Source organism: Modestobacter sp. VKM Ac-2978, assembly GCF_026968025.1.
GTDB lineage: Bacteria > Actinomycetota > Actinomycetes > Mycobacteriales > Geodermatophilaceae > Modestobacter.
Map to the genome: position 1 here is coordinate 114991 of NZ_JAPVBP010000005.1, position 55910 is coordinate 170900.

Annotated in this window: 55 protein-coding genes and 1 pseudogene (2 of these 56 only partly in view); 24 read left to right on the plus strand and 32 right to left on the minus strand. The window is 74.4% G+C overall.

All coding sequences use genetic code 11. The features are described from left to right. Positions 1–21 carry the 3' end of a hypothetical protein gene (locus tag O2W53_RS13785; RefSeq protein ID WP_269163616.1) on the plus strand. Its footprint begins 951 nt before the window's first position, so the window shows 21 of its 972 coding nt (coding positions 952–972); its start codon lies off the left edge, out of view; the stop codon is at positions 19–21. Positions 22–28: 7 nt separating this feature from the next. Here O2W53_RS13785 and O2W53_RS13790 read toward each other — a convergent pair whose 3' ends face one another. Next, entirely contained in the window at positions 29–979 is a 951-nt protein-coding gene (locus O2W53_RS13790; protein WP_269163617.1) for a GGDEF domain-containing protein, read from the minus strand. A 151-nt stretch (positions 980–1130) separates the two neighbouring features. Between O2W53_RS13790 and O2W53_RS13795 the strand changes: the two genes are divergently transcribed. Then, on the plus strand, positions 1131–1847 hold the full coding sequence (locus O2W53_RS13795) for a mycothiol-dependent nitroreductase Rv2466c family protein (protein WP_269163618.1): 717 nt from the start codon (positions 1131–1133) through the stop codon (positions 1845–1847). 126 nt (positions 1848–1973) lie between these two features. Next, positions 1974–3434, plus strand: a complete 1461-nt coding sequence (locus O2W53_RS13800) for a benzaldehyde dehydrogenase (protein ID WP_036336907.1) — start codon at positions 1974–1976, stop codon at positions 3432–3434. Between the two features lie 72 nt (positions 3435–3506). Here O2W53_RS13800 and O2W53_RS13805 read toward each other — a convergent pair whose 3' ends face one another. Then, positions 3507–4910, minus strand: a complete 1404-nt coding sequence (locus O2W53_RS13805; RefSeq protein WP_269163619.1) for an NAD(P)/FAD-dependent oxidoreductase — start codon at positions 4908–4910, stop codon at positions 3507–3509. A 108-nt stretch (positions 4911–5018) separates the two neighbouring features. On the opposite strand from O2W53_RS13805, the gene O2W53_RS13810 reads away from it, so the two are divergent. Continuing rightward, positions 5019–5699, plus strand: a complete 681-nt coding sequence (locus tag O2W53_RS13810; protein WP_269163620.1) for an alpha/beta fold hydrolase — start codon at positions 5019–5021, stop codon at positions 5697–5699. Positions 5700–5712: 13 nt separating this feature from the next. Here O2W53_RS13810 and O2W53_RS13815 read toward each other — a convergent pair whose 3' ends face one another. The 3 genes from O2W53_RS13815 to O2W53_RS13825 form a co-directional block, all read right to left on the minus strand. Continuing rightward, positions 5713–6183 (minus strand): hypothetical protein, encoded by a 471-nt coding sequence (locus O2W53_RS13815; RefSeq protein WP_269163621.1) that lies wholly within the window; start codon positions 6181–6183, stop codon positions 5713–5715. 142 nt (positions 6184–6325) lie between these two features. Continuing rightward, positions 6326–8014, minus strand: a complete 1689-nt coding sequence (locus tag O2W53_RS13820) for a DEAD/DEAH box helicase (protein WP_269163622.1) — start codon at positions 8012–8014, stop codon at positions 6326–6328. Positions 8015–8258: 244 nt separating this feature from the next. Next, positions 8259–9779: an aldehyde dehydrogenase family protein gene (locus tag O2W53_RS13825; RefSeq protein ID WP_269163623.1), complete on the minus strand. Its 1521-nt coding sequence runs from the start codon at positions 9777–9779 to the stop codon at positions 8259–8261. Positions 9780–10273: 494 nt separating this feature from the next. Between O2W53_RS13825 and O2W53_RS13830 the strand changes: the two genes are divergently transcribed. Further along, a complete protein-coding gene (locus O2W53_RS13830; RefSeq protein ID WP_269163624.1) occupies positions 10274–10543 on the plus strand; it encodes a GlsB/YeaQ/YmgE family stress response membrane protein in 270 nt (89 codons plus the stop codon). A gap of 107 nt (positions 10544–10650) precedes the next feature. Next, positions 10651–13614, plus strand: a complete 2964-nt coding sequence (locus O2W53_RS13835; RefSeq protein WP_269163625.1) for a sacsin N-terminal ATP-binding-like domain-containing protein — start codon at positions 10651–10653, stop codon at positions 13612–13614. Between the two features lie 51 nt (positions 13615–13665). Here O2W53_RS13835 and O2W53_RS13840 read toward each other — a convergent pair whose 3' ends face one another. Together O2W53_RS13840 and O2W53_RS13845 are read right to left on the minus strand one after the other, a co-directional pair. After that, positions 13666–14046: a hypothetical protein gene (locus tag O2W53_RS13840; RefSeq protein ID WP_269163626.1), complete on the minus strand. Its 381-nt coding sequence runs from the start codon at positions 14044–14046 to the stop codon at positions 13666–13668. A gap of 222 nt (positions 14047–14268) precedes the next feature. Next, positions 14269–14577, minus strand: coding sequence for a hypothetical protein (locus O2W53_RS13845; RefSeq protein ID WP_269163627.1), 309 nt, complete (start codon positions 14575–14577; stop codon positions 14269–14271). Between the two features lie 100 nt (positions 14578–14677). Between O2W53_RS13845 and O2W53_RS13850 the strand changes: the two genes are divergently transcribed. The 3 genes from O2W53_RS13850 (at position 14678) to O2W53_RS13860 (ending at position 16755) form a co-directional block, all read left to right on the plus strand. Continuing rightward, the gene (locus O2W53_RS13850; RefSeq protein ID WP_269163628.1) at positions 14678–15799 is read left to right on the plus strand and encodes a 5-methyltetrahydropteroyltriglutamate--homocysteine S-methyltransferase; all 1122 of its coding nucleotides are present in this window, start codon (positions 14678–14680) and stop codon (positions 15797–15799) included. A gap of 192 nt (positions 15800–15991) precedes the next feature. Continuing rightward, the gene (locus O2W53_RS13855) at positions 15992–16339 is read left to right on the plus strand and encodes an STAS domain-containing protein (RefSeq protein WP_269163629.1); all 348 of its coding nucleotides are present in this window, start codon (positions 15992–15994) and stop codon (positions 16337–16339) included. Between the two features lie 20 nt (positions 16340–16359). Further along, complete coding sequence (locus O2W53_RS13860; RefSeq protein ID WP_269163630.1) at positions 16360–16755, plus strand: GNAT family N-acetyltransferase; 396 nt, start codon at positions 16360–16362, stop codon at positions 16753–16755. 34 nt (positions 16756–16789) lie between these two features. Here the strand turns inward: O2W53_RS13860 and O2W53_RS13865 are convergent, their stop codons facing one another. Continuing rightward, positions 16790–17653 carry a DUF1206 domain-containing protein gene (locus O2W53_RS13865; protein WP_269163631.1) on the minus strand — a complete coding sequence of 288 codons (864 nt, stop codon included), beginning with the start codon at positions 17651–17653 and terminating at the stop codon, positions 16790–16792. Between the two features lie 58 nt (positions 17654–17711). Next, complete coding sequence (locus O2W53_RS13870; RefSeq protein ID WP_269163632.1) at positions 17712–18545, minus strand: DUF1206 domain-containing protein; 834 nt, start codon at positions 18543–18545, stop codon at positions 17712–17714. Between the two features lie 174 nt (positions 18546–18719). Here O2W53_RS13870 and O2W53_RS13875 point away from each other — a divergent pair, with 174 nt between their 5' ends. From O2W53_RS13875 to O2W53_RS13895, 5 genes are all read left to right on the plus strand, one after another. Then, complete coding sequence (locus tag O2W53_RS13875; protein ID WP_269163633.1) at positions 18720–19361, plus strand: hypothetical protein; 642 nt, start codon at positions 18720–18722, stop codon at positions 19359–19361. Positions 19362–19757: 396 nt separating this feature from the next. Then, positions 19758–21017 carry a cytochrome P450 gene (locus O2W53_RS13880; RefSeq protein ID WP_269163634.1) on the plus strand — a complete coding sequence of 420 codons (1260 nt, stop codon included), beginning with the start codon at positions 19758–19760 and terminating at the stop codon, positions 21015–21017. Positions 21018–21068: 51 nt separating this feature from the next. After that, complete coding sequence (locus tag O2W53_RS13885; RefSeq protein WP_269163635.1) at positions 21069–21860, plus strand: alpha/beta fold hydrolase; 792 nt, start codon at positions 21069–21071, stop codon at positions 21858–21860. After that, positions 21857–24148 carry a SpoIIE family protein phosphatase gene (locus tag O2W53_RS13890; protein ID WP_269163636.1) on the plus strand — a complete coding sequence of 764 codons (2292 nt, stop codon included), beginning with the start codon at positions 21857–21859 and terminating at the stop codon, positions 24146–24148. Before O2W53_RS13885 ends, O2W53_RS13890 begins: the two co-directional genes overlap by 4 nt. Before the next feature lie 80 nt (positions 24149–24228). Beyond that, entirely contained in the window at positions 24229–25212 is a 984-nt protein-coding gene (locus O2W53_RS13895; RefSeq protein WP_269163637.1) for an Acg family FMN-binding oxidoreductase, read from the plus strand. Between the two features lie 6 nt (positions 25213–25218). Here the strand turns inward: O2W53_RS13895 and O2W53_RS13900 are convergent, their stop codons facing one another. After that, a complete protein-coding gene (locus O2W53_RS13900; RefSeq protein ID WP_269163638.1) occupies positions 25219–27546 on the minus strand; it encodes a HelD family protein in 2328 nt (775 codons plus the stop codon). Positions 27547–27687: 141 nt separating this feature from the next. Between O2W53_RS13900 and O2W53_RS13905 the strand changes: the two genes are divergently transcribed. Then, complete coding sequence (locus O2W53_RS13905; protein ID WP_269163639.1) at positions 27688–28422, plus strand: alanyl-tRNA editing protein; 735 nt, start codon at positions 27688–27690, stop codon at positions 28420–28422. Between the two features lie 62 nt (positions 28423–28484). Here O2W53_RS13905 and O2W53_RS13910 read toward each other — a convergent pair whose 3' ends face one another. From O2W53_RS13910 to O2W53_RS13925, 4 genes are all read right to left on the minus strand, one after another. After that, entirely contained in the window at positions 28485–29060 is a 576-nt protein-coding gene (locus O2W53_RS13910; protein WP_269163640.1) for a TetR/AcrR family transcriptional regulator, read from the minus strand. After that, on the minus strand, positions 29053–29883 hold the full coding sequence (locus tag O2W53_RS13915) for an alpha/beta fold hydrolase (RefSeq protein WP_269163641.1): 831 nt from the start codon (positions 29881–29883) through the stop codon (positions 29053–29055). The genes O2W53_RS13910 and O2W53_RS13915 overlap by 8 nt, the downstream gene beginning before the upstream one ends. Positions 29884–29997: 114 nt before the next feature. Further along, positions 29998–30567 carry a mycothiol transferase gene (locus O2W53_RS13920; RefSeq protein ID WP_269163642.1) on the minus strand — a complete coding sequence of 190 codons (570 nt, stop codon included), beginning with the start codon at positions 30565–30567 and terminating at the stop codon, positions 29998–30000. A 32-nt stretch (positions 30568–30599) separates the two neighbouring features. Further along, positions 30600–31025, minus strand: a complete 426-nt coding sequence (locus O2W53_RS13925) for a DUF1810 domain-containing protein (RefSeq protein WP_269163643.1) — start codon at positions 31023–31025, stop codon at positions 30600–30602. Between the two features lie 101 nt (positions 31026–31126). Here O2W53_RS13925 and O2W53_RS13930 point away from each other — a divergent pair, with 101 nt between their 5' ends. From O2W53_RS13930 to O2W53_RS13940, 3 genes are read left to right on the plus strand one after another with little or no spacing between them, the layout of a single operon-like run. Next, entirely contained in the window at positions 31127–32290 is a 1164-nt protein-coding gene (locus tag O2W53_RS13930) for an acyl-CoA dehydrogenase family protein (protein WP_269163644.1), read from the plus strand. Further along, entirely contained in the window at positions 32287–33348 is a 1062-nt protein-coding gene (locus tag O2W53_RS13935) for an acyl-CoA dehydrogenase family protein (protein ID WP_269163645.1), read from the plus strand. The genes O2W53_RS13930 and O2W53_RS13935 overlap by 4 nt, the downstream gene beginning before the upstream one ends. After that, a complete protein-coding gene (locus O2W53_RS13940; protein WP_269163646.1) occupies positions 33345–33953 on the plus strand; it encodes a GNAT family N-acetyltransferase in 609 nt (202 codons plus the stop codon). The genes O2W53_RS13935 and O2W53_RS13940 overlap by 4 nt, the downstream gene beginning before the upstream one ends. Positions 33954–33974: 21 nt before the next feature. Here O2W53_RS13940 and O2W53_RS13945 read toward each other — a convergent pair whose 3' ends face one another. The 4 genes from O2W53_RS13945 to O2W53_RS13960 form a co-directional block, all read right to left on the minus strand. Next, entirely contained in the window at positions 33975–34598 is a 624-nt protein-coding gene (locus O2W53_RS13945; protein ID WP_269163647.1) for a hypothetical protein, read from the minus strand. A gap of 194 nt (positions 34599–34792) precedes the next feature. Beyond that, positions 34793–35557, minus strand: coding sequence for a DUF6308 family protein (locus O2W53_RS13950; RefSeq protein ID WP_269163648.1), 765 nt, complete (start codon positions 35555–35557; stop codon positions 34793–34795). Between the two features lie 10 nt (positions 35558–35567). After that, the gene (locus O2W53_RS13955) at positions 35568–35888 is read right to left on the minus strand and encodes an EthD family reductase (RefSeq protein WP_156119131.1); all 321 of its coding nucleotides are present in this window, start codon (positions 35886–35888) and stop codon (positions 35568–35570) included. Positions 35889–35970: 82 nt separating this feature from the next. Then, positions 35971–37011: a glutathione S-transferase family protein gene (locus O2W53_RS13960; protein WP_269163649.1), complete on the minus strand. Its 1041-nt coding sequence runs from the start codon at positions 37009–37011 to the stop codon at positions 35971–35973. A 98-nt stretch (positions 37012–37109) separates the two neighbouring features. Between O2W53_RS13960 and O2W53_RS13965 the strand changes: the two genes are divergently transcribed. Continuing rightward, complete coding sequence (locus O2W53_RS13965; RefSeq protein WP_269163650.1) at positions 37110–37337, plus strand: hypothetical protein; 228 nt, start codon at positions 37110–37112, stop codon at positions 37335–37337. Positions 37338–37569: 232 nt separating this feature from the next. Further along, positions 37570–40224, plus strand: a complete 2655-nt coding sequence (locus O2W53_RS13970) for an ExeM/NucH family extracellular endonuclease (RefSeq protein WP_269163651.1) — start codon at positions 37570–37572, stop codon at positions 40222–40224. A gap of 82 nt (positions 40225–40306) precedes the next feature. Here the strand turns inward: O2W53_RS13970 and O2W53_RS13975 are convergent, their stop codons facing one another. Next, positions 40307–41164: a formate/nitrite transporter family protein gene (locus tag O2W53_RS13975; protein ID WP_269163652.1), complete on the minus strand. Its 858-nt coding sequence runs from the start codon at positions 41162–41164 to the stop codon at positions 40307–40309. Positions 41165–41383: 219 nt separating this feature from the next. On the opposite strand from O2W53_RS13975, the gene O2W53_RS13980 reads away from it, so the two are divergent. Further along, complete coding sequence (locus O2W53_RS13980) at positions 41384–41842, plus strand: hypothetical protein (RefSeq protein WP_269163653.1); 459 nt, start codon at positions 41384–41386, stop codon at positions 41840–41842. Positions 41843–41890: 48 nt separating this feature from the next. On the opposite strand, the gene O2W53_RS13985 is transcribed toward O2W53_RS13980, so the two are convergent. From O2W53_RS13985 to O2W53_RS14015, 7 genes are all read right to left on the minus strand, one after another. Continuing rightward, positions 41891–42478, minus strand: coding sequence for a helix-turn-helix domain-containing protein (locus tag O2W53_RS13985; protein WP_269163654.1), 588 nt, complete (start codon positions 42476–42478; stop codon positions 41891–41893). 60 nt (positions 42479–42538) lie between these two features. Next, positions 42539–42970, minus strand: coding sequence for a hypothetical protein (locus tag O2W53_RS13990; RefSeq protein WP_269163655.1), 432 nt, complete (start codon positions 42968–42970; stop codon positions 42539–42541). A gap of 128 nt (positions 42971–43098) precedes the next feature. Beyond that, positions 43099–43722 (minus strand): antibiotic biosynthesis monooxygenase, encoded by a 624-nt coding sequence (locus O2W53_RS13995; RefSeq protein WP_269163656.1) that lies wholly within the window; start codon positions 43720–43722, stop codon positions 43099–43101. Positions 43723–43871: 149 nt separating this feature from the next. After that, positions 43872–45725, minus strand: a complete 1854-nt coding sequence (locus O2W53_RS14000) for a glycoside hydrolase family 15 protein (protein WP_269163657.1) — start codon at positions 45723–45725, stop codon at positions 43872–43874. Then, positions 45722–46615, minus strand: coding sequence for a glucose 1-dehydrogenase (locus tag O2W53_RS14005; RefSeq protein WP_269163658.1), 894 nt, complete (start codon positions 46613–46615; stop codon positions 45722–45724). Before O2W53_RS14005 ends, O2W53_RS14000 begins: the two co-directional genes overlap by 4 nt. Positions 46616–46656: 41 nt before the next feature. Next, a complete protein-coding gene (locus O2W53_RS14010) occupies positions 46657–48204 on the minus strand; it encodes a protein kinase domain-containing protein (RefSeq protein ID WP_269163659.1) in 1548 nt (515 codons plus the stop codon). Positions 48205–48256: 52 nt separating this feature from the next. Beyond that, on the minus strand, positions 48257–48622 hold the full coding sequence (locus O2W53_RS14015; protein ID WP_269163660.1) for a MerR family DNA-binding transcriptional regulator: 366 nt from the start codon (positions 48620–48622) through the stop codon (positions 48257–48259). A gap of 63 nt (positions 48623–48685) precedes the next feature. Here O2W53_RS14015 and O2W53_RS14020 point away from each other — a divergent pair, with 63 nt between their 5' ends. Together O2W53_RS14020 and O2W53_RS14025 are read left to right on the plus strand one after the other, a co-directional pair. After that, complete coding sequence (locus O2W53_RS14020; protein ID WP_269163661.1) at positions 48686–49243, plus strand: NADPH-dependent FMN reductase; 558 nt, start codon at positions 48686–48688, stop codon at positions 49241–49243. Further along, on the plus strand, positions 49240–49668 hold the full coding sequence (locus tag O2W53_RS14025) for an SgcJ/EcaC family oxidoreductase (RefSeq protein ID WP_269163662.1): 429 nt from the start codon (positions 49240–49242) through the stop codon (positions 49666–49668). Before O2W53_RS14020 ends, O2W53_RS14025 begins: the two co-directional genes overlap by 4 nt. 14 nt (positions 49669–49682) lie before the next feature. Here O2W53_RS14025 and O2W53_RS14030 read toward each other — a convergent pair whose 3' ends face one another. Continuing rightward, positions 49683–51314, minus strand: a complete 1632-nt coding sequence (locus O2W53_RS14030; protein WP_269163663.1) for a protein kinase domain-containing protein — start codon at positions 51312–51314, stop codon at positions 49683–49685. Positions 51315–51431: 117 nt separating this feature from the next. Beyond that, on the minus strand, positions 51432–52073 hold the full coding sequence (locus tag O2W53_RS14035) for a sensor histidine kinase (protein WP_269163664.1): 642 nt from the start codon (positions 52071–52073) through the stop codon (positions 51432–51434). Between the two features lie 300 nt (positions 52074–52373). Between O2W53_RS14035 and O2W53_RS14040 the strand changes: the two genes are divergently transcribed. Continuing rightward, a complete protein-coding gene (locus tag O2W53_RS14040) occupies positions 52374–53345 on the plus strand; it encodes a ferritin-like domain-containing protein (RefSeq protein ID WP_269163665.1) in 972 nt (323 codons plus the stop codon). Positions 53346–53571: 226 nt separating this feature from the next. Here O2W53_RS14040 and O2W53_RS14045 read toward each other — a convergent pair whose 3' ends face one another. From O2W53_RS14045 to O2W53_RS14055, 4 genes and pseudogenes are all read right to left on the minus strand, one after another. Beyond that, positions 53572–54066, minus strand: coding sequence for an ABC transporter ATP-binding protein (locus O2W53_RS14045; RefSeq protein ID WP_269163666.1), 495 nt, complete (start codon positions 54064–54066; stop codon positions 53572–53574). A 118-nt stretch (positions 54067–54184) separates the two neighbouring features. Then, positions 54185–54364: pseudogene (locus O2W53_RS23925) on the minus strand (ATP-binding cassette domain-containing protein); the annotation flags it as partial. Between the two features lie 9 nt (positions 54365–54373). After that, entirely contained in the window at positions 54374–55249 is an 876-nt protein-coding gene (locus O2W53_RS14050; protein WP_269163667.1) for an ABC transporter permease, read from the minus strand. 71 nt (positions 55250–55320) lie between these two features. Then, positions 55321–55910 carry the 3' portion of an ABC transporter substrate-binding protein gene (locus O2W53_RS14055; RefSeq protein ID WP_269163668.1) on the minus strand. Its footprint extends 382 nt past the window's final position, so the window shows 590 of its 972 coding nt (coding positions 383–972); its start codon lies beyond the right edge, outside the window; the stop codon is at positions 55321–55323.

The following is a 55910-nucleotide window of genomic DNA, read 5'->3' on the forward strand; positions in this document are numbered from 1 at the left end:
CTGGCGGACGCCGACGGGTGAGCGCCGGTCAGCTGCCGCCGTCGGTGGGGCCCGCCGTCCGCTGGCGCTTGCCGGCGTACAGCTCGGCGTCCGCGCGCTGCAGCAGCGCGGCCAGCGAGTCGCCGGCGCGGGCGGTCGCCGTCCCCACCGACCAGCTGATCGGGCCGCCGTCCAGTCGCTGGAGCAGTTCCTGTGCGCCCGGCCCGTCGGTGGCGGGCAGGCACAGCACGAACTCGTCGCCGCCGTAGCGGCCGAGCAGGTCGGCGGTGCGCAGCCGGGCCTGCCAGTGCTCGGCCACCTGCTGCAACAACCGGTCGCCGGCGCCGTGCCCGTCGCGGTCGTTCACCACCTTGAAGTCGTCGAGGTCGAGGACGGCGACCGTCAGCGGTTCCTTGCTGCGCAGCGCCCGGGCCAGGCTCCGGCCGGCCTCGGCCTCCCAGGACCGGCGGTTGGCCAGGCCGGTGAGCGGGTCGGTGGCGGCGTCGGTCCGCAGGGCGTTGTTGAGCCGGGCATGGGCCTCGGTGAGGAGGAGGGCGCTGATCGCGGTCATCACCCACGGGAGCGCCGCGGCCCGCGGGAGGCTGACGGCGGCGCCGATGCTCGCCGTCCCGACCGCCAGCGCGGCGTGGGTGCGGGCCGCGGGCAGGGAGCAGAAGTGCGCCGCGTACAGCCCGACCGCGATGAGCACCGGGCCGAGCCCGACGATGCCGACGGCGGTGACCGACTGCGAGGCGAGGAAGGCGACGAGCAGGGAGACGCCGGCCAGGGCGACGTGCCCGCCGGCGGGCGACAGCCGGTCGCCGCGCGCCAGGATCGCGGCCGCACCGCCGATCCCGACGACGGCGAGGGCACGGGTCAGCGCCACCGGGGTGTCGGGGTGCATCGGCCACAGCGCCCCGGCCGTGCAGAACAGCCCACCCGACCCGTACAGCAGCGCCAACAGCCCGACCCGGGCCGGGACCCGTCGGTCCGCCGTCACCTCGTCCACCTGCCGTTCTCCATGTCACCGCGTCCATCGGCGATCCGGGCAGGAGCTTGCACCACCGGCCCCGTGGACCGACTCGTCGGAGTGACCCGGCGGTGATCGCCGTCGTCCGGTGGCGGCGCTGCCGCGGGGCTACGGTCGGGTGATGGCCGACCTGCGCTTCTACTTCGACCCGGTGTGTCCCTTCGCCTGGATGACCAGCAAGTGGGTCCGGATGGTCAGCGCCCAGCGCGACCACCGGGTCGAGTGGCGGTTCATCTCGCTGCGGCTGCTCAACGCACACGTCGACTACGCGGCCCAGTTCCCGCCGGAGTACGAGGCCGGGCACACCGCCGGGCTGCGGCTGCTGCGCGTCGCCGCCAGGGCCCGGGTCGAGCACGGCCCGGACGTGGTCGGCGGCCTGTACGAGGCGCTGGGCCGGCGGGTCTTCGAGTCCGCTCCCCAGGCGGACGAGGACCGGGGGCAGCGGGGCACGGCTGAGTTCCTCGCCCCGGTGCTCGCCGAGGTCGGCCTGCCGGTCGAGCTGGCCGACGCGCTGGACGACGAGTCCTGGGACGCGACGATCCGCGCCGAGACCGACGAGGCGCTGGCGCTGACCGGAAAGGACGTCGGCACCCCGATCCTGCACTTCCAGCCGCCGGAGGGCGTGGCCTTCTTCGGCCCGGTGATCAGCCGGCTGCCGTCGGAGGAGGAGGCCGTCGCGCTGTGGGACCACGTGGTCGGTCTGGCGAGCTTCCCCGGTTTCGCCGAGCTCAAGCGCAGCCTGCGGGAGCGGCCCCAGCTGCCGGCCTTCGGCGTGACCCCCGGCGAGGCCGGCCAGCAGGAGGACTGGCACGGGGGCAGTCGCCGGCAGCACCGCTGAGCCGGCGCGACGACCCTGCCACGCTGGGTCCGGACGTCTGGCTTCCGCCGAACGGAAGTCGGGGTGACAGCCGGGCGCGCAGATGACACAACCGGCACGACGACTCACCGACGAGACGAGGCACACATGGCACTGCTCGAGGACGGCGCGTGGCGCGGCAAGATCTGGACCGGTTCCTGGACCGACGGCAGCGGTGGCACCTACACCGCAGTCGAACCGGCCACCGGTGCCGAGCTCGGTGAGGTCGGCAAGGCGACCCCCGCCGACGTGGAGAAGGCCGGCGCCCGCGCCGCCCAGGCCCAGCGGGAGTGGGCTGCGCTGCCGTTCGAGCAGCGCGCCGCGGTGCTCCGCCGGGCCGGTGACCTGCTGACCGAGCACGCCGCGGAGATCAAGGAGTGGCTGGCCCGGGAGTCCGGCGCCATCCAGCCCTTCGGCGACTTCCAGGTGCACACCAGCGCCCAGGAGTGCTACGAGGCCTCCGCCCTGCCCAGCCACCCCTACGGCGAGCTGCTGCGCAGCGGCTCACCCCGGCTGTCGTTCGCCCGGCGGGTGCCGGCCGGCGTCGTCGGGGTGATCGCGCCGTTCAACGTGCCGACCATCCTGGCCATCCGGGCGATCGCCCCGGCGCTGGCGCTGGGCAACGCGGTGGTCCTCAAGCCCGACCCGCGCACCGCCATCTGTGGCGGGGCGGTGTTCGCCCGGGTGTTCGAGGAGGCCGGGGTGCCCGCCGGGGTGTTCCAGGTGCTGCCGGGCGGTGCCGACGTCGGGCAGGCGCTGGTCACCGACCCCGCCGTCCGGGTCATCGCCTTCACCGGCTCCACCAAGGCCGGGCGCTCGGTCGGCGCGCTCGCCGGTCAGCACCTCAAGCGGGCGCACCTGGAGCTGGGCGGCAACTCAGCGCTCATCGTGATGGGCGACGTCGACGTGACCGCCGCGGCCTCGGTCGGCGCGTGGGGCACCTTCGCCCACCAGGGGCAGATCTGCATGGCGACCAGCCGGCACCTGGTGCACGAGTCGATCGCCGAGGAGTACACCGCCATCCTCACCAGCAAGGTCGAGAACCTGCCGGTGGGGGACACCTGGCGTGACCAGGTGGCGCTCGGCCCGATCATCGACGCCGGCCAGCGCGACCGGGTGCACGGGCTGGTCACCGCCAGCATCGACAGCGGGGCCACGGTGCGCACCGGTGGCACCTACGAGGGGTTGTTCTACCGGCCGACCGTGCTCGGCGACGTGCCCGTCGACTCCCCGGCCTACCAGGAGGAGATCTTCGGCCCGGTGGCACCGGTGACGCCGTTCTCCTCGCTGGACGAGGTGGCGGCGATGGCGGCCGGCACCGAGTACGGGCTGTCGCTCGGCATCCTGACCCGCGACGTCTACGCCGGCCTGCAGCTGGCCGAGCGGATCCCGTCCGGCCTGGTGCACATCAACGACCAGACGGTCAACGACGAGGCGGTGGCCCCGTTCGGTGGGGTGGGCGCCTCCGGCACCGGCTCCCGGCACGGCGGCCCGCAGGCCAACATCGAGGCGTTCACCGAGACCCAGTGGGTCACGCTGCGCGGGGACCTGCCGGCCTACCCGTTCTGACCCTCCGGCACGACGACGGCCCCGGTCCCGCAGCAGCGGGACCGGGGCCGTCGTCGTCAGGCGAGGTGCAGGTCAGGCGGAGTCGCGCCCGGTCACGTCGACCGGCTCGCCCAGGTGCCGACGACCACCGGTCTTGGAGACCTCGAAGTCCGCGCCGAGCTCCTCCAGCGCCAGCCGGCCGTACACCTGCTGCTGGGTGGCGGTCCGCTGCGAGCGGCCGCGGCCCAGGAAGCTGACCGCCCAGTGGATCACCGTGGTGAACCGGTTCTTGAAGCCCACCTGGTACATGATGTGCACCGCGAGCCACAGCACCCAGGCGAGGAAGCCGCCGAACTGGAACTTCCAGGTGTCGGCGACCGCGTGGAACCGCGAGATGGTCGCCATGCTGCCCTTGTCGAAGTACGTGAACTCCGGGGCGGTGGGCCGGCCGGCGAGCCTGGCCTTGACGGCGTCCGCGGCGAACTTGCCGCCCTGGATGGCGACCTGGGCGACGCCGGGGAGCCGCTTGAGCGAGATCATGTCGCCGACCACGTGCACCTCGGGGTGGCCCGGCAGGGTGAGGTCGTCCTGCACCGAGATCCGGCCGGCGCGGTCGACTGCGGCACCGGACTGCTCGCCGAGGACCTTGCCCAGCGGGCTGGCCTGCACGCCCGCCGCCCAGATCTTGGTGGCGGCGTGGATGCGGCGCTGGTGGCCGTCGCCGTCCTTGACCACGATGCCGTCGGCGTCGACGTCGGTGACCATCGCGCCCAGCTGGACCTCGACACCGATCTCGTTGAGCTGCTTGTGCGCCTTCTGGCCGAGCTTGTCGACGAACGGCGGCAGCACCTTCGGTGCCGCGTCGAGCAGGATCACCCGGGCGCTGGTCGGGTCGATCCGGCGGAAGTCCTTGCGCAACGTGCGGCGGGCCAGCTCGGCGATCTGCCCGGCCATCTCCACCCCGGTCGGGCCGGCGCCGACGACCACGAAGGTCAGCAGCCGGTCGATCTCGGCCGGGTCGGTGGCCAGCTCGGCGAGCTCGAAGGCGCCGAAGATGCGGCCGCGCAGCTCGAGGGCGTCGTCGATGCTCTTCATGCCGGGGGCGAACTCGGCGAACTGGTCGTTGCCGAAGTAGGACTGCCCGGCGCCGGCGGCCACGATCAGCTCGTCGTACTCGTGCACCGAGGTGCGGCCGAGCACGGTGGAGGTGACGGTGCGGGCGGCGAGGTTGATGTCGGTGACCTCACCGAGCACGACGCGGGCGTTGGCCTGGTCCCGGAGGATCTCCCGGGTGGCCGGCGCGATCTCCCCTTCGGAGAGGATGCCGGTCGCCACCTGGTAGAGCAGCGGCTGGAAGAGGTGATGGCTCGTCTTGGCCACGAGCGTGATGTCGACCGGGGCCTTCTTCAGCTGCTTGGCGGCGAAGAGACCGCCGAAACCTGATCCGACGATGACGACCCTGGGGCGACGTCCGGTCGGCTGGGTCACGGTGGTCACACTGGCTCCTGATGTCGTCATGATGACTGATCCTCCCACTACTGCTCCGGAACGTGCGGGCGCCCTCCGCTACGGGGCGCCGTCGTCCCGGACACAGTCGGCATCCACATGAGCAGCCTGGAGGCGAACGGTGTTCCCGTCGCGGTGTGCGTCCCAGGTCTCGGTCTGGACGAACGGTCCTGGGCGCGGGTCCTGCGGCGGGCCCGCGGGGACGTGGTGCGACTGCCGGGGATGGGTGTCCGGGGGCCGGTCGGCACCCTGCCGGAGCTGACCGACCAGCTGCTGGCGGCGCTCGGGCCGGGCCGCTGTGTGCTGGTCGCGCACTCGCAGAGCTGTCAGGTGGTGGCGGCTGCCGCCGCGCGGGACGCCCGGGTGGTCGGCGTGCTGCTGCTCGGCCCGACCACCGACCCGCGGATGCGCCGGATGCCGGTGCTGGCCGGTCGCTGGGTGCGCACGGCGGTGCGGGAGCAGTGGTGGCAGGTGCCGTCCATCGTCGCGCAGTGGCTGCGGACCGGGCCCAGGGACATGACCGCGCTGTGGCGGCGGACTGCGCCGGACCCCATCGACGAGCGGCTGCGCCGGGTGGACGTGCCGGTGGTCGTCGTCCGTGGGGAGCGCGACGCGCTCTGTCCCCGGGACTGGGCGGTGCGCCTGGCCGGGTCGGCCCCCCGCGGTCGGTTCGTCGAGCTGCCGGGTGCGGCGCACATGACGCCGCAGACCCGCCCGGACGACGTCGCCGGCCTACTGGCCGGCCTGCTCGCCGAGATGGACGAGGAGCAGGCCGGCTGACGTACGGCAGCGGCTACCTGCGGCCGGAGCGGGACGGCTTCCGGCGAGTGGCGACCCGGGCCTCCCGGCCGGTGAGGGCCTGGGTGAGCAGACCGATCCCGATCCCGAACATCCAGACGTCCTTGGCGATCGGCAGCCCGTCCTGGGTGGGGGCCACGCTCTTGCCCGGCTTGGTCATCCCCGGGGTGCGCAGGTAGAGCCCCAGCAGCCCGGCGGAGAAGCCGGTGAGCGCGGCGCCGGCGACCGCCGTGGGCACGAACGGGGTCAGCAGCAGCGCCCCGATGGTGATCTCTGCCGTCGACAGTCCCTTGGCGAAGGTGGTCGCCGGGACCTTCTTCAGCACCGGGTAGGTGCCGGCGGCGAAGCCGTGCAGTCCGGACGCGGTGGCCTCGTCGGCGGCGCGCTTGCCGAGGCCGGAGTTGAGGATGAACGCCCCGGTGGCGATGCGCGGGGCGATCTCGCTGGGGGTGATGGGCAGGCGCATGGCGACCTCTACTCGTCTACGGGTTTGCTGAAGTGCTCAACATCATCGTCGCGGTCGCCGGGCGGTCGCGCGACCCGGGTCGGCCACCAGAACGGGCCGGGGGCGGCCTCAGCAGTGCTGAGACCGCCCCCGACCCGGATGATCAGCGGCCGGTGCGCCCTCGGCCGCGGCCGGCCCCGCTGGGAGCCTGACCCGCCCGGGCGGCGAGCTCGGCGCGGGTGCGCGCCGGGCCGGCCGAACGGGTCTGCCCGCCGCGGCCGCCACCGGACGACGCCGCCGGCGCCGCGCCGCCACCGCCACCGGAGCGCCGACGACGGCCGCCGTTGCCGCCCCCACCGGTGCCCTGCGGCTGCGGGGCCGGTGCGGGGGCGGGCTCGACGTACGGTGCGGCCGGACCGGTCAGTGCGGTGATCTCCCGGGCGCCGGGCTTGATCGCCGACACGTCGGGGGTGATCCCGGCCTGCCGGGCCAGGGTGCGGACCTCGCCGGCCTGGTCGGGCGTGGCGATGGTGACCACGATGCCGCCGGCGCCGGCGCGGGCGGTGCGGCCCGAGCGGTGCAGGTAGGCCTTGTGCTCGGCCGGCGGGTCTACGTGCACGACGATCGCCACGTCGTCCACGTGGATGCCGCGGGCGGCGATGTCGGTCGCGCACAGCACCCGGGTGTCGCCGTTGCTGAAGGCCTCGAGGTTGCGCTCGCGGGCGTTCTGGCTGAGGTTGCCGTGCAGGTCCACGGCGGGGACGCCGGCGGCCGTGAGCTGCTTGGCGAGCTTCTTGGCCTGGTGCTTGGTGCGGGTGAACATCACCGTCCGGCCCAGCCCGGAGGCGAGCTCCTGCACGATCTGGCCCTTGTCGGCGGCGTCCACCCGGAACACGTGGTGGGTCATCGTCGAGACCGGCGCCACGGCCGGGTCGACCGAGTGCGTGGTCGGCCGGTCCAGGTAGCGCTTGACCAGCACGTCGACGCCGTTGTCCAGGGTGGCGGAGAAGAGCAGCCGCTGGCCGATCTTGGGGGTGCGGTCCAGCAGGCGCTTGACGCCGGGCAGGAAGCCCAGGTCGGCCATGTGGTCGGCCTCGTCGAGGATGGTGATCTCCACGGCGCCGAGGTCGCAGTGACCCTGGCCGATGAGGTCCTCCAGCCGGCCGGGGCAGGCGATGAGCACGTCGACCCCGCCGGCCAGCGCCTGCACCTGCGGGTTCTGCCCGACGCCACCGAAGACGACGGTCGACCGCATGCCGAGCGCGCGGGCCAGCGGGTCGACGACGGCGGCGACCTGGTTGGCCAGCTCGCGGGTCGGCACCAGGATCAGCGCGCGGGGCCGCTTGGGCTGGCGCTTGGTGGTGGAGGAGGCGAGCCGGGCGACCAGCGGGATGCTGAAGGCCAGCGTCTTGCCCGAGCCGGTGCGCCCGCGGCCGAGCACGTCCTGGCCGGCCAAGGTGTCCGGCAGCGTGGCGACCTGGATCGGGAACGGCGAGGTGATGCCGCTGGCGGTGAGCACCTCGACGAGCGGGGCGGGCACGCCGAGCTCGGCAAAGGTGGTGTCGGTGGGCAGCACGGTGGGGACGTCGCCGGTCGGCACGACCGGGGCGGCCGGCACGTGCTCGTCGGCGCGGGGGGCGGTCGGCTGGCCCTCCGGGCGCGGACCGGCGCCCCGGCCGCGGCCGCCACGACGGCGGCGGTTGCCCTCCGCGCTGCCCTCGGCCGGCGGTGCGGCGGGGGCGCGGAAGGCGGGGGAGCCGGTGCTCGCCGTGGGGGCGGTGGACGGACGGGTCGCGCGACGGCGCGGGCGGTCAGCGCTGTCGTTCTGGGCAGGGGGGAACGAGTTGGTCATCTGGGGTTCCTCAACACTCCGGTGGCCACCGTTCGTCCACCGCGGGCGGGGCCACCGCAGGGGGCCGCATCGCTCTTCCGGGTCGGACGTCGGGTCGCCGGCGCGCCTCGGTGGCGCAGCCTCGCGCCGACGTCGAGTCCACCTGCTCTCGGATGAGCGGGGGGCGGCGCCGGTGTCCCTCACTCTGCCAGACCCGGTCGGTCACCGGGCGCAGGCGGGGGAGGGACTGGTCACATCGGGTCGGTCAGCGGTGGCGCCCGTGCACCAGGCCCATCACCCGGGCGAGCACGCCGGCGGCGTTCGCCGGCCGGCCGAAGCTCATCAGGTCCACCGGCAGCCCGACCCGCTGCCGGGTGATCGCCTTGGCCCGGGTGAACTCGCGCAGCCCGTCCTCGCCGTGGATCCGGCCGAAGCCGCTCTCCCCGACCCCGCCGAAGGGCAGCGCCGGCACCGAGGCGAAGGTGAGCACCGAGTTGATCGAGGTCATCCCGCTGCGCATCCGGCGGGCCAGGTCCATCGCCCGGTCCGTCGACCCGCTGAACACCGAGCCGCCCAGCCCCATCGTGGAGTCGTTGGCCCGGCGCAGGCCCTCCTCGGCGTCGGCCACCTCGGCGATGGTCAGGGTCGGGCCGAAGGTCTCCTCCCGGACGGCGGCGGAGCTCTCCGGCACGTCGAGCAGCACGGTGGGGGCGATGAACCCGCCCTCGACGGTCGCACCGGTCACCGCCCGTCCACCGGTGGCCACCGCGTCGTCCAGGTGCCGGCGGACGACCTCGGTCTGGCTCGCCATGGTCATCGGGCCGTAGGCCGCCGCGTCGTCCGAACCCGGCCGCAGCGCGGCCGTCCGGCGGGTGACCTCGGCGACGAACCGGTCGTAGACGGCGCTGGTGGCGTAGACCCGCTCGATGCCGATGCAGGTCTGCCCGGCGTTGCTCATCGCCCCCCACACCGCGGCGTCGGCGGCGGCGCTCACGTCGGCGTCGTCGTCGACGATCATCGCGTCCTTGCCGCCGCACTCCATGAGCACGGGCGTGAGGGTCTCGGCGCAGGCGGCCATCACCTTCCGGCCGGTGGCGGCCGACCCGGTGAAGGCGAGCTTGTCGACCCCGGCCCGGCAGAGGGCGGCACCCGTCTCCCCGGACCCGGTGACCAGCTGGAGGGCGTCGGCGACGTCGGGGACCGCGGTCTGCCAGGCATCGACCAGCCAGGCGCCGACCGCGGGGGTGAACTCGCTGGGCTTGAAGACGACTGCGTTGCCGGCGGCCAGCGCGTAGGCGATCGAGCCCATCGGGGTGAAGACGGGGTAGTTCCACGGTCCGATCACGCCGACGACGCCCAGCGGCTGGTACTCGAGGTGGGCCGCGTGGTTGGCAGCCAGCATCCCGACCTTGACCCGACGGGGGCCGAGGGTCTTCTCCGCGTGCCCGGCGGCCCAGGCCAGGTGGTCGACGGCGAGGGTGATCTCCAGGATCGCGTCGGCGCGCGGCTTGCCGTTCTCCCGGTGCACGAGATCGGCGAGCTCGTGCACCCGCCGGGCGAGGTGACCGCGGTAGGCCGCCAGCCGGAGCCGCCGTTCGGCGAACCCCAGCGCCGCCCAGGACCCGGAGCTCGGGCGGGCGCGCTCGACGGCCTGCCGGACGGCGTCCGCGTCGTCCACGGGGAACACCCCGACGACGTCGCCGGTGGCCGGGTCGGTCGTCTCGAACGTGCCGGCCCGGCCGGCCGACGGACCAGGGACGCTGTCCAACTCCTCGTCGAGCGACATGTGACCCAGGTTACTGGTCGGTAGTGTCGGGACCGGGGCGGGGTGACCACGGAACCGGTGACGTGCCCGGCCGGCACAGAGCTCCCCGGTGACCGCACGGTCGACCTGGACAGCCGGTCGGACGACGTCGGGGAGTGGCTGCCCGCCCCCCGCCGCTCCGTCTGTCACTCCCGCGGGCCGTGTACCGAGGGTGGCGGGTGAGCGGCCCCGGGCAGCGGGCCGCTGGACCGCGCCGGCACCTGTGAGCGCGCTGAGTGTGCGGCATCACGAAGCGTGAGGTGTTGCGTTCGCGTGGCGGGGAAGGCGGGACAAAAGTGCCAGGCCAGTGCGGGACTGTGGTCGACCTGATCGTCTGACATCAGGCTGCCCATCACTCAATGTGATGAACGTTGATCATCTGTGCGTTTGAGTGGGGTCTGCGGTGGGGACATGATCATCCGCTTCTGGAGACGCCAGGACGCACGACGGTCCGCCGTCGACACAAGGAGGCACACATGATCTGGAACATCATCGTACTGATCGTCATCGGCGCCATCGCCGGGTTCATCGCCCGCGCCGTCATCCCCGGCAAGCAGGACCTCAGCATCGGTCTGACGATCGTGCTCGGCATCGTCGGCTCGCTGGTCGGCAACCTGCTCGGGAGCCTCCTCACCGGTGACGGCTTCGAGATCGGCACCGCCGGCATCATCGGCTCGATCATCGGCGCGATCATCGTGCTCGGGATCTACGTCATGACCACGGGACGCAAGAACATCTCCCGCTGACGGGAGTCCGCACTCCCTGACACACGTCGAGGGCCCGGCCGTACTGGCCGGGCCCTCGACGTCTGTCCGGGCACCTCCCGGACGCGCTCCTCGGGCATGCTGCCCGGGTGCCCACCCCCGCCGAACTGCGCCGTCGGGTGCTGGCCGCCTGGACCGACTCCCCGGCCCGGTTCCGGGAGGACGCCAACGCCGAGGAGGACCTGGTCCGCGGCGGCTACCGCGACCGGCTCCTCGTGGAGCTCGCCCAGAACGCCGCCGACGCGGCGAGCCGGGCCGGGGTCCGGGGGCACCTCCGGCTCGACCTGACCGACGGCGTCCTGCGGGCCGCCAACACCGGGGCAGCGCTGGACGACGACGGCGTCCAGGCGCTGGCGACCCTGCGGGCGTCGGCCAAGCGGGACACCGGCGACACCGTCGGCCGCTTCGGCGTCGGCTTCGCGGCCGTGCTCGCGGTGACCGACGAGCCGGCCGTCCTCTCCACCGACCGCTCCGTGCGGTTCAGCGCCGCCGACACCCGCACGGCGGTCGCCGCCCTCTCCGCCCTCGGGCCCGAGCTGGCCCGCCGGGGCGGTGCCGTGCCGGTCCTGCGCCTGCCGTTCGAGACCGACGGCCGGCCCGCGGCCGGGTTCGCCACCGAGGTCGTGCTGCCGCTGCGGCCGGACGCCGTCGCGGCGGTGCGGACGTCGTTGCAGGCACTGGAACCAGAGGTGTTGCTGGCGCTGCCCGCGCTGAGCCGGGTCGACGTGGTGCTCGACGGCCGGGTCCGCACCTCCACCCGCGAGGACGACGGCCCGCGGGTCCGGCTGGCCGGCGGGGACACGGTGACGACCTGGCAGCTGGTGCAGCGCACCGGTGACCTGCCCGCGGCGCTGTTCGCCGACCGGCCCGTCGAGGAGCGGGAACGCCGGCGGTACGCCGTCACCTGGGCCGTCCCGGTCGACGACGACGGGGTGCCGCTCCCGTTGGCCGGCCGGCAGGTGCTGCACGCGCCGACCCCGAGTGATGAACCGCTGTCGCTGCCGGTCCGGCTGATCGCTCCCTTCCCCCTGGGCCCGGACCGGCGGCACGTGGCCCCCGGTCCGGTCACCGACGCGCTCGTCCAGGTGGCGGCCGACGGCTACGCCGACCTGCTCGCCACGCTGCCCGCCGACCCGGTCCTGCTGCAACTGGTGCCGGCCGTCGGGCTGGCGGCTGCCGACCTGGACGCCGCGGTGTGCCGGGCGGTGCTCGACCGGGTCACCGCGACCGCGTGGCTGCCGGCCGCCGACCCGGAGGAGCCGCCGCTGCGTCCGGACCGGGCCGTGGCGCTGGACGACCCGACCGACGACCGGGTCGCCGCCCTGGTCGGCGTGCTCCCCGGCCTGCTGCCCGCCGGCTGGTCCCGGCGCACCGACGCCCGGGTGCTGGCCGCCCTCGGCGTGCGTCGCGCCGGGTGGGCCGACGTGGTCGAGGCGGTGCGCGGGGTGCGGCGGCCAGGGGAGTGGTGGGCCCGGCTCTACGGCGCGCTGGACGGCGCCGACCGCGACGAGTTGGCCGCGCTGCCGGTGCCGCTGGCCGACGGGCGAACGGCGCAGACCCCGGCCGGCGTGCTGCTCGCCGACGAGTCGCTGCCCGCCGCGCGGCTGGCTCCGCTCGGACTGCGGATCGCCGACCCGGCCGTGGCGGCCGGTCCGGCCCGGCGGGTGCTGGAGCGGCTGGGCGCGCGGCCGGCGACCGCAGCCGCGGTGCTCGCCGACCCGGACGTGCGCGCGGCGGTGGAGAGCTCGCTGGACCGGGCCGACGACGACGAGGACGTCGAGCCGCTGGCCCTCGCCGTCCTCGCCCTCGTCGCCGCGGCAGCACCTGCTCCCGGGGACCTGCCGTGGCTGGCGGAGCTCGCGCTGCCCGACGACGACGGCGGCTGGGCGCCCGCCGGGGAGCTGGTGTGCCCCGGGTCGCCGCTGGCCGACGTGCTCGCGCCCGGGGCGCTCGGCGCCCTCGACCCGGAGTTCGCCCGCGGCCAGGACGTCGACGTACTGCGCGCGGTGGGCGTGCTGGACACCTTCGCCCTGCTGACCGCCGAGGACCCCGACGACCTGGACGTCGACCGGGTCGAGGAGTGGGTGGACGCCGTGCTGGACCGGCTGCCGGCCGATGCGCCGCCGCCGGAGTGGCCGGTGCTCACGGCGGTGCGGGACCTGGAGCTGGTGCGTGACTGGGAGTCCGCGATGCCGCTCCTCGCCGCCCTGCCGCCGGCCGCCCGGGCCGACCTCGACCTCGGCGGCACCGTCGTCCCCGGTTATCTGCGCTGGTGGCTGCGCACCTCACCGGTCCTGGGCGGGGCGCGGCCGGCCCGGCTCCGCGCCGCGGACGCCGCCGAGTTACAGGGACTGTACGAACCGGTCGGCGACCTCCCCGGCGCGGTGCTCGACCTGCTCGGCGTCCCGGCCACGGTGGCCGACGTGCTGGCCGACGTGGACGACGCGATCGACCTGCTCGACCGGCTCGGGGACCCGGCGCGCACGGTCTCCTCGACGGTGCTGCGCACGGTGTACGCCCAGCTCGCCGAGGCGCTGGACGGTGTGGACGTCGACCCGCCGGCGCGGGTCCGGACCGCGCCGGACCAGGTCAGCGACGCGGCGGTGGTGCTGGACGCGCCGTGGTTACAGCCACTGGTCTCATCGGCCGTGGTGCCCGCCGGTGGCCGCCCCGTCGCGGTCGCCGACCTGCTGGACGTGCCGCTGGCCAGCGAGGAGGTCGCCGCCCGGGTGACCAGCCGCCCGGCCCGGACGGTCGGCTGGGCCGAGGTGCCCGGTGCCGGCTTGGCCGCCGCCCGGTTGGGGCTGACCGCGCTGACCGGGTCGGTCGCCGTCCACCCGACGCTGACCGTGACCGGTGGGGTCGAGGTTGCCTGGTGGCCCGGTGCCGACGTCGACGCGGTGGACGGGACGCCGGCCGCCCTCGGCCGGGCGCTGGCCTGGCGGGCCGGCGCCTGGCCGCTGCGACAGGCGCTGGCCGAGGCGTTCGCCCATCCGCACCGCGCCACCGAGCTCGCCGCCGAGGACGCCGTCGCACCCCCACCCGCCGGTTGAGCGACCCTCCTGCAGGGGTCCGTCGCGAGCGTGCGGCAGGAGGGTCTTCCCTCAGTAGTAGCGCGGGATGGCCTGGGCGCCGGGGGCGTGGCCGTGCCGGCTGTCCGGGCGCGGGCCGTGCCCGGTCGCCCGGCCCCCGGCGCGTGGCGCCCGCTGGTGGGCCAGCCACGCCTCGTGCAGGGAGAGCCAGTGCGCGGCCGTGAGGTCCGCGGCTCGTGCAGTCGGCGACAGGCCCTCGGCGTGTAGCCAGCGGACCCCGGCGGTGCCGGGCAGCAGGCCGCGCAGCACGGCGCCGAGCGCAGGCTGCCGACTGGCGCCGGGTGCGGCGAGCACCGCGTGCGTCAGCCGGTCGAAGCCGTCGTGGGCGTCGTCGGTGAGCTGGCCGCGGGCCGCGCCGGCCGGGCCGTCGAGAGCAGGGGTGGGTCGTGACACGGAGGACCTCCGGGAGGGCAGCGGGCAGCCCGCGACATCGGCGCGGGCACGCCGGGAACGAGGGAGGAGCGGTCGCAGCCGGTCGCGGGACCGGCGGACGGCGGGGCTGCGTGACAGCGCCCGCGGATCAGCTCAGGAGGTGCGCAGCCGCAGCCGCAGCGAGGTGTCGCCCATGTCGAGGACGCTAGGGACGGTCTCCAGCGCCGTCCACCGCTTTTCGGGTCAGGAGGTCGTGCGGTCCTCGGCGGCGCGCGCCTTGGCGGCCTGCCGCGCCTGGTGGGCGGCGTAGCGGGCGGCGTCCTTCTCCCGGCGGGGGGCGTTCTTCTCCCACTTGACCTTGCGCCGCCGGGCGCGGGCGACCTCGCGCGCCTCGAAGTCCGGGTGCTGCGACCAGGTGCTGGACAGCTGGACGACGACGACCGCCGCGCCACCGAAGATCAGCACGACGGCACCCAGGATCGCGTCGGTGCCGAAGGCCAGCACGGTGAGGGCCACCCAGACGGTGCCGACGACGACGGTCCGCTTCGACATGCGGCCAGTATCCGCCTGCTGGCTGTGCGCCCGGCGCGGCCTCGCCGATCCGGTGCCGTTCGGAGAGGCCGGGGCCCGGTGGACCGAGCATGCTGGGGACATGTCCGACCGATCCGGCCCACCGTTCCGTGCCGACCACGTCGGCAGCCTGCTGCGTCCCCCGGCGCTGCTCGACGCCCGGGAGCGGTTCGCCGCCGGGTCGATCGACGCTGCCGAGCTGCGCGGGATCGAGGACGAGGCGATCGCCGACGTGGTCCGTATGCAGGCCGACGTCGGCCTGTCGACCGCCACCGACGGCGAGTTCCGCCGGGCGTCCTGGCACATGGACTTCATCTACGCGATCAACGGCATCAGCAAGGTCCGCGAGAACATCGAGGTCCACTTCAAGAACGCCGACGGCACGATCGACTTCACCCCGGCCGGCCTGCGGGTGGACGGGCCGCTGTCGATCGACGAACCGATCTTCGGCCCCGACCTGGCCTTCCTGCAGTCGCAGGTCCAGCCGGGGCAGACGGCGAAGCTGACCATCCCGTCGCCGTCGATGGTCCACTACCGGGGCGGTGCCGCGGCGATCGACCCGGCCGTCTACCCCGACGAGGACGGCTTCTGGGACGCCCTGTCAGCCGCCTACCGCCAGCAGGTGCAGGCGGTCGCGGCCCAAGGGTGCACCTATCTCCAGCTGGACGACACCAGCCTCGCCTACCTCAACGACCCGGCGCAGCGTGCGGAGCTCGCCGACCAGGGACGCGACGCCGAACACCAGCACGAGCGGTACATCCGGCAGATCAACGCAGCCCTCGCCGGTCGGCCCGACGGCCTCACCGTGACCACGCACATGTGCCGCGGCAACTTCCGGTCCTCCTGGGTCGCCGAGGGCGGATACGACTTCGTCGCCGAGGCGCTGTTCGGCGGGCTGGAGGTCGACGGCTTCTTCCTGGAGTACGACGACGCACGCTCCGGTGGCTTCGAGCCGCTGCGGTTCGTGCCGCCGGGCAAGCGCGTCGTCCTGGGGCTGGTCACCAGCAAGCGGCCGGAGCTGGAGCGCAAGGACGACCTCAAGCGCCGGATCGACGAGGCCGCGCAGCACGTGCCGCTGGAGCAGCTGGCGCTCTCACCGCAGTGCGGCTTCTCCTCGACCGTGGAGGGGAACGCGCTGACCCGCGACGAACAGGTCGCCAAGCTGGCCCTGGTGGTGGAGACGGCGCAGGAGGTCTGGGGCTGACACGCCCGGCCCGTGGGATCGCTTCCTCGGCGTGGCGCGGTGCGCCACGCCGAGGGCCCCTTGTGCCCAACCGACCTCCTCCCTAGCGTTCGCGGTGCGGTTCAACCACCAGCCGCGACCGAGTGCACGTTGCTCGGCGCACGAGGCCGGCCGCCGACGCCGCCGGCCACGCGAGCTACGCCGGAGGTCCGCATGACCGCACTCAACGTCGACGTCGACCCCACTCGCATCGACGTGCACGCCGCCACCTCGTCGGCCGGCTGCACCGTCTCCGTCAGCGGTGAGGTCGACTCCGCCACCGCCCCGGGGCTGCGCGGCTGCCTCCTCGAGGTCCTCGCCCGCCCGGGGACCACGACCGTGGAGGTGGACCTGCGCGGGGTCACCTTCCTCGACTCCGCCGGGCTCTCCGCCCTGGCGACCGCACACCGGTCGGCTCAGGCCGGTGGCCGTGACCTGCGGATGCGGTGCGGCACCACGCGCGCCGTCGCCCGGCCGTTGCAGATCACCGGCCTGTGGGACGTCTTCACCATCATCGACTGACCGACGTCGGGCACGGCGCGGTGACCGAGTACACGTGGCGCGGTCCGTTCGCCGACGCCGACGTCAACGCGCTGCACGCCGAGGGCTTCGGGCACCCGGTGCTCGCCGACGCCTGGGGCGCCCAGCTGGAGCGGCACAGCCTCGGCTGGGTCACCGCCGTGCAGAGCGGCGAACTGGTCGGCTTCGTCAACGTCGCCTGGGACGGCGGGGTGCACGCCTTCCTGCTGGACACGATGGTGCGGGCGGACCGGCGCCGGACCGGGATCGGCCGGGCACTGGTCGAGACCGCGGTGGCCGGGGCTCAGGCGGCGGGCTGCGAGTGGCTGCACGTCGACTTCGACGACCACCTGCGCGGCTTCTATCTGGACGAGTGCGGCTTCACCCCGACCGGCGCCGGCCTGGTCCAGCTCCGCTGACCACCAAAATGGCCATTTTGGTGGTCAGGGTGGGTCAGGTGGCGGGGTCGCGGTCGGGGTAGCGGGCCCGGACCAGCGCGTACACCCCGAACGCCATGAAGCCGACGGCGACCGCGGTGAGCAGCCACCGCCCGGTCGGGACGCCGCCGATCGCGTTCATCGCGCCGTCCAGGCCGGTCGCCGTCGACACGTCCCGGGTCGCCGCCGCGTACACCAGCAGACCGCCGGAGACGGTGAAGGCGATGCCCTTGGCCACATAGCCGACCGAGCCCAGCCGCTCGATCAGCGGTTCCCATCGGTCGGGGGCCGAGTCCAGGTCGACGTCCCGCATGAACTTCCCGGTCACCCCGCGGACGAGCACGTACAGGCCGACCGCGGCGACGCCGAGCCCGACGGCGACCACCAGCGTCGATCCGCCGGGGATCTCCAGTGCGTCGTCGGCCATCGCCTGGAACCGCTCGTCGGCCTGGTAGCCGGCGCCGACGGCGAAGAAGAGGGCCGTGAGCCCCAGCACCGCGTACACGACGGCCTTCGCCGCGCACTTGGTGCAGACGACGCCGGTGCGCAGCCGGTGGTCCGGACGGAGCAGCCCGGTCCACCACCGGAGCACCTCGCCGGCCTGCCAGAGCGCCAGGGCGAACAGGCCCAACCCGATGCCCCACAGCAGCACCCGGCCGCCGGGGGACTCGGAGACCGCCTGCAGCGCCCCGGTCTGGTCGGCGTCCTCGGTACCGGGCTCCACGAACCAGGCGATCCGGAAGGCCAGCCAGCCGATGAGCAGGTGCAGCACGCCGTAGGCGACCAGCCCGACCCGGGCCAGGTGCTCCAGGACGGGGTGGTCGGTGACCTCCCGGGCGCGGGCGACGGCGTCGTGCACCCGCTGCGGAACGGCGTTCACCTCGGGGATGGTGCCCGACCGGCCGGGACCCCGCCGGTCAGGGTCCGGACCCGACCGGTCAGGTGCGCTCGGGGAACCGGGCCCGGAACAGGCAGAAGACGCCAAACGCGGCGATGCCGAGGGCGACCAGGGTGAGGAGGGCCTGACCGAACGGCGCCGACAGGATGGTCTGCATCGCGTCGTCGAGCCCGCCGGCCTTGTCAGAGTCGAAGGTGACCGCTGCCCACCCGAGGAGGCCACCGACGACCGCCAGGGCGACCCCCTTCGCCGGGTAGCCCACCTGGCCCAGCCGCTCGATCAGCCGGCGCTGGGTCGCCGAGGCCTCTGCGGTCTCGATCTCCTTGAGGAACCGCTTGGTCACGCCCTTGTGCACCAGGTAGGCACCCACCCCGAGCAGCGCGAGTGCCGCAGCTCCGACGAGGTAGCGGCCACCGGGCCAGCCGAGGACCCCGGCGACCGTCTGCTCCTCCTGCCCCGAGCTGGACTGACCGCCACCGGTGGCGAACCGGATCGCGGTGTAGGCCAGGACCAGGTAGATGACGGTCTTGGCGATCGCCTTGGCGATCGTGGCGAGCGCGTCCTTCCGCGCATCGCCGGAGGCCTGCAGGCCGGCTCGGTGACGCAGCACCTCGGCCAGCTGCCAGACGGCCAGCGCGAGCAGGCCCAGGGCCAGCACCCACAGCAGCGGCTTCCCGAACGGCTGGGCCGCCAGCGTGGACATCGCCCCCGACTGGTCGGCCGAGCCGCCGCCACCCCAGGCCAGCTGCAGCGACAGCCAGGCCAGCAGCAGGTGGACGACGCCGTAGGCGATCAGCCCCACCCGCGCCAGGTTCTCCAGCGCGTCGCTGTTGCCTGCCCGGTCGGCGCTCGCCGCGGTTCCCGAGGTGCCCATGACCGTTCCTCCTGTGTCGCCGTGTGCTCGGCGATCGCCTGTCGCAAGCGGCGCTCAGCGTGGCACAGCGACGGGGGCACCGCCGGGCCGCGACACCATCGGGTGACGGGGCGCGGTGCCGGTCCCTCCTGGTGCGTGCGGGACGGATCCCGGTCGGTGAGGGAGACTGGCGGAGTGACGAACGCCGTGACCGCCGGCCGGCAGGCCGGGAGCTCCCCGATCACCCCGCCCACGCCGGAGCAGGCCCGGTCCACCTGGCCGCGGATGGTGGTGCTGGGCGTCGTCCTGCTCGCCCTCGGGATCCTGGCCCTGACCTGGCCCGGGGTCGGTTCACGACTGCTGCTCGGCGCGATCGGCCTGTTCGGCGTCGTCCAGGGCGTGCGGTTGCTGCGCCGCGCCCGCACCGGTGCCGTCGAGCGCACGACCGCGCTGGTCGGCGCGGGCGGCGTCTGGCTCGGGGCCCTCGCCATGGGGATGGCGCTGCTGTCGGCGACGGCGACCGGCTGGCTGTTCGTCGCCGCCGGCGTCATCGCGCTGCCGGCCCTGGCCGTCGCCGCCACCGACCGGCGTCCGCTGGCCCTCGGTGGTGCTGCGCTGGTCGCGGCCGCCGCGGTGGCGGTCGCCGTGCTCGGTGGGGTCGACGCCCTGCTGGCCACGGCGCGGGTCCTCGCCGCGGGGACGGTCGGGGCCCTCGGCCTGGCCAACCTGGCCGGTGCGGTCGGCATGGCCCGGATCGCCCGCCGGCCGGCGCCGGCCCCGGCGGCCGGCTGCGGTGGCTGCGCCTGCGGTGCCGGCGGCTGCGGTTCGGCCGGCTGAGCACCCCGTCCCATCCCACCTCGTTCCGTCCCACCCCGTCCCACCGCGGCACGCCGTCCAGTCGTCTCGCGCCGGACACCTGCCCGTCACCGGAGCGACCTAGCGTCGATCCGGAGGTGGGCGGGAGACCCCTGCCCCACCCGCAGGGGGAGGCCGGGGACACCGGCCGGGCGAGAGGAACGGGACATGCGCACGATCGAACGCACGGTGTGGACGTGCGAGAACTGCCGACGCAAGAACGCGAACACCCGCAAGCGCTGTACCGACTGCGGCACCACCCGGCACTGAGCAGCACCTGCGGCCGCGCGCAACGGGGCGCCGGCTCGGAGGGTCCCCGATCCCGGGCGTGACCTGACCGCCGGTTTCCTCGGCCACGACATGGGCACGCCACAGGTCATGATCCGCATGCCCCGGCTGGACCAGTCGATCCAGATGTTGGCCAGGGGTTACGCCTGGCTGCCCGACCTGCGCCGCGCGGCCGGCCGGGACACCGTGCGCACCCGGCTGATGGTGCGCCCGACCCTCGGCGTCGTGGGGGCCGGTGGGGCCCGCTTCCTCTACGACGAGCGCAACGTGCGCCGCAGCGGCGCGTTGCCCGAGCCGGTCGTCAGCACCCTGTTCGGTCACGGGGCCGTGCACACCCTCGACGGCGAGCCCCACCGGGTCCGCAAGGCGATGTTCGTGGACCTGCTGATGGGCGAGGGGATCGGCGACCTGGTCGACCGGGTCACCACCGCCTGGGACGAGGCCGCGCAGCGCTGGGCGCAGCAGCCGCAGGTCGTGCTGATGGACGCAGCCGCCGAGGTGCTCACCCGCGGGGTCTGTGACTGGGCAGCGGTGCCGGTGAGCGACGAGGAGCTGCCGGCGCTGGCCCACGACCTCACCACGATGGTCGACGGCTTCGCCACCGGCGCTCCTCGGCACTGGCGTGCCCGCCGGGCGCGGCAGCGGCGCGAGGCGTGGCTGGCCGGGATCGTCGAGGAGGTGCGCAGCGGCCGGCAGAGGGTGCCCGCGGGCTCGGTGCTCGACGTCGTCGCCGGCCACCGGGACTCCGAGGGGGAGCTGCTGGAGCCGCGGGTGGCCGCGGTGGAGGTGCTCAACGTCATCCGGCCGACCGTCGCCGTCTGCTGGTTCGTCGGCTTCACCGCGCACGCCCTGCACCACTGGCCGGCCATCCGGGAGCGGCTGCGGACCGGCCAGCCGGCGTACGCCACGGCCGTGGCCCACGAGGTGCGCCGGTTCTACCCGTTCGCGCCGTTCATCGGTGGCCGCTCGCCGCGGGAGGTCGAGTGGGAGGGGCAGACGGTGCCTGCCGGGGCCATGGTGCTGCTGGACCTGTTCGGCCAGAACCACGACCCCGAGCTCTTCCCCGACCCCTACGCCTTCCGGCCCGAGCGGTTCCTGGACGGCGAGGGAGCCGGTGTCGCCGTCCGGCGGATCGGCCCGTGGGAGCTGGTCCCGCAGGGGGCCGGTGACCCGCGCACCGGGCACCGCTGCCCGGGTGAGGACATCACCGTCGCGCTGCTGTCGGCGCTCGCCGTCCGGCTGGCCCGGCTGACGTACACCCTGCCGCCGCAGGACCTGGAGATCTCACTGCGCCGCATCCCCGCACGGCCGGCGAGTGGGGTCGTGCTCACCGCCGTCCGGCCCGGTTGACCGGGTGCGGAGGCTGGTACCGGAACGGCCCGGTCGCGTAGGTTCGTCGACATGAGCGTCCGCACGCGGCACGACGTCCGTGTGAGCGGTCGACCCGGGGGCCGGCCGATGGTGTTCGCGCACGGCTACGGCTGCGACCAGAACATGTGGCGGTTCATCACCCCCGACTTCGAGGTGGACCACCAGGTGGTCACCTTCGACCACGTGGGGTTCGGCCACTCCGACCTCTCGGCCTACGACCCGGCGAAGTACAACAGCCTGCGCGGGTACGCCGCGGACGTCGTCGAGGTCATGCGCGACCTGGAGCTGACCGACGCGGTGTTCGTCGGGCACTCGGTCAGCGCCATGATCGGTGTGCTGGCGTACGCGCAGGCCCCAGAGCTGTTCGGGGCGATGGTGATGGTCGGGCCGAGCGCCCGGTACGTCGACGACGGCGAGTACGTCGGCGGGTTCTCCCGGGCCCAGATCAAGGACCTGCTGGACAACCTGGACGCCAACCACCTGGGCTGGTCGGCCGCGATCGCCCCGGTGATCATGGGCAACCCGGACCGGCCCGAGCTGGCCGCCGAGCTGACCAACAGCTTCTGCCGCACCGACCCCGACGTGGCGCGGCAGTTCGCCCGGGTCTCCTTCCTCTCCGACAACCGGGCCGACCTGCCCGGCGTCGGCGTGCCCACCCTGGTGCTGCAGTGCTCGGAGGACGTGATCGCGCCCGAGACGGCCGGTCGGTACGTGCACGAGCACGTCCCCGGCTCGACCTTCACCCAGCTGTCCGCGACCGGGCACTGCCCGCACCTGAGCGCACCGGAGGAGACCACCGCCGCCATCCGGGCCTGGTCGTGACGGCGTCCCGCACGGCCGGCTCCGACCGTCGTCGCGGGGACGGCGACCGGGCTCAGCTGGACCAGCTGCTCGAGGACGACCCGGCCGACCTGTACGAGAACGCACCCTGCGGCTACCTGTCCACGCTGCCGGACGGGACGATCGTCAAGGTCAACCAGACGCTGTGCAACTGGCTGGGCCGCCCCGCCGAACGGGTGCTGCGCACCCGGCTGCGCGACCTGCTCAGCGTCGGCGGCCAGGTCTTCCACGACACCCACCTGGCCCCGCTGCTGCGGATGCAGGGGGCGGTCCGCGAGGTCGCCCTGGACGTCGTCCGGGACGACGGCTCGGTGCTGCCCTGCCTGGTGAACGCGGTCGAGCTGCGCGACCCCGAGGGCCGGCCGTTGCTGGTCCGCGCGACGCTGTTCGAGGCCACCGCCCGGCGGCGTTACGAGCGGGAGATCCTGACCGCACACCGGGCCGCGGAGCTCTCCGAGGCCCGGTCGCGGACGCTGCAGCAGGTCGTCGTGCAGCTGGCCGGCGCGACGACGGTGGCCGACGTGGCCGGTGTCGTCGTCCAGCAGGCGCGCTCGGCCCTGCGCAGCCGCGGAGCCGCGCTGCTGCTGGTCGTCCCCCGTCCGGTCGCCCCCGACGGCGACGCCGACGGTGTCGTGCGGCGGTCGGAGCTGGTCGTGGCCCGCAGCGACGGCCTGCCGGCCGCGCTGCTGGACCAGCTGGCCACCGCGGCCGACGGCCGGATCGCCCTGGAGCTGGCCGAGGGGTTGCGGGTCGTCGTGCCCGACGAGCGGCTGCACGGCCGGCGGCCCGAGCTGGCCGCCACGCTGGAGAGCGCCGGGCTGCACGCGCTCGTCGTCGTCCCGGTGTCCGCCGACACCCGCCGGCTCGGCGTCCTGCTGCTCGGCCAGGGCAGCTCGGGCGCCGACGACCTGATCGACCTCGACGAGCCCCGGGACGGCGTGCTCTCCGACGGGGACGTCGACCTGCTGTGGACGCTGGGCCGCCAGGCCGGCCAGGCGCTGGAGCGGGCCCGGCTGCACGAGGAGACCACCCGCCAGGCCGCGCGCTCGGCCTTCCTGCTGTACGCCGCACGGCAGATGGCCGCGGCGACCGGGGTGGGGGAGACGGTCGACCGGCTGTCGGAGCTGGCCGTGCCGCGGCTGGCCGACGTCTGCCTGCTCGACCTGGTCACCCAGCACGGGGCCCGGCGGGTGCTCGCCCGGCACGGGGACCCGACCCGCCAGCACCTGGTCGACGACCTGCTCGAGTGGGCGCCACCGGCCCGGGAGCTGCCCTTCCCCGCCCGGCGGGCGCTGGCCGAGGGACGCACCCAGTGGTTCTCCGCGCCCGACGACGCGTGGCTGGTCTCGGTGGTCCGCGATCCCCGGGAGCTGGCGGGGGTGCGGGCACTGGAGCTGGCCAGCATCGTCAGCGTGCCGCTGGTGGCGGAGGGGCGGTCGCTGGGCGTGCTGACCCTGAGCGCCGACCGGCGCCGTGGCGTGTTCAGCGCCGCCGACGTCGAGGTGGTCGAGCAGCTGGCGCACCAGGTGTCGCTGGTGCTCGCCAAGGCCCAGCGGTACGAGCTGGAGTCGCGGACCTCGCACACCCTGCAGGCCACCCTGTTGCCGCCGCACCCGCCCGCGGTGCCGGGGATGACCGTCGCCGTGCGCTACCTGGCCGCCACCTCCGGGGTCGAAATCGGCGGGGACTTCTACGACGTCGCCACGTTGCCCGGCGACCACGTGGCGATCGCCGTCGGCGACGTGGTGGGCCACGACATCACCGCGGCGGCGACGATGGGACAGCTGCGCAGCGTCTACCGGGCCCTGCTGGTGGAGGCGCCCGCGCCGTCCGCGGTCATCGACCGGCTGCAGGCCAGCTGGCCGCTGCTCGGGCTGCAGCGGATGGCCACGGCCCTCTTCGCCACCCTGGACCTGCCCACCGGGTTGCTGCACGTCGCCTCGGCCGGGCACCCGCCGCCGCTGCTGATCGTCGACGGCCGCGCCGAGTACCTGCCGGTGACGCCCAGCCGGATGCTCGGGGCGCCACCGGCGCCGGCCGTCGAGTGGAGCGGCGTCGTGCCGCCGGGGGCGACGCTCCTGCTGTTCACCGACGGCCTGGTGGAGAGCCGCACCAGTGACCTCGACACCGGCCTGGCCCGGCTGCAGGCGGCGGCCGAGCGCTGGGCCACCGTGGGCGCCGACGAGCTCTGCGACCGGCTGCTGGCCGAGCTGGCCGGAGCGCACCGCGCCGACGACATCGCGCTGCTGGCGCTCACCCGCGACGCCTGACCCCGGGACGTTCGCCTCCTGCGCTCGGCAACGATCCCGGGCAGGCTGGGGCGGTAACCCGAAGGTGACAGGAGGCGGACATGCTGGACCAGGCGCAGTGGACCCAGGTGGTGGAGCAGGCGGTGCGGGCACCGTCGATCCACAACACCCAGCCCTGGGCGTTCACCGCTTCCGGTGACCGGCTGGAGGTGCGGCACGACACCGCCCGGGGCCTGCCCGCGATCGACCCCACGGGCCGTCAGCAGGTGCTCAGCTGCGGGGTCGCCGTGCACTTCACGGTGGTGGCCCTGCGCGGGTCCGGCATCACCGCCGAGGTCGACGTGCTGCCCGACCCGGCCGACCCGGAGCACCTGGCGACCGTGCGCGTGACCGGGCGGGGCGAGCCCGACGCCACCGACGTGCGGGCGGCCGCGGCGATCGGCGCCCGGCACACCGACCGTGCGCCGTTCCTGCCCGAGCCGCTGCCGGCCGGCCTGGTCGACCGGCTGCAGGCCGAGACGGGCCGGGACGGCGTCTGGCTCAAGCCGATCAGCCGGATGGAGGAGGAGACGGCGGTCGCCGTCCTGCTCGACCAGGGCGAACAGCTGGAACAGCACGACCCGGCGTACCTGGCCGAGCTGCAGGCCTGGCTGCGGACCGACCCGGACGCACCCGACGGGGTGCCGGTCACGGCCCTGCCCACGGAGAGCCGCGCCACGAACTTCGCCGTCCGTGACTTCGCCGGCGGCGGACCGCACCCCACCCCCGCGACGCCGGCCGACGACGACCCGCCGCCGCCGGTCGAGCACCCCTCCGTGGTCCTGCTGGGCACCGCTGCCGACGACCGGCGGGCCTGGGTGTGGGCCGGCATGGCGCTGGGCCGGCTGCTGCTGTCGATCACCGACGCCGGGCTGACCGCCTCACCGCTGACCCAGGCGCTGGACCAGGACTGGGCCCGGAACCGGCTGACCGCCCGGCTGGACCTGGTCGGCCACCCGCAGATGATGCTGCGGCTGGGCCGGCCGTCCGGCGCGCAGGTGACCAGCGGCCGACGCCCGGTGGCCGAGGTCCTCCGGGTCAGCTGACCCGGCTCAGTCCTCGACCGGCTGGGGCTCGGTGAGGCGGTCCAGTTCGTGGGGGAGCTCGCCGGGGTGCAGCACGGCCAGCCGCTGGGTGGGCCGGGTGAGCGCCACGTACAGGTCGCTGTGCCCGCGGGCGCCCTCGGCCAGCACCGCGGCCGGGTCGACCAGCAGCACCGAGTCGAACTCCAGGCCCTTGGCGTCCGCGGGCACCAGCACGACCGGCCCGGCCGAGGAGTCCGCGGCCGGGCCGCTGGAGACCGCCGGCCAGCCCGTGCGCAGGCAGTCGACGACGTCGTCGACCCGGCTCGGCGGCACGACCACCGCGACGGTGCCCCCGGCGGCGGCCAGCTCGGCGGTCACGTCGGCGACCCGGGGGAGCAGCGACGCCTCGGTCACCTGCTCGGCGGACGGCGGCACCCCGGTGCTCCGCACGGACCGGGGCGCGGTGGTGCCGGCACCACCGGCGGCCAGCACGTCGGCGGCGACGGCCATGACCTCGGCCGGGGTCCGGTAGTTCACCGTCAGCTGGGCCAGCCGCCACTGCGCAGCGGCGTGCGGCGCGAGGACCGCGCCCCAGTCGGTGGCGCCGGCCAGGCTGCCGGTCTGGGCCAGGTCGCCGACGACGGTCATCGACCGGGTCGGGCACTTGCGGGCCAGCAGCCGCCAGGTCATCGCCGACAGCTCCTGCGCCTCGTCGACGACCACGTGCCCGAAGGTCCAGGTGCGGTCGGTCGCGGCCCGCTCGGCGGCCGACCGGACGTCCACCTCGGCCTCGCGGTCGGCGAGCATCTCGGCGTCCAGCAGGTCGCCGGCGGTCAGCTCCTCGCCGTCCTCGTCGTCGTCGAGGTCGGTGGAGCGGGAGCCGTACAGCAGGTCGAGGGTCTCCTGCGCCTCGTCCCGGGCCTGCCGGCGGCGACGTGCCTCACGGGCGCGGTCGGCGCTGTCGTCGTACCCGAGCAGCTCGTCGGCCTCCTCCAGCAGCGGGACGTCGGCCGGCGTCCACGGCGTGCCGGCCGGGCGGGAGAGGAGGGCGCGGTCCTCGTCGGTCCAGCCCTTCGTCGCCCGTGCGATGCGCTCGGGGGAGGAGAGCAGGTCGCCGAGCAGCTGCTCGGCGGTGAGCACCGGCCACATCTCGTCGACCAGCGCGCGGACGGCGGCCTCCCCGGCGATCTCCGAGCGGAGCGCGTCCAGGTCGCGGGAGTCCAGCAGGCTGCCGCCGCCGCGCACGTCGGCGCCGATCCGGTCGGCGTAGCGCTGGGCCACCAGGTCGACCAGGGCGCGGCGGAAGGCCGGCCGGCCCAGGTTGTGCAGCCGGGACGCGCGCCGGCCGGCGGTGCGGCAGCGGGTGAGGTCGACCGAGCGCAGCTTGATCGACACCCCGTCGATGCGCAGCTCCCGGACGCCGCGGGGCACCGTCTCCCGGTCGCGGACGGCGGCCTTGAGCACGTCGACCATCGCCAGCCGGCCCTTGACCTCGGCCACCTGCTGGCTCTCCGCGCCGCGGGCGTCCAGCCCGGGGCGCAGCTGGCCGAGCCCGGCGAGCAGCACCCCCGTCTCACCGAGCGCGGGCAGCACGTCGGCGATGTAGCGCAGGAAGGTGGGCGTGGGCCCGACGACGAGCAGGCCGCTGCGGGCCAGCCGGTCGCGGTGGGTGTAGAGCAGGTAGGCCGCCCGGTGCAGGGCCACCGCCGTCTTCCCGGTACCCGGGCCGCCCTGCACGACCAGCACCCCGCGGGCGTCGCTGCGGATGATCGCGTCCTGCTCGGCCTGGATGGTGGCCACGATGTCGGCCATCCGGCCGGTGCGCTCGGCGGTGAGCGCGGCCATCAGCGCCGCCTCGCCGGTCAGCGGCGGACCGTCGGTCTCTTCGGGGCGCACGGTGAGCACCTCGTCGTTGACCGCGGTGACCCGTCGGCTGCGGGTGCGGATGTGCCGGCGGCGCACCACGCCCTCGGGTCGGAACGGCGTCGCGGTGTAGAACGGCCGGGACGCCGGCGCGCGCCAGTCGACCAGGGCCGGGTCGCCTGCGGGGTCGTCGGCGGGCAGCCCGACCCGGCCGATGTAGAGCGGCTGCGGCTGCTCCTCGCGGTCCAGCCGGCCGATCACCAGCCCGTGGTCGGCAGCGTCGAGGGCGGTGATCCGCTGCGAGTGGAAGCGCGCCGCGGCCTCCCGCTCACCGAGGGACTGCGGGTTGATCACCGGGCTCGCCAGCGCCTGCCGGAAGCGGGTCACGGCGAGCTCGCGGGCGGCATCGAGCCGGCGGTAGAGGTCGGTGACGGCGGTCTGCTCGGCGGCCAGGGCGGGATCCGGGGCGGCGTCAGGGGGCGAGCTGGACAACGGGCGCTGCTCCTCGGGGGGTGTGCGTACGGCGGTGCTCCGTGGCGACTGGCAACCGTACGGGCACCCGGCTCCTTCCCGGGCGGAATGGACTCCCGGTGGACTGGTCCGTGGCGTCAGCGGCCGGGGCAGGATCGCGGCATGGCCACTGCACACCACGGGCACACCCACCGCCTCGACCTCGCCGACGCCACCGTGCGGGAGTGGGACGCCACCGTGGTCGCCGCTGACGCCGACCAGGGGATCGTGCTGGACCGCTCCGCCTTCTACCCCGGCGGCGGCGGTCAGCCCCCGGACCAGGGTGTGCTGCTGTGGGGCGGGGTGCGCACCCGGATCGCCGGCACCCGCCGCGGCGACGAGCTGTACCTGGTGCCCGAGGAGGGGGACCCGCTGCCGCCGGTGGGGACGGCGGTCCGCGGCGCGCTGGACGACGAGCGCCGGACCGCGCTGATGCGTACCCACTCCGGGCTGCACGTGCTCACCGGCGTCGTCTTCCGCGACTTCGGTGCCCTGGTCACCGGCGGCACGATGGAGCCGCTGACCGCCCGGATGGACTTCGACCTCGCCGAGGTGCCGGCCGACTTCAAGGAGCGGATCGCCGAGTCGGTGAACGCCGAGTTGGCCGCCGACCGGCGGATCGAGGTCCGGGAGCTGCCCCGGGACGAGGCGTTCGCGATCCCGGACATCATCCGGACCGCCACCAACCTGGTGCCGCCGGAGCTGGAGGTGGTGCGGATCGTGGACATCGTCGGGCTGGACACCCAGGCCGACGGCGGCACGCACGTGGCGTCCACGGCGATGGTGGGCCGGGTCGAAGTGGTGAAGGTGGAGAACAAGGGCCGCGGCTTCCGCCGCCTCCGCCTCCGGATCATCTGAGAAGGGACCCACCGCCACCAAAATGGCCATTTTGGTGGCTGGTGGGTGGGACGGCGTCCGGGCTACTGCGGGGAGGAGGCGCTCCGCAGGCCACGGTCGAGGAGGGCGATGAGCCACTCGAGGCTCTCGTCGACGTCGGCGGACCACTGGAAGCCGTTCGCCGACTGCAGGGTGGCGAAACCGTGCAGGGAGCTGCGCACCGTGCGCAGCGCGTGGTCCATCTCTGCGGGCTCGACGTCGTAGGACCGGAGCACCGCGGTGAACGAGTCGAGCAACCCGAGCCCCGCGACCGCGATCGGGTCGTCCGGACCGGTCGGCTCGACGCCGATGGTGGCCGCGTACCGGCCCGGGTGGGTGAGCACGAAGTCACGGAACGCGTGGGCGGCGGCGGCGAGCGCGTCCCGCCCCGAGCGGCCCTGGGTGGCGGTGCCGACGGCGGCGGCCGCCTCGGCGAGGGCGAGCGCGGCGATCCCGCGGTTCAGGTCGTCCTGGCTGTTGACGTGCTTGTACAGCGACGGAGTCCGGACGCCCACCCGCTCGGCCAGCCCGCCCATGGTCAGGCCCGTGAAGCCGACCTCGTCGGCGAGCGCGGCGCCGGCCGCGACGACCGCGACCTGGTCGAGGCCGGCCCTAGGCACGGGCGGTCTCCAGGAACGACGTCATCACGGCGACCACCTGCTCGGGGAACTGGACGTGCGGGTAGTGCCCCGCACCGTCGATCATCTCCAGCCGTCCCACCCCGGCCGGGAGCGCGGCCACGATCGCCTCGCCCTCGGCCTGCGGGGAGGCCCAGTCGGGGTCCAGCGTGCCCTGCACGACCAGCACCGGGCAGCGGACGGCGGCCAGCTGCGCACCGGCGTCCGTGGGCGCCGTCTTGCCCATCCCCTGCAGCGCCTTCATCCGGCCCGGCTCACGCAGCATCGACTCGATCTGGTCGAGGCGGGCGTCCCAGTCCGCCGGCTTCGGCCCTGGGTAGGCGACCGCCAGGTACTTCTTCCACTGCCCGGTGCTGCCGAGCAGGGCGGTGCCGAGCAGGTGGCGCATGCCGCGCCGGAAGCGGGCCACCCGCAGGTCGCCGAGCCCGATCTGCTGCTTGCGGGTGAACGGCGCCAGCTCGACCACCGCGGTGATCGACGAGGGGGCCGTCGCCGCGGCGATCGTGACGGCGCCACCGGAGATGGAGTGACCGACCAGCACGGCCGGGCCGCCCAGGTGCTCCACCAGGGCGATGAGGTCACCGGCGATGTCCGTCCGCGTGTAGGACGCCCAGCCCACGCTGGACTCGCCGGAGCCGCGCAGGTCCACGGCGGCGACCCGGTACCCGGCCGCGACCAGGGCCGGGGCGAGGAACCGGTACGCCGCGCGGCTGTCGCCCATGCCGTGGGCCAGTACGACGAGCGGGCCGGCGCCGGTCACCTCGTACGCGATCGTGCCGCCGTCGACGGTCAGGTGCTCGGTCATGTCGTCCTCCTGTTGGCTAATTCTATTAGCTCAAAACTAATGGTGATAGCCATGACCTGTCAACCTGCTGTCGGAGCACGGCGGACAGCTGCCCGGTGCCGCCCAGGGAGTCGCTCAACCGACCGGCAGTCGGCCCAGCCGCGGGTGCCAGCCGGGTGGCGGGTCCTCGCCGACCAGGCCGTCGACGGCCTCGCGCAGCAGGTCGGCGTGCCCGGTGTGCCGGCCGTACTCCTCGATGAGGTCGCACAGCAGCCGGCGCAGACCGGCGTGCTCGCCGTCCGGGCCGGTCAGCTCGACCCGCTGGTCCATCCCGCCCGCGACGGCGGCGTCCCACCGGGCGCGGGACCGCGCGACGGCGTCGTCCCACAGCGCGTAGAGCCGCTCGGGGGAGTCGTCCGCGGCGGAGGTGAAGGCCCAGTCGCCGCCGCCCCACTCCGACTCCCACGGCTCACCGATCGGCGCGCCGCTCAGCCGGCCGGTGGAGCAGTCGTCCTCCACCAGCGCCAGGTGCTTGAGCAGGCCGCCGAGGGTGAGGGCAGAGGCGCCGATCCGGGTCTGCAGCCCGGCGGCGTCCAGGTCGGCGGCCTTCCAGCGGAAGGTGGTGCGCAGCCGGTCCAGCGCCCCGAGCAGGTGCTCGGCCTCCGTGCCGGCGAAGGGTGGTTCCCAGGGAGGGTCGTCGCTCATGGCGGCACCGTAGGGCCAGCGGCGGACAGGATCTACAGCCGCGACGTCGTCGCCGGGTCCTCGGCGCCGGCGAAGTACTGGGCGAGGACCTGGCCGAAGAGCGGCTCGTCGGGTGCGGCCCGGGAGAAGAGCGTCATCGACGAGCGCAGCTTCTGCGCGTCGATCGACCCCAGGACGGCGACCGGGTCGTCGGTGTCCAGCTCGTCGAGCGCCCGGGCGCACTCGCGCAGCCGGGGGCCGAGCACCGGGTGGGCCAGGTACGCGCGGGCCTCGTCCAGCCCGCTGATCGCGTACCGCTGGGCCATCGCGCTGCTGCCGAGGCCGGTGAGCTGGGGGAGGACGAACCACATCCAGTGGCTGGTCTTGCGCCCGGCGCGCAGCTCGGCGAGGGCCTGGTCGTAGGTGCCGCCGGAGTCCTGCGCGTCGACGAACCGGGACAGGGAGAAGGGATCGGTCACCCGGTCAGCCTGCCCCCCAGCGGGCCGGGACACACCGCAGCCGGTAGAACCGACACCGGACCCAGCGAGACCGGGCACCACACCGACGTGGGGAGCACTGCATGGGCAGCAACTCGTTGACGCTGGCGCCCGCGCCGCGATCGGCCGCCGCCGAGGAGGTACGGGCCGAGGTGCGCGAGTTCCTCGCCGCCGAGCTGGCCGCCGGGAGCTTCACCACGCACGTGGACACCTGGCTGTCCGGCGTCGACCCGGCGTTCTCCCGCAAGCTCGGCGAGCGCGGCTGGCTGGGCATGACCTGGCCGAAGCAGTACGGCGGGCACGAACGGACGGCGATGGAGCGCTACGCGGTCACCGAGGAGCTGCTGGCCGCCGGCGCCCCGGTCGCGGCGCACTGGATCGCCGACCGGCAGTCCGGGCCCAACCTGCTGCGCTACGGCACCGAGGCCCAGCGGCAGGAGATCCTGCCGAAGATCGCGGCGGGGGAGTGCTACTTCGTGATCGGGATGAGCGAGCCGGACAGCGGCTCGGACCTCGCCTCGATCCGCACCCGGGCCACCCGCAACGGCGACGGCGACTGGGTGGTCAACGGGGCCAAGGTCTGGACGTCGAACGCGCACACCTCGCACTACGCGATCACCCTGGTGCGCACCTCGCCGGCCGACCCGGCCAACCGGCACGCGGGGCTCTCGCAGCTGCTGGTCGACCTGTCGCTGCCCGGCATCACCGTCAACCCGATCCGGATCCTGGACGGTGGCCACCACTTCAACGAGGTCGTGTTCGAGGACGTGGTCATCCCCGGCGACATGCTGATGGGCGAGGAGGGCGCGGGCTGGCACCAGGTGACCGCGGAGCTGGCGTTCGAGCGCTCCGGGCCGGAACGGTTCCTGTCCACCTACCCGCTGATCGCCGAGTTCGCCCGGCGCGCGGCCGAGGGCCAGGACCCGGCCCAGCTGGCCGCCCTGGGCCGGCTTTCGGCCCGGCTGCTCGCCCTGCGTCAGCTGTCGCTCCGCATCGCCGGGGCGCTGGACCGCGGCGAGCTGCCCGACATCCCGGCCGCCCTGGTCAAGGACGTCGGGACGACGTTCGAGGCCGACGTGATCGACGAGGTCCGTCGGGTGGTCGACGTCCCGGCGTCGCTGGACTCACCCGACGCGCTGGGCCGGGCCCTGGCCGAGGCACAGCTGCACGCGCCGGGCTACACGCTGCGCGGCGGCACCAACGAGATCCTGCGCGGGATCGTGGCGAGGGGACTGGGGCTCCGATGAGCGACGTCGATCTGGTCGTCGAGACCGTCCGGGACATCCTGACGAAGCACGAGCCGTTCGCGCTCACCGCCGAGCGGTCGTGGGACGCCGGGCTGTGGTCCGCGCTCGCCGCGGCCGGGCTGACCGGGGTGGGGCTGCCCGAGGAGGCCGGCGGCTCCGGCGGCGAGCTGGCCGACGCGGTGGCGATCGTGGGGGCGCTGGCCGCTGGGGCCGCGGCGGTGCCGGTGGCCGAGCAGCTGCTGGTGGCCGCCCCCGCCGTCCTGGCCGCCGGCCTCGACCTCCCCGCACCCGAGGAGCCGCTCTCCATCGCGGTGGACGGCGCGGTCACCGCCGAGCCCCGGGACGACGGTGACGGCCCGGGCAGCTGGACGCTCACCGGCACCGCGACCGACGTGGCGTGGGCCGGCGTCGCGCAGCACCTCGCCGTGCTGGCGACCAGCGCGGTGGGGCCGGTGCTCGCACTGGTCGACGTCGCCGGGCGGGAGACCACGCACGCGGCCAACCTGGCCGGCGAACCCCGCGGCTCGTTCGTGCTGCAGGGGGTGACCGCGGCCGGGGCGCTGCTGACCGACGCGCAGGCCGAGCAGCTGCGGGCCCGGTACGCGCTGGCCCGGGCGGTGCAGCTGTCGGCGGCGCTGCAGCAGGTGCTGGCCTGGACGGTGCACCACGCCGGCGAGCGGCACCAGTTCGGCCGGCCGCTGGGCAAGTTCCAGGCGATCCAGATGGAGCTGGCCGAGATGGCCGGTGAGGTGACCGCGGTGGCGGCGCTGGTCGACGCCGCCGTGCAGGCGGTCGAGCGCGGGGAGTCGCTGGTGCTGGCGGCCGCGGCGGCGAAGGTGCGGGCCGGGGCCGCGGTCGAGGTGGTCGCCCGGCTGGCCCACCAGGTGCACGGCGCGATCGGCTTCACCCAGGAGCACCGGCTGCACCACCTCACCCGGCGCTGCTGGTCGTGGCGGGACGAGGCCGGCACCGAGACGGCGTGGGCCCGGGTGCTCGGCGCCGGGCTGCTCGCCGACGGCCCCGACGCACTCTGGCCGGCACTCGCCCGGGTGGTGTGAAGCCGCGCATCCGGTCGTACCGCCGCTCCGACCGGGCGGCGGTCTACGACGTCTGCGTGCGCACCGCCGACGCCGGCGGTGACGCCCGGGGGCGGTGGTCGACCGACGACCTGATGCCCGACCTGTTCGCCGGCCCGTACGTCGACCTCGAGCCGGACCGGGCGTTCGTGCTGGACGACGGCGGGCGGGCGGTCGGCTACGTGCTGGGCACCGCGGACACGGCCGGCTTCGTGCGGGCCTGGCGGGCGCGGTGGCTTCCGCGGCTGGCCGATCGGTACCCGGCGCCGCCCGAGCCGCCGCGCACACCGGAGGAGCGGATGGTGTCGCTGCTGCACCGGCCGGAGCGGATGCTCGTGCCCGAGCTCGCGGCGTACCCAGCGCACCTGCACGTCGACCTGCTGCCCGAGGCGCAGGGCGCCGGCTGGGGACGGGCGCTGATCGAGGTGTTCTGCGCCGCGGTCGCTGCGGCCGGGGCACCCGGTGTGCACCTGGGCGTGGACCCGGCCAACGCCCGCGCCCTCGGCTTCTACGCCCGGCTGGGCTTCACCGAGGTCGCCGTCCCGTCGGTGTCGGGCGCGGTCTTCCTCGCGCGCCCGACCACCTGACCCGCGCTCGTCCGCCGTCGACTACACGGTCTCGGGGATGCGGAGGTGGGCGACGACCAGGTCGAGCTCGGCGACCTCGGTGATCCGCCCGCCCATCGCCCGGGCGTACTCCGTGCGCAGCGCATCGGCGCGCTGACCGGCGACGAGCATCGCCTCCCGGTCGGCGTAGGCGACGGCCAGCACGGTGCCGCCGGAGACCCGGTCGATCATCAGGCTGGCGCTGCAGAAGCCGGTGAGCTCCTCGATCCGGGGCAGCAGGGCCATCCGGAACGTGGCGACGTCGTCGTCGAGCGCCTCCGGGGCCGGGCGTGAGCTCCAGATGAGCCGGCAGACGGCGTCGGCGCCGGTGGGTTGCACCCGGTGCAGGACGGCGACCTCCCACTGGGCCACCACCGGCACCGCCCCGAGCAGCTGTCCGAGGCGCGCGCGGTCGCGTCGCATGCCCTCGGCGCTGCCGAGCATCGCCTGCTCGTCCGCCCAGCCGCTGGTGACGATGCAGCGGCCGGTGCGGCGGCCGACGAGCATCGACAGCCCGGTGCAGCCCGGGAGGCCGGTCGTCGTCGGGAGCCACTCGTCCCGGACGAAGTCGATCGCGTCGTCGAGGGCACGCGGGTTGCCACGAAGGGTGGTGGTCCGTGCGTACATGGGCTGCCTCCTCGGCTCCGGCGCCGCCCCCGGCGACGCCGCCGTGCAGCGAACTGTGCTCGTGTCCCTGAGCCGAGGTCAGCCGGGGAGCGGGCCTCGGTCACGGGACCCGGCGTTGCGTCACGGCCCGCTGAACGACGGCGCACCCTCTGCTTGCCGAGGGTCTCGCCCGGCTGGTCCGAGCCGTCGATCGCTCAGCGGGTCGCGCTGGGCGACCGGTGCCACTCCTCGGCCGCCTCGCCCAGCGCCACCGCCGTCGCCAGCCGCAATGTGCCACTGAGCCAGACCAGCAGGTCGTGCAGCCGCAGCCGGGTCAGCGGGGCGCCGAGCAGCTCGGCCGCCGCCTGCTCCAGCGCCGTGAAGGCGGCCTCGTTGGCGCGGAGCTCGCGGTGCACGACCGCCGCCGTCCCGCTGTCGCCCTCGCGCAGGTGCGGCACCGTCTGCAGCCAGGTGGCGCGGTGCAGCAACGGCACCAGGTCGGGACGGCGGTGGTGCAGCGCAGCCGTCACGTGCCGCCGCTGCGGTTCAGGCAGCTCACCGAGACCGCGCAGGGCGGCGCCGACGGTGCCCGGTTCACCGAGCACCGACAGCTCGTCGTCCGGCAGCTCCCAGAAGGCCCGTCCGGACGCACGCCCGGCGAGGGCGGCGGCCACGGGCCCGGCCGCGTCGAGGGCAGCGCGGACCGCGGACCAGGCGTCGGGGTCCAGCCGGCCGTGCAGCCCCTCGGCCACCAGCACGTCCTCGTCGCCCAGTGGCCCGGCGGGCACCGGCCGGGCGTCGAAGCGCTCGTAGCCGAAGGCCGGCACCTGGACCCACCGGCCGTCCCGCTCGTTGGGGGAGCGGTACCGCAGCGGCCGCCGTCCCTGGGCGTACCCCAGGACGGCGGCCAGCGCGGTGCCCCACGGCAGCGGCTCCGGTCCGGCAGTGGGCAGCGCGAGGTCCGGCCGGCCGGTCAGCACGGTGCGGAGGTCAGCCGGCCGGGCTGACGTCGTCCAGGTCGAAGCTGGACATGGACGCCCCGCCGGTGGCGAAGGTGGCCACGTCGGCGCCGGCGGCGCGGCCGGCCTCGGAGCCCATGCCGGCCCCCATCGCGTCGGCGGACTCGAAGTCCAGCTCGGCGATCAGGTACGGGCCGGGCGCGATGGGGTCCATCGAGCGCGGGTGCCCGACGGTGAACCGGAGGAGCCCGGGGATGGCCTGCGCCAGGCCGACGTGCACGTCCCGGTAGTGCTGGTCGAACTCCGCCGGGTCGGTCGGCTGGCCGTACTGGACGATCAGTCTGTGCACCACTGCGCCACCTCTCCTCGGTCCGCGGGCTCCGCTGCCCGGGACGCCGTGGTCAGCCAACCAGGGCGCCCGGGCTGCGGCGCGCTCAGCGGTGGCCGATGCCGCCGGGGCCGTGCTCGGGCGGGATGACCTCGCCCTCGATCGGCGGTCCGGGCGGGGTGCCGTCGCCGAACGGGCGGCCGCCCAGCTCCTCGCGCCCGTGCGGGGTCAGCCAGACCGACGTGTCCGGGCCCATCGGGATGATCTGGGTCGGGTTGATGTCGGCGTGCACGACGTAGTAGTGCTCCTTGATCTGCGGGAAGTCGGTGGTGTCACCGAAGCCCGGGGTCTGGAACAGGTCGCGGGCGTAGCCCCACAGCGCCGACATCTCGGCCAGCTTGTTCCGGTTGGCCTTGAAGTGGCCGTGGTAGACGGCGTCGAACCGGGCCAGCGTGGTGAACAGCCGCACGTCGGCCTCGGTGATCGTCTCGCCCATCAGGAACCGACGGGTGGACAACCGCTCCTCCAGCCAGTCCATCGCCGTCCACAGCCGCTCGTAGGCCTTGTCGTAAGCGCGCTGGGAGCCGGCGAAGCCGCAGCGGTAGACGCCGTTGTTCACCTCGGTGAAGATCCGCTCGATCACCTCGTCCATCTCCGCCCGCAGGTGCTCCGGGTAGAGGTCGGGGGCGCCGTCGCGGTGGAACGCGGTCCACTCACTGGAGAAGTCCAGCGTCATCTGCTTGAAGTCGTTGGTGACCACGGCCCCGGTCGGGACGTCGACCATCGCCGGCACCGTGATGCCGCGCGGGTACTCCGGGTCGCGGGCGAAGAACGCCTGCTGCAGCCGCTCGTACCCCAGCACCGGGTCGCGGCCGTCGGGGTCGAGGTCGAAGGTCCAGCTGCGTTCGTCGTGCGTGGGCCCGCAGATGCCCATGGAGATGGCCTGCTCCAGGCCGAGCAGCCGCCGGACGATCGCCGCACGGTTGGCCCACGGGCAGGCCCGGGCGATGACCAGCCGGTACCGGCCGGCCTCCACCGGCCACCGGCTGTCGCCGTCGGCGGTGATCCGGTCGGTGATGTAGTTCTGGTCCCGCTGGTAGTCCTGGCCCTTTTCGACGTAACCGCTGCCGCTCTTGGAGGTGCTCACCCCTCCAGCCTCGCCGACCGGACGCCCCGCCGCAGCGTGTGGCGCGCGGTGCCGGGCGATCGCGGCCTCGTGGGTCCGGGCCGGGCTAGCCTCGTGGCATGGCCGCCCCCTTCCGCCCGCCCTGGTTCGGCCACCGGGGAGTGCAGCTGCTGGCCGGCGTGGCGGTGGCCTACAACCTCGTCGCGATCGTGCTGCGGCTGGTGGACGGCGACTGGGGCGAGGCCTTCCTGAGCGTCGCGTGGACCGTGGTGTTCAGCTACGTGCTGGTGGAGTCGCTGCGGTTCCGAAAGCAGCAGGACGCCGGTCAGGACACCGCCGCCGACTGACCGGCGCCCGGACGGCACCGGCCGGGCCGGGGCAGCGGGATCGTGCTCGGCGCACCGGGAGCGGGACGGCGGGATGGAGCCGGCCACGGCCACGGGGCCGAGGACTCGCCGGGGACGCCGCCCCTCGCGTTGGCGTGTCACGAAATGGTCACTTACCGTCAGCGAGTCGTCCACATCCGCCGCTCAGGCTGGGCATGGACCCACTCCGCGTCGCCCTCCGAGAGGACCGTTCGTGCCCCTCCCCCCTGGTACCACCCGCACCGCTGCGAGGCGCGCTGCCCTCGGCGCTGCCACGGCGTCCGCTGCCGTGCTCGCCGCCGTCGCCGTCCCGGCGGTCGCAGTCGCCGCGCCGCCCACCACGCCGTTCATCTCCGAGATCCACTACGACAACGCCGGCACCGACGTGGGTGAGTTCGTCGAGGTGCAGCTCCCCGCCGGCACCAGCTCCGACGGCCTGAGCGTGGTCCTCTACAACGGGGGCAACGGTGCGGTCTACGACACCGACGCCCTCCCGGCCGTGACCGCGCCCGCGGACGGCTCGGCCGTCGCGGTCGTCGACTACCCGTCCAACGGGATCCAGAACGGCGCCCCGGACGCGGTCGCCCTGGTCCGCGGCACGGAGGTGCTCGAGTTCCTCTCCTACGAGGGGACGATGACCGCCGCCGGCGGCCCGGCCACCGGCACGACCAGCACCGACATCGGTGTCGAGGAGACCGGCAGCGAGCCGGCTGGGCAGTCGCTGTCGCGCAGCTACGACGCGGCCACCGACGCGCTCGTCTGGTCCGGTCCGGCCGCGGCCAGCAAGGGCGTGGTCAACTCCGCGGCCCCCGGTCCGGTGGAGCCGCCGCCGGCCGCCGGCGAGGTGTGCGACGTCCCGGTGACCAACGAGATCGGCGAGGTGCAGGGCACCGGCGCGACCACCCCGCTGGACGGCTCGACGGTCACCGTGCGCGGCGTCGTCGTCGGCGACGTCCCCGGGCTCTCCGGCTTCTACCTGCAGGACGCCGACGGTGACGGTGACGCCGCCACCTCCGACGGCGTCTTCGTCTTCTCGGCGGTCGAGGTGGACCTCGGCGACACCGTCGCGGTAACCGGCACCGCCGAGGAGTACTTCGAGCAGACCCAGATCCGCGGCGAGGCGAACGTGGGCATCTGCGCCGACGGCACCGTCGTGGACCTGCCGACGCCGGCCCCGCTGGACCTGCCCGCCGACGACGACACCCGCGAGCGGCTCGAGGGCATGCTGGTCGCCCCGGTCGACACCCTGACCGTCAGCGAGGTCTACGCCCTCACCAGCTACGGCGAGCTGACCCTGTCCGAGGGAGGCCTGCTGGTGCAGCCCACCGAGCTGGCCCGCCCCGGCGCCGGCGCGGACGCGATCGCGGCGGAGAACGCCCTGCGCCGCATCGTCCTCGATGACGCGCAGAGCAGCCGGGTCAGCGTCACCACCGCGCCGTACCTGTCCCCGGAGACCCCGGTGCGGGTGGGCGACGAGCTGTCCTTCACCGAGCCGCTGGTGCTCGGCTACGGGTTCGACGCCTGGCGGCTGCAGCCGGCCGACGGCACCGCGGACGGCGTCTTCGCCCTGCAGAACACCCGCCCGGCCGCGCCGGGCGAGGTGGGTGGCGACGTCCAGCTGGGTGCGTTCAACGTGCTCAACTACTTCCTCACCTTCGGTGGGGTCGGCCGGGGTGCGCCGAACCAGGCCGAGTTCGAGGAGCAGGCCGGCAAGATCGTGACGGCGATCAACGCGCTGGACGCCGACGTGGTCACCCTGATGGAGATCGAGGACACCGACTCCACCGGGCTGACCCCGGGCAACGCGGACACCGCGCTGGCCGACCTGGTGACCCGGCTCAACGCCGACGCCGGCAGTCAGAAGTGGGCCTACGTCGCCTTCCCGGAGGAGCTGTACGCGGTCGACCGGGACGTCATCCGCAACGCGATCATCTACCAGCCCGCCGTCGTCACCCCGGTCGGTGACTCGGTCGGCCTGGTCGACGAGTCGGTCTGGTCCAACGCCCGCGAGCCGATCGCCCAGACGTTCACCGCGGACGGCGACGCCTTCACCGTGGTGGCCAACCACTTCAAGTCCAAGGGCGGCACCGGCACCGGTGACAACCTCGACACCGGGCAGGGCTCGTTCAACGGCGACCGGGTGCGGCAGGCGGAGTCGCTGGCGGTCTTCGCCGAGCAGCTGGAGGCGCAGACCGGCGACCCGGACGTCGTGCTGATGGGCGACTTCAACGCCTACACCCAGGAGGACCCTATCGAGGCTCTCCGCGACGAGGGCTTCGTCAACCTGGGTGAGGAGTTCGACCCGGGCCGGTACAGCTATGTGTTCAACGCACTGTCCGGTTCGCTGGACCACGCGCTGGCCACGGCCGAGCTCACCGCCAAGGTCACCGACGTCGTGCACTGGAACATCAACTCGGTGGAGTCCTTCGCCTACCAGTACGCCGGCGACCCGGAGCTGTACGCGGCGGACCCCTACCGCTCCAGCGACCACGACCCGCTGCTGCTGGGCATCGACCTCGAGGAGACTGTCGTGGTGCCCGAGCCGCAGCTCTGCCAGGGCCTCGAGCCGACCCTCGTCGGCACCGAGGGCGACGACGTGCTGCGTGGCGGCAACGGCGTCGACGTGATCATGGGCCTGGGCGGCAACGACACCATCACCGGTGGCAACGGCGCCGACATCATCTGCGGCGGCGCCGGCGACGACGTGATCCGCGGCGGGAACGGCAGCGACGTGCTGCTGGGCGGCGCCGGGGACGACGAGCTGCGCGGGGACAACGGCAGCGACACGCTGATCGGCGGCCCGGGCACCGACGTCCTTGACCAGGGGCGGGGCAAGGGCTCCGAGGAGCAGGACGGCGCGGAGTCCTGACCGAGGGCTGATCGGTTCTTGAACCGCACAACGGCGGCGTCCCACCGAGGTGGGGCGCCGCCGTTGTCGTGTGCGGAGCGGGTCAGCCGCGTTCCGCCGGCGCGGCGGACGCCTCAGACTCCTCGGGCTCGTCCTCGGGCTCGTCCTTGAGGAACAGGTACCAGTAGGACGTGGACACGAAGACCACCGCGCCGACGAGGTTGCCGGCGCCGGCCAGCAGCCAGTTGAGCGCCGCGTCGTCCCAGCCCAGGTCCGGGACGCCGGCGAAGATCGCCGCCGGGAGGAAGAACATGTTGGCGATCACGTGGTCGAAGCCCATCGCCACGAACGCCATGATCGGGAAGAAGATCGCCAGGATCTTGCCCGAGACGGTCGTCGCCGCCAGGGACATCCAGACCGCGAGGCAGACCAGCCAGTTGCAGCCGACCGCGCGGAGGAACGTCTGCCAGGCCGTCTCGCCCAGCGCCTTGCCCTCGGAGATCGAGGCCAGCCGCTCGTAGGTGAGCCCGCCGGTACCGGTGGCGCTGGCGTCCCCGATCACCCCGGTCTGCACGGCGAGGAAGAAGGCCACGAACATGGCGCCGACCAGGTTGCCGATCAGCACCAGGGACAGGTTCTTGGCGACGTCGCCGAGGCCGATCTTGCCGCGCATGGCCCCCAGCGGGACCAGTGCCATGTTGCCGGTGGCCAGGTCGGAGCCGGCGACGAGCACGAGCACCAGGCCGAGGGTGAAGGTGGCGCCGGTGAACAGCGTCGGCAGCGTCCCCCAGGTCTCCGGGTCGAGGCCGGAGGAGACGACGATGGCGACGAGGCCGCCGAAGGCGATGTAGGCGCCGGCCAGGAAGGCGCTGACCAGCACCTTGTCCCAGGTGCGGCGGGTCTTCTTCGCCCCGGTCGCGGCGGCGACCTGGGCGATCTCCTTGGGTGCGCGAGCGGGCAAGGCGTACCTCCTGGGGAGTCGAGCGGGTCGGCCCGTGGTCTCAGGCCCGGGAGGCACCAGCCTCTCGGACAGCGCGAGGTCCCGCACGGCGAGCCGGTGCGATCACCGACCCGGCCCCGTGGAGTGGACCCGGTGCGGCTGACGCCCGTCCCACGTGCCGGGTGCCCCCGAGCGCGTCGTCGTCGGCGGCCGATCGGACGATCTCGATACGGTCGGATCATGGCAACAGCGACCAGGAGAACGGCTGCCGGTGTCGCCGCCATGGTGCTGGCGGTCACGGCGTGCAGCACGTCCGCGGCACCCGAACTGGCCGCGTTCGACCGGCCGGCGACGAGCGAGGACGCCGTTCCTGAGTACGTCGACGTGGATCCGCAGCTCGACGAGGTCCGCTACATCGGTGCGGCAGACGGCGCACTGGTCTATGCCGCCCAGGGCCAGGCCGACCAGCCATGGTGCGTTCTCGTCGTGGTCGCCCGGTCGGTGGAGGGCGGGGACTGGGTGGCGGGCTTCTCGTGTGCCGACGGTGACGACTTCGCGCAGGGGGGAGTCCGGATCGCCGTCCGGGACGCGCAGGGCCGGGACGGTGAGGCCCTTCTGCTGCCGGACGACTTCGCTGGTGAGGTCGAGGCGGGCTGGGAGATCGTCGAGCCGAACCTCGCCGTACCGGTCGAGTCGTAGTCGGGTCGGGTGGCTGCTGGGTCGGGCCACCTCGGAGGCCGACGTTCGTCAGTCGCCACCCCGCGGCCGGGCGCGCACGTGCATGCGCTCTCCCTGTGGCCCGAACAGGGCCAGCAGCTCGACCGGGGCCGGCCCGGGGTTGGTCAGCGCGTGCGGCACATGGGTGTCGAACTCGACCACCTCGCCCGGGGTGAGCTCCAGCCGCTGGTCGCCGAGGAAGAGCACGAACCGGCCGTTGAGCACGTAGAGCCACTCGTAGCCCTCGTGCGTCTTGAGCTCCACGCCGCCGGTGGGGTGACCCGGAGGCATGATCATCTTGTAGGCCTGCAGCCCGCCGGGCCGGCGGGTGAGCGGCAGCATGGTCATGCCGTCGCGCAGCACCGGGCGCGGCTGGACCCGGGGGTCCTGCGACGGTGGCTCGTCGAGCAACTGGTCCAGCGGCACCTGCAGGGCGCGGGTGAGCGGCAGCAGCAGCTCCAGCGTCGCCCGCCGCTGCCCGGACTCCAGCCGGGACAGCGTGCTCACCGAGATGCCGGTGGTCTCCGACAGCTGGGTCAGCGTGGTGTCCCGCTGCTGGCGCAGCGCTCGCAGTCGGGGCCCGACGGCCTGGACCACCGCATCGACGTCGTCGCTCATGCCGACCAGCTTGCCGGTACAGCAACGATGTTTGTCAAGCCGCGCCCATGTGGGAGCTGGTCACTGCCAGGCCCAGCGGGCCGGTTCGACCAGCGGGAACACGGTGCCACCGGCGGCCAGGTGCAGGCTCCAGCTGCCGTCGATCCCGCTGTCCAGGTCCTCCCGCAGCGCCTCGGCCCACTCGTCGTCGCTCGCGGTGACCAGCGACCGGCCGGGCCGGCACAGCGCCAGCGCGAGGTGGCCGTCGGCGCAGTCGCTCTGCTCGGTGACCGCGTCGTGCAACGCCAGCAGACCGGTCAGGCTCTCGTGCCGGGGCCGGCGGGGGAGGTCGTCGACCGGCATGAGCACCGGCAGCATCAGCCCGGCGGCGTCGAACCAGGCCAGCCACAGGCTGCGGGCACCGAAGACCGGCGGCGCGAGCACGGTGTGCCAGCGCCGGGTGAGCTCGGTGGCGGAGCGGACGGGGAGCTGGGCGAGCGGCGTCGTGGTCACGGGTCGACCGTGGCAGCCCATGGGTACCGGCGGGCCGTCGTCCACAGGTTGCTGCGGCGCCCACAGCCGGGCGCGCCGGCCGCGGCCTGGCTGGTGCCGTCGGTGGTAGGCGGCACCAGCTCAGCCGGTCAGGCCATCTCCGGTACCCGCAGGTGCGCTACGGTCAACTCGAACTCGGCGACCTCGACGATCCGCATGCCCGTCGCCGCGGCGAAGTCCTCGCGCATCGCCGAGCCCATCTCCCGCGACTGCTCCAGCTCTGCGCGGCTGGCGTAGGTGATCGCCGTGGAGGCGCTGCCGGTGTCCCGGTCGACCAGCAGGCTGACGCTGCAGAAGCCGGGCAGGTCGCTCATCCGTGGCAGCAGGCTCATCCGGAAGGCGTCGATCATCCCGATGAGCTGCGCCGGGTCGCCGTCGGTCCAGACGACCCGGGTCCAGGCGCCGTCGCCGGCCGGGCGCTCCCGGTGCAGCACCGCGATGTCCCACTCGGCGACGCCCATCTCCTCGGCCCGCATCACCTCGGCGGCCTGGTCGCGCAGCTCACCGACGGCGACCGCGCTGGCCCGCATCGCCTCGTGGGTGGCCCAGGCGGCGGTGACGATGCAGCGGCCGGCGTCCCGGTCGGCGAGCATCGACATGCCCACGCAGCCGCTCATGCCGCGCAGCATGGGCCAGACGGCGTCGCGGACGTACTCGATGCCCTCGTCGACGGCCTGCGGGTCGCCGCGCACCGTGGTGGTCCTGGCGTGCATCCCCGTCCTCCTCCCTGGCCGCGCCCGGACGGCACCGCCGCGAGGTCGAGGGTCCTCGCGCACCGCGCCCGTCGAGGGGTTCGTGCGCCGCCCTCGGCGCGCCCCGGCGCGTGCACACTCCCCGCACCCCGTCGCACACGCGGTGCTGCTCAGCCTGGGGAGGACGCCTCGGCGACGGTGATCGCGGCGTTGACCAGCGCCAGGTGGGACAGCGCCTGGGGGAGGTTGCCGAGCAGGTCGCCGGTCGCCGGGTCGAGCATCTCGCTCAGCAGCCCGACGTCGTTGGGGGTGCTCATGAGCTCGTCCATCAGGCCGCGCGCCTCCTCGACCCGGCCGCACAGCGCGAGCGCGGAGACCAGCCAGAACGAGCAGGCGAGGAAGACGCCCTCCTCCTCGGCGGCACCGGTGAAGCGGTACAGGTGTGGGCCGGCGCCCAGCTCGGCGCGCAGCGCGTCCAGCGTGCTGCTCATCCGCTCGCCCCGGTCGAAGCCGCTGATCGCGTGCAGCACGATCGAGGCGTCCAGCTGGTCGGTGCCCGGGTACCAGACGTAGGCGCCGCGCTCGTCGGACCAGCAGTTCTGCTCGACCCACTCCCGGATGTGCTCCGCCTCGCTGCGCCAGCGGGCGTCGTCGCCGGGGATCTGCCCGCTCTCGGCCAGCTCCACGGCCTTGGTCAGCGCCATCCAGCAGCCCAGCTTCGAGGTCGTGTAGTGCCGGTGCTCGGGCAGCTCCCACATGCCGGAGTCCTTGCTCCGCCACCGGTCGCAGGCCAGGTCGGCGACGCCGGCCAGCAATCGGCCGGTGTGCGCGTCCAACACGTTCCCGTGCTCCACGTACAGCGCGACGATGCTGAAGAGGTCACCGAAGACGCCCAGCTGCAGCTGCCCGGCCGCGTTGTTGCCGCTGACCACCGGGGCGGCACCGCGCCAGCCCGGCACGTCGCGGAACTCCGCCGTCGGCACCAGGCCGCCGTCCAGGGCGTAGACCACCTGCGGCTCGGGGCCGTGCTGGCGGATCGTGGACAGCAGCCAGCTGATCGCGCCGTGGGTCTCCTCGCGCAGGCCGAACCGGAACAGCGCCGTCAGCGCGTAGGCGGAGTCGCGCACCCACGCGTAGCGGTAGTCCCAGTTCTTGCCTCCGCCCGGCGACTCCGGCAGCGACGTGGTGGCGGCGGCGACCATCGACCCGCTGGCCGCGTGGACCAGCAGCTTGAGGGTCAGCGCACTGCGACGGACGGCGGTGTCCCAGGGGCCGTCCCAGTCGAAGCTGCGCATCCACGCCGCCCAGTTCTCGATCGTCCGGTCGACCCCGGCGTCGATCGCCTCGGCCGCCGGCAGGAACAACGGCTCGCTCTCCGTGGCGACCAGGCCCAGCAGGTGCCGGGAGCCGGGGGCGGTGCGGAAGACGACGTCGATCCGCCGGTCGCCGTAGTCGACGGAGTCGGCGCCCAGCGTGCGGACGGCGAGGGTCAGGTCGTCCACCCGCAGCACGGCGCCGTGCGCGGTCTGGTGCACCCACGGCGAGGCGGTGTTCAGGCAGGTGCCCGGCCGGACCGCCGCCCGCATCTCGACGTGCCCGTCGACCCCCTCGATCCGGCGAGCCAGCTCCGACCACGGCAACCGGCCGGCGACGCCGCTGTTGAGCGAGTCGGTGACCCGCACGCTGCCCGAGGCGGTGGTGAAGGTGGTGGTGAGCACGTTGGTGTGCGCCACGTACGCGCGGCGCACGGTGGACTCCTCGACCGGGTGCAGCTCGATGCAGCCGCCCTGATCGGCGTCCAGCAGCGCGCCGAACACCGGGGCGCCGTCCATCTCCGGCAGCGGCAGCCAGTCGATCCGGCCGTCCCGGGCGACGAGCGCGACGGTGCGGCCGTCTCCGATCGCGGCGTAGGAGCGCAGGTCGGCGTAGCCGGCGGCGTCCCGCTCGTCGACCGGGCCGGCGCCGGCGCCGTCCGCGCCCCAGTGCAGGGCGGGACGGCGCCGGGTGTCGTGCAAGGACGTCACGGCGTCGGCATCCCACCGTTGACGTTGAGGGTCTCCCCGGAGACGTAGCCGGACTCCGGCGAGGCGAGGAAGACGTAGGCCGGGCCGAGCTCGGCCGGCTGACCGGCGCGGCCGATCGGCGTCTCCTGCCCGAACTCCGGGAGCGCCTCGGTGGGCTGGCCGCCCGAGGCCTGCAGCGGCGTCCAGAACGGACCCGGGGCCACCACGTTGACCCGGATGCCCTTCGGGGCCAGCTGCTGGGCTAGCGCCTTGCTCATCGTGTTGATCGCGGCCTTGGTGGTGGCGTAGTCGACCAGGCCGGGGGAGGGCTGGTAGGCCTGGATGGAGCTGGTGTTGATGATCGAGGCGCCGGCGGGCAGGTGCGGCAGCGCCTCCTGGACGATCCAGAACAACGCGTAGACGTTGGTCTTGAAGGTGGCGTCGAACTGGTCGCTGGTGAGGTCGGCGAGGTCGTCGACGTAGGTCTGCTTGCCGGCGATGTTGGCGATGATGTCCAGCCCGCCGAGCTCCTCGACCGCGGTGTGCACCAGCGCGCGGGCGGCGGTCTCGTCGGAGATGTCCGCAGGGGCGAGCACGGCCTTGCGGCCGGCCTCCTCGACCAGCGCGGCGACCTGCTCGGCGTCGGTCTGCTCGCTGGCCAGGTAGTTGAGGACGACGTCGGCGCCCTCCCGCGCGAAGGCGATCGCGGCGGCGCGCCCGATGCCGGAGTCGGCGCCGGTGACCAGGGCCTTGCGCCCGGTGAGCCGGCCGGTGCCGCGGTAGCTCTGCTCACCGTGGTCGGCGCCGGGCTGCAGCTCCGTGGTCAGGCCCGGAGCGTCCTGGGACTGCTCGGGGAACCCGTCGGTGCGGTACTGGGTGGTCGGGTCGGTGAAGGTGAACTGGTCGGCCATGACATCCGGCGTGCCCCATCCGATGGGGCGTCACACACCGGTCAGTCGTCGCGATCGCGGCGGCGCTCGCGCCAGCGCTCGAGGGCCTTCTCGATGTCCTCCTCGTCCAGCTCGGCGTCCTCGGTCGGCTCGGCCGTCGGCGTCGGCGTCGGCGTCGGGGCGGGTGCGGGCGCGGGTGCCGGGGCGGGCGGCGGCGGTGGCGGCGGAGGTGGCGGAGGGGCGACCGCATGGGTGATGGTCACCGCGGCACCGGGCAGCACCTGACCGACCGGGTCGAGCGCGATCACCGAGCCGTCGGGGACGTCGCCGGTCTGCAGTGGCCGCAGCGTCGGGACCAGACCGCGCTCGACCAGCTCGGCCTGCACCTCCGCCGCCGGCCGGCCGACGTAGTCCGCCGTGGAGAGCGAGACCAGCTGCACCACCGGGGTGCTCGGGGGCGTCGGTTCGACGGTCGCGGTCGGCTCGGCTGTGGCGGGCGGGTCCTCGCGGCCGGTGGCGAGCTGGAGCAGGCCGAAGGTGCTCCCCATCGCGACGAGGAAGGCGAGCAGGGTGGCGACCAGGAACGGCCAGCGGCGACGGCTCTCCTGCTCGGGCTCGTCGACGTCGTCCTCGTCGGCCGGGGGCAGCGTGTAGGTCTGGGTCGCCGGGAAGGGCGGCAGCGGGGTCGGGGTGCGCACGGCAGGCAGTTCCGCCGTCCGGATGGCCGGCATCACCGCCGTCCGTGGCTCGGCGTCCGCCGCACCGACGGGCCGACCGGCGAGGACGTCATCGATGGCGGCACGGAAGGCAGCGCCGTCGGCGAAGCGCTCGGCGGGGTCCTTGGCGATGGCGCGCTCGATCAGCCGGCGCACCGGTGCCGGGACGTCGTCGGGCAGCGGCGGCGGGACCTCCCGGATCCGCCGGAGCGCGACCTCCACCGCGTCCCCGCCGTCGAAGCCGCGGTGCCCGGCCAGGCACTCGTAGCCGACCAGGCCGAGGGCGTAGACGTCGCTGGCCGGGGTGGCGCGGTTGCCGGCGGCCTGCTCGGGGGAGAGGTAGTGGGCGGTGCCGACGACCTCGCCGGTGATGGTCAGCGGCACGCTGGTGGCGGAGACCGCGACGCCGAAGTCGGTGAGCTTGACCCCGCCGTCGTCGGCGAGCAGGACGTTGCCCGGCTTCACGTCCCGGTGGACGACGTCGGCGGCGTGCGCGGCGGCCAGCCCGGCGGCGCACTGCCGGAGCACCTGCAGCGTGCGGTCCGGCGACAGCCGCGGCTCACGCCGCAGCAGCGTCGCCAGCGACTCGCCGCGGACCAGCTCCATCACCAGGTAGGCGAGGTGCTCGCCGCGGGTGCTGGCGTCGGGCAGCACCTCGCCGTAGTCGAAGAGGGTGGCGATGTGCGGGTGCACCAGGCCGGCGGAGTGCTGCGCCTCGGCCCGGAAGCGGGCGAGGAAGGTCGCGTTGGCGGTGTACTCGCTGCGCAGGACCTTGACCGCGACGTCCCGGCCGAGCACGGTGTCGCGGGCGCGCCACACCTGGCCCATGCCGCCGGAGGCGATCAGCGTCTGCAGCTCGTAGCGCCCCCCGAGGAGCTGACCGTTGGGGTGCACCGGCACATCCTCCACGTTCGGCCGCGGCGGTGTGCGACTCCTGGGGCGGGAGTCACAGGCGGCACAGGAGCTCTCCCGAACTCAGGAGCTCGAGCTGGGTCCGGAGGGCGGTGATCCGCGCCTCGGCCTCCGCCACGAGCGCGTCGTGCACCCGGCCCCAGTCGGCGGGGGTCGGGTCCGGCGGGAGCTCGGCGAGCACCGCAGCCACCTCCGCGACCGTGAGACCGATGCGCTGCGACACCCGGGCGACCTTCACCCGGCAGGCGGCGTCGGGGCCGAAGCGCCGTTGGTTCCCGGACGTGCGCACGCTGCTGATCAGGCCGTGGTGCTCGTAGAAGCGGACCGCAGAGGCGGCCACCCCACTGGCCTCGGCGACCTGGCCGACGGTGAGACCGTCGGCGACCTTGACTTCAACCATTGTTGAAGTCCTAGCGTCGCCGGCATGACCAGTCAAGACAGACAGGGGCCGGAGGACCGGCCGATGACGCTGACGATCGTCGTGGCCAGCACCCGTGCGGTCCGTGGAGGGCCGGTGGTCGCGGGGTGGTTCGCCGCGGTCGCCGGACGACGGGGTGACCTGCGCGTGGAGGTGCTGGACCTCGCCGAGGTGCGGCTCCCCGACGTGGGGTCGGCGGCCGGTGCGGGGGCCCCGTCGGCCGTCTCCACCCGGCTGCACCAGGCGGATGCGTTCGTGGTCGTGACGCCGGAGTACAACCACAGTTACCCGGGGCCGCTGAAGAACGCCATCGACACCTTCGACGCCGAGTGGCACGCCAAGCCGGTGGGCTTCGTCAGCTACGGCGGCATCTCCGGGGGGCTTCGGGCGGTCGAGCACCTGCGGCCGGTGTTCGCCGAGGTGCACGCCACGACCATCCGGGAGACGGTCAGCTTCGCCCACTACGGCGAGCTGTTCGACGAGGCCGGCCGGCTCCGGGCGCCGGAGCGGGCGACCGCCGCGGCCGAGCGCCTGCTGGACCAGCTGGTGTGGTGGGGGCAGGCGCTGCGCACCGCCCGCGACCGCGCGCCCTACGCCGCATGACCGGCGCCCCGGCCGATCGGCCGCGCGCCGCGATCGGCCCCGTCCCCGACGACGTCGCCGCGGCGGTCACCGCCGTCCTCGCCGGCATCCAGTCGGGCTTCAACGCCAAGACCCCCGGCACCTCGATGGGTGGCTTCCTCGCCGACGCGGTCTCCGTGTCCCCGGACGGACGGCGGACCAGCGGCGCGGACGAGCTCACCGAGTACCACCAGCACCGGCTGACCGGACCGGCACGGCACTGGCGCATCCAGCAGGAGGTCCAGCAGCTGGCCCTGGTGGACGAGGACACGGTGGTCGCCGACGTCCACCAGCGGATGCAGACCCCGGAGGGCGACTTCACCAACCGGGGGACCGCCGTCCTGGTCCGGCGCGCAGGGGAGTGGTGGATCGCCCGGTTCCACGACACCCGCGCCACCGGGGGCTGACCACGCCGTTCGGCTCAGCCGTCGTTCCCGCCCCCGGTGCCGTTCCCGCCGCCTTCGGTGCCGTTCCCGCCGCCCCCGGTGCCGGTCCCGCCGCCCCCGGTGCCGTTCCCGCCGCCCCCGGTGCCGCTCCCGTCGCCCTGGTCCGGCTCGTCCTCGTCGCCCTCGTCCGGCTCGTCCTCGTCGCCGTCGGTCGGGGTGAGCGTCGGGGCGGTGGTCGGTGCGGGTGGGGCGGTGGCGTAGGTGACCGTGACGACGGTGCCCTCGGCCAGCTCGCCGGCCGGGGTGACGGCGAGGACCTCGCCCTCGTCGGCGTCGGCCGTCTGCCGCGGGACGGCGCTGACGGACAGGTCGAGGCCGATCAGGTCGGCCTCGACGTCGCCGATCCGCCGGCCCAGGTAGTCGTCGGCGTCCACCTCGACCAGCACAGCACTGGGGGTGGTGGTCTCCTCGGTGGTGGGCGTGGTCGGGGACGTCTGCTCGGCGTTCGTCGTCGGTGTCGTGGTGGAGGTGTCCGTCCCGTCGTCGCCGAGCAGCTGGAACCCGGCGACGGCGACGGTGGCCGCGATGAGCACCGCGAGCAGCGGCAGCAGCAGTCGGCGGCGCCTGTCCTCCCGCTCCCGCTCGGGCCCCGGCCCGGCTGCGCCGGCACCGACGGCGCCCACCCCGGCAGCACCGGCACCCACCCCGGCAGCGCCCACCCAGGGGGTGGTCGCGGCCCCACCGACGGCCGGCATGACCCGCGTGCTCGGCGACTGTGCCGACATCCCGGCCGCGGGGAGCACCGTCGTCCGGTCGGTCTGCGGCAGGGGGCGCCCGGCGCGGACGTCGTCGATCGCGGTGCCGAAGGCGGCGCCGTCCGGGTAGCGCTGGGCCGGGTCCTTGACCATCGCGGCTGCGATCAGCTGGCGCACCGGGGCCGGGACGTCGTCCGGCAGGGGTGCGGCGGTGTCCCGGATCTGCATCAGCGCGACCTGCACCGAGCTCTCCGCGTCGAAGGCGTGGTGGCCGGCCAGGCACTCGTAGCCGACGATGCCGAGGGCGTAGACGTCGCTGGCCGCCGTGGCCCGGTCGCCCTGGGCCTGCTCGGGGGAGAGGTAGTGCGGGGTGCCGATGACCTGGCCGGTCTGGGTGAGCGGCACGCTGGAGCCGGAGACGGCGACCCCGAAGTCGGTGATCTTCACGGTGCCGTCGTCGCCGATCAGCACGTTGCCGGGCTTGACGTCGCGGTGGACGACGCCGGTGGCGTGTGCGGCGGCCAGGCCGGCGGCGCTCTGCCGCAGCACGTCGAGGGTGCGCTCGGGGCTCAGCCGGCCCTCGCGGCGCAGCAGCGCCGACAGCGACTCACCGCGCACCAGCTCCATCACCAGGTAGGCGAGGTGCTCGTCGCGCGGGCCGGCGGGTGGGATCTCGCCGTAGTCGAACAGGGTGGCGATGTTCGGGTGCACCAGGCGGGCGGCGAGCTGTGCCTCGGCTCGGAAGCGGGCCAGGAACGTCGGGTCGCCGGTGAACTCGCTGCGCAGCACCTTCACCGCGACGTCCCGCTCGAGCAACGTGTCGCGGGCCTGCCAGACCTGCCCCATGCCGCCGGTGGCGATCAGCGAGGTGAGCTCGTAGCGCCCGCCCAGGAGCTGACCGTCCGGGTGCATGTGGCTCCTCCCTGGTGCGCTGCCCGGGGCGTCCGGACGCCCCATCCCACCAAGTCGGGCCTGCGGTGGCGACCCCGGGCCCCCGATCAGGGGAGCCGGAGGCGCGGCCGCGGTGCCTCAGGCGGCGGGGGTCAGTGGTCCGGCCAGTTCGGCGGCCAGCTCGGTGAAGACCCGGCAGGTGACCTCCAGCTCGCGGCGCAGCGCGCCGATCACCGGGCCGGGAGTCGGCAGCTGCCCGGTGCGGGCGGCCTCCTCCAGGGTGGCGCAGAGCGCGGCCAGCGGGCCGGCGCCGAGGGTGGCCGCGCTGCCCCGCAGCTTGTGGGCGGTCTCCTCGACGGCGACGGCGTCCCCGGCGCGCAGCGCGTCCTCGACGGACATCAGGCCGTCGGGCGCCCAGCCGACGAAGGTGCTGAGCAGCTCGGCGTGCAGCCGGCGCTCGGTCTCGTCGTCGAGGTCCCAGAGGTCCTCGACGTGGTCGCGGACGGCCTCTCCGCGGGCGGCGGCGGTGTCCTCCAGGGCGGTGTCGATGGCCGCGGTCAGGGCGGTCATCGACACCGGCTTGGCGAGGTAGGCGGCGTTCAGTGCGGCGCCGGCGGCCACGTCACCGGGCAGGGCCCGGCCGCTGAGGAAGATCAGCGGCAGGTCGGCCCACACCGGGTCGCGCCGCAGGGCGGAGGCGAGGGACAGCCCACTGCCGCGGGCATGAACATGAGATCGGCATTCAGCCGCGGGTACCGCATCGGCGTCGAGGGAGTTCACCCCATGGGGGTCCGTCCCCGGTGGGGCCATGATCGCGCTCCTGCCCCCAGGAGGTGTGAGGCGGGGGCGGTGTGCACCAGTGCGGCGATCTCCCGCTCGACTTCCCGGCTGCCCGAGCTCAGGGGAGGCGGCACGTCGGTCGGGGGCCGGCTGGCGCACCCGATCGGGACGACGGTCCGGGGGCGTGCTGCAGCCGGGAAGGAGCTGTGGCCATGTCAGCCGCGCGGACGTGATGCAGACCACTGCTAGCAACATGCTTGCAAGAGTTAGCAGAGGGGTCTTTCGGGGCATGGTGAAGACATGGCCGACAACAAGAAGATCGTCAACCAGCTCCGCGCACTCTTGCTCCTCACCAAGACCGAGGAGCAGGTCGCGCGTACTCGGATCTCGCAGGCCCGGACCGACGCCGTCCGCCGCGAGCTCACGCAGAACGCCGACAACGCAGCGGCCCGCACCATCGAGATCACCGAGGCCCTCCGCTCCCTCGGCGGTGTCCCGGACGTCGTGACCCCGGCCCTCGGCCGGCTCTCCGCGACACTGAAGGCCACCTTCGAGCAGGCGGCTCCCATCGAGGAGGCGCTCCTGACCGACCTGTCGCTCGAGCACCAGCTGCTCGACCGCGCCACCTACGTCAAGGTCCTGGCCGAGCAGGCCAAGGAGACCCAGGTGCGCCGGCTGGCCGAGAAGCTCATCGGCGCCCACCAGGCGACGGTCGAGTGGCTGACCGTCGTCCTCGCCGAGGAGGCCCTCGGTGGCCCCGCGGCGCTCGTCGCGACCCCGGTCCAGAAGGTCGCCGGCGGTGTGGCCCGCGCGGTCAACGCCCCGGTCCGCTTCTGGACCTACACGGTCAACAACGCCGTCGACACCGTCCGGGACGCCGGTGAGGAGACCTCCGACCGGTTCTCCGCCGTGACCGACCGGGCGCAGCACCTCACCGACGCCGTCCGCGAGACGCTCACCGTCGGCCGCCGCGCCTCGCTGCGTCGCGCCGAGGAGATCGCCCGCCGCGAGGGCGACAAGGACGCCGCCGAGGCCGCCAAGTCCGCCCGCGAGGAGCTCGGCGACGTCTCCGCCGACGAGCTGCCGATCAAGGACTACGACCAGCTCTCCGTGAACGACGCCGTGAAGGCCATCAAGGGGCTCGAGGAGCCGCACGACATCCGCGTGGTCATCCGCTACGAGGAGGCCCACAAGAGCCGGTCGAGCCTGGTCAGCGCCGCGCAGACCCAGTTCGCCTCGCTCGCCAAGGAGGCCGTGGGCGTCGACGCCTGATCCCGCAGGACCATCGGAGGGTCCACACCCCGCTCGCCGGGGTGTGGACCTTCTCTGCGTCGCCGTGCCCGTTCCGTGGGGCCGCGCCCGGTCACGGGCTCGCGGCAGGCGCGACAACGGTGAGCCTGCTGCCCGCCGCAGGTGATGTGCGTCCCTGGCGGGTTCCCGGCCAGGAACCCGCCAGGACCGTGCACTGCCCGCAACGGCGCGGGGCCCCGGCGGGGCGTCAGGCCGGGGCGGGGGCGGTGTGCACGAGGTCGGCGATCTCCCGCTTGACCGCGTTGAAGGCCGGGCTGGTCACGTCGCGGTCGGTCAGGTCGACCGGGACGATCCGGCGGATGGAGCCGGGCACGCCGTGCGAGGCGCCCCCGGTCATCACCACGACCCGGTCGGCCAGGTAGACGGCCTCCTCGATCGAGTGGGTCACGAAGACCACCGTCGTCCGGGTGTCGACGTGGATGCGCTTGAGCTCGGCCTGCAGGTCGGCGCGGGTGAGCGCGTCCAGCGCGCCGAACGGCTCGTCCATCAGCAGCAGGGACGGGTCGTTGGCCAGCACCCGGGCGATCGCCACCCGCTGCTGCATGCCGCCGGACAGCTGGGCGGGGTACTTCGCCGCGAACCGGGTCAGCCCCACCGCGGCGATGAACCGGTCGGTGACCGCGGCGACCTCCGCCTTGGGCAGCTTCTTGCGGGCCGGGCCGTAGGCGACGTTCTCCCGCACCGACAGCCAGGGGAACAGGCCGTAGTCCTGGAAGACGACGCCGCGGTTCGGGGCCGGGGCCGGTGACCGGCATCCCGCCGACCTCGACGACGCCGCCGCTGGGCCGCTCGAAGCCGGCCAGGATGCGCAGCAGCGTGCTCTTGCCGCAGCCGCTCGCGCCGACCACGGCGACGAACTCACCGGAGGCGATCGTCAGGTCGACGTCGGCCATGGCGGCGACCCCGCCGGCGTAGACCTTGCTCAGGCCGGCGATGCGGACGTCGGCGGTGCGGCCGGCGGAGAGGTGTTGGGTGTCCATCGTCGGCTCCTACTTGATCAGCGGGCGGTCGCGGAACAGGACGCGGAAGACCAGCGTCAACAGCCGGTCGGAGAGGAAGCCGGCGACGGCGATGCAGATCATCCCGACGACGATCTGGTCGGTCTGCACGACGTCGCGGGCCAGGAAGATCGTCGAGCCGAGGCCGGTCGGGACGCCGGTGGTCTCGCTGAGCACGAGGATCACCCAGGCCAGTCCGAGACCCACCCGCATGCCGTTGACGATCGCCGGCGCGGCGGCCGGCAGCACCACCCGCAGCAGCGTGCCGACGCCGGAGGTGCCCAGCATCCGGGCGGCCTCCAGCAGGCGCTCGGGCACCTGCCGGGCGCCGCTGATGGTGCCCAGCACGATGGGGAAGAAGGCGGACAGCGTGATCAGGAAGATCGAGGCCTGGTCGCCGTAGCCGATGAGCAGGGCCACCAGCGGCACCCAGGCGGTCGCCGGGATCGGCCGGAACAGGTTGATCATCGGGTCGAACAGCGAGTTCGCGGTGCGGAACCGGCCCATCAGCACGCCGAGCGGCACGGCGATCAGCGTGGCCAGCGCGAAGCCGGAGACGACCCGCAGCGCGCTGGCCGGCAGGTCCTCCCAGAGCAGGCTGCTGAAGGCGTCGTCCCGGGTGCCGGCGACGTAGTTCACCAGCCCCGCGGCGACGTCGGCGGGGTAGGGGAGGAAGCCCATCCGGATGCCCAGCGGCAGTTCCCACTCCTGCGCCCGGCCGAGCTGCCAGAGCAGCAGGAACAGCAGCGGGACGGGCAGGCCGAGGAGGACGGTGCGCGCCCGGCCGCGGCCTGGCCGGCGCGGGGTGTCCGGGACCGTGGGGGCGGCGGCCGCAACGGGGACGGTGGCGACATCGGTGGTGGTCATGGGGGTCCTCTCCTCCCGCAGGGCGGGAGGGGCGGGGGGGGCCGGCGCACGTGCGCCGGCGCCCCGGGGGCTCAGGCGGACGGGGCGAAGGAGGTGTCGACGAGGTCGGCGGCGGTGGGGGCGGTGTCGATGACGTCGAGGGAGACCATCGCGTCGGCCAGCGCCTCGACCTGGGTCTGGTACTCCTCGCTCAGGTCGGCGCGCAGCCAGAAGTTGTCCAGCGCGGACTCGAACACGTCCTGGTCGCCACCGAACTCGGCGACCATCTCCGGCAGCCACTCGTCGATGTTGTCGGCCATGTACTCGGTGGTCGCTGCGTGCGTGTCGACCACCGCCTGCACCAGCTCGGGGTCCTCCTCGATCAGGGCACCGGTGGTGGTCAGGCCGAGGTTCACCCGACCGATCGGGGTCGCGTAGGGGTCGGTGAGCTCGGAGGCGCCGGCCGCGGTGGCGAGCGAGACGGCGATCTCGGTGCCGAAGAAGGCGTCGATCGACCCGCTGCCGAGAGCCGAGGCCATCTCCGGCGGCGGGACGGCGATCAGCTCCACGCTGCTCGGGTCGATGCCGTTCTCCTCCAGGATCAGCCGCATCGCGATCTCCGGGGCGCTGCCCTGGATGTAGCCGACCGTCTGCCCTTCCAGGTCGGCCACGGTCTCGACGC

Bases quoted from the DNA above. Each gene is read 5' to 3' on its own strand.
- O2W53_RS13795 (WP_269163618.1), top strand. From the start codon at position 1,131: ATGGCCGACCTGCGCTTCTACTTCGACCCGGTGTGTCCCTTCGCCTGG.
- O2W53_RS13800 (WP_036336907.1), top strand. From the start codon at position 1,974: ATGGCACTGCTCGAGGACGGCGCGTGGCGCGGCAAGATCTGGACCGGT.
- O2W53_RS13810 (WP_269163620.1), top strand. From the start codon at position 5,019: ATGAGCAGCCTGGAGGCGAACGGTGTTCCCGTCGCGGTGTGCGTCCCA.
- O2W53_RS13815 (WP_269163621.1), bottom strand. From the start codon at position 6,183: ATGCGCCTGCCCATCACCCCCAGCGAGATCGCCCCGCGCATCGCCACC.
- O2W53_RS13820 (WP_269163622.1), bottom strand. From the start codon at position 8,014: ATGACCAACTCGTTCCCCCCTGCCCAGAACGACAGCGCTGACCGCCCG.
- O2W53_RS13825 (WP_269163623.1), bottom strand. From the start codon at position 9,779: ATGTCGCTCGACGAGGAGTTGGACAGCGTCCCTGGTCCGTCGGCCGGC.
- O2W53_RS13830 (WP_269163624.1), top strand. From the start codon at position 10,274: ATGATCTGGAACATCATCGTACTGATCGTCATCGGCGCCATCGCCGGG.
- O2W53_RS13845 (WP_269163627.1), bottom strand. From the start codon at position 14,577: ATGTCGAAGCGGACCGTCGTCGTCGGCACCGTCTGGGTGGCCCTCACC.
- O2W53_RS13850 (WP_269163628.1), top strand. From the start codon at position 14,678: ATGTCCGACCGATCCGGCCCACCGTTCCGTGCCGACCACGTCGGCAGC.
- O2W53_RS13855 (WP_269163629.1), top strand. From the start codon at position 15,992: ATGACCGCACTCAACGTCGACGTCGACCCCACTCGCATCGACGTGCAC.
- O2W53_RS13870 (WP_269163632.1), bottom strand. From the start codon at position 18,545: ATGGGCACCTCGGGAACCGCGGCGAGCGCCGACCGGGCAGGCAACAGC.
- O2W53_RS13880 (WP_269163634.1), top strand. From the start codon at position 19,758: ATGATCCGCATGCCCCGGCTGGACCAGTCGATCCAGATGTTGGCCAGG.
- O2W53_RS13885 (WP_269163635.1), top strand. From the start codon at position 21,069: ATGAGCGTCCGCACGCGGCACGACGTCCGTGTGAGCGGTCGACCCGGG.
- O2W53_RS13895 (WP_269163637.1), top strand. From the start codon at position 24,229: ATGCTGGACCAGGCGCAGTGGACCCAGGTGGTGGAGCAGGCGGTGCGG.
- O2W53_RS13905 (WP_269163639.1), top strand. From the start codon at position 27,688: ATGGCCACTGCACACCACGGGCACACCCACCGCCTCGACCTCGCCGAC.
- O2W53_RS13915 (WP_269163641.1), bottom strand. From the start codon at position 29,883: ATGACCGAGCACCTGACCGTCGACGGCGGCACGATCGCGTACGAGGTG.
- O2W53_RS13920 (WP_269163642.1), bottom strand. From the start codon at position 30,567: ATGAGCGACGACCCTCCCTGGGAACCACCCTTCGCCGGCACGGAGGCC.
- O2W53_RS13930 (WP_269163644.1), top strand. From the start codon at position 31,127: ATGGGCAGCAACTCGTTGACGCTGGCGCCCGCGCCGCGATCGGCCGCC.
- O2W53_RS13935 (WP_269163645.1), top strand. From the start codon at position 32,287: ATGAGCGACGTCGATCTGGTCGTCGAGACCGTCCGGGACATCCTGACG.
- O2W53_RS13945 (WP_269163647.1), bottom strand. From the start codon at position 34,598: ATGTACGCACGGACCACCACCCTTCGTGGCAACCCGCGTGCCCTCGAC.
- O2W53_RS13965 (WP_269163650.1), top strand. From the start codon at position 37,110: ATGGCCGCCCCCTTCCGCCCGCCCTGGTTCGGCCACCGGGGAGTGCAG.
- O2W53_RS13980 (WP_269163653.1), top strand. From the start codon at position 41,384: ATGGCAACAGCGACCAGGAGAACGGCTGCCGGTGTCGCCGCCATGGTG.
- O2W53_RS13985 (WP_269163654.1), bottom strand. From the start codon at position 42,478: ATGAGCGACGACGTCGATGCGGTGGTCCAGGCCGTCGGGCCCCGACTG.
- O2W53_RS13995 (WP_269163656.1), bottom strand. From the start codon at position 43,722: ATGCACGCCAGGACCACCACGGTGCGCGGCGACCCGCAGGCCGTCGAC.
- O2W53_RS14005 (WP_269163658.1), bottom strand. From the start codon at position 46,615: ATGGCCGACCAGTTCACCTTCACCGACCCGACCACCCAGTACCGCACC.
- O2W53_RS14015 (WP_269163660.1), bottom strand. From the start codon at position 48,622: ATGGTTGAAGTCAAGGTCGCCGACGGTCTCACCGTCGGCCAGGTCGCC.
- O2W53_RS14020 (WP_269163661.1), top strand. From the start codon at position 48,686: ATGACGCTGACGATCGTCGTGGCCAGCACCCGTGCGGTCCGTGGAGGG.
- O2W53_RS14025 (WP_269163662.1), top strand. From the start codon at position 49,240: ATGACCGGCGCCCCGGCCGATCGGCCGCGCGCCGCGATCGGCCCCGTC.
- O2W53_RS14030 (WP_269163663.1), bottom strand. From the start codon at position 51,314: ATGCACCCGGACGGTCAGCTCCTGGGCGGGCGCTACGAGCTCACCTCG.
- O2W53_RS14040 (WP_269163665.1), top strand. From the start codon at position 52,374: ATGGCCGACAACAAGAAGATCGTCAACCAGCTCCGCGCACTCTTGCTC.
- O2W53_RS14050 (WP_269163667.1), bottom strand. From the start codon at position 55,249: ATGACCACCACCGATGTCGCCACCGTCCCCGTTGCGGCCGCCGCCCCC.